This is a genomic window from Flavobacterium gawalongense (genome assembly GCF_007097265.1).
Taxonomy (GTDB): domain Bacteria; phylum Bacteroidota; class Bacteroidia; order Flavobacteriales; family Flavobacteriaceae; genus Flavobacterium; species Flavobacterium gawalongense.
Genome location: NZ_VJZP01000009.1, coordinates 1 through 57,671, shown reverse-complemented (window position 1 = coordinate 57,671; position 57,671 = coordinate 1). Strand labels below are relative to the sequence as shown.

At 32.4% G+C, this 57,671-nt stretch carries 50 protein-coding genes (1 of these 50 running past the window's edge); 29 read left to right on the top strand and 21 right to left on the bottom strand.

Annotated features, from left to right (window positions below; translation table 11 throughout):
- The 4 genes from FNW38_RS07025 to ychF form a co-directional block, all read right to left on the bottom strand.
- Positions 1-489, bottom strand: partial view of an NADPH-dependent FMN reductase gene (locus FNW38_RS07025; protein WP_143386437.1) — the 5' portion only. 33 nt of this gene lie to the left of the window's left edge; only the first 489 of its 522 coding nucleotides appear in the window; the start codon lies at positions 487-489; its stop codon lies off the left edge, out of view.
- Positions 490-593: 104 nt separating this feature from the next.
- Complete coding sequence (locus FNW38_RS07020; RefSeq protein WP_143386436.1) at positions 594-2,108, bottom strand: response regulator; 1,515 nt, start codon at positions 2,106-2,108, stop codon at positions 594-596.
- Positions 2,108-3,253, bottom strand: a complete 1,146-nt coding sequence (locus tag FNW38_RS07015) for an FIST signal transduction protein (RefSeq protein WP_143386435.1) — start codon at positions 3,251-3,253, stop codon at positions 2,108-2,110. Before FNW38_RS07015 ends, FNW38_RS07020 begins: the two co-directional genes overlap by 1 nt.
- 119 nt (positions 3,254-3,372) lie before the next feature.
- Entirely contained in the window at positions 3,373-4,467 is a 1,095-nt protein-coding gene (gene ychF / locus FNW38_RS07010) for a redox-regulated ATPase YchF (RefSeq protein ID WP_143386434.1), read from the bottom strand.
- A 392-nt stretch (positions 4,468-4,859) separates the two neighbouring features.
- On the opposite strand from ychF, the gene FNW38_RS07005 reads away from it, so the two are divergent.
- The 3 genes from FNW38_RS07005 to FNW38_RS06995 all read left to right on the top strand — a co-directional run bounded on the left by FNW38_RS07005 (position 4,860) and on the right by FNW38_RS06995 (position 9,018).
- Complete coding sequence (locus FNW38_RS07005; RefSeq protein ID WP_143386433.1) at positions 4,860-7,517, top strand: TonB-dependent receptor; 2,658 nt, start codon at positions 4,860-4,862, stop codon at positions 7,515-7,517.
- 97 nt (positions 7,518-7,614) lie between these two features.
- Entirely contained in the window at positions 7,615-8,370 is a 756-nt protein-coding gene (locus FNW38_RS07000) for a class I SAM-dependent DNA methyltransferase (RefSeq protein ID WP_143386432.1), read from the top strand.
- 111 nt (positions 8,371-8,481) lie between these two features.
- The gene (locus FNW38_RS06995) at positions 8,482-9,018 is read left to right on the top strand and encodes a hypothetical protein (RefSeq protein WP_143386431.1); all 537 of its coding nucleotides are present in this window, start codon (positions 8,482-8,484) and stop codon (positions 9,016-9,018) included.
- 77 nt (positions 9,019-9,095) lie between these two features.
- On the opposite strand, the gene FNW38_RS06990 is transcribed toward FNW38_RS06995, so the two are convergent.
- Positions 9,096-9,446, bottom strand: coding sequence for a 4Fe-4S dicluster domain-containing protein (locus FNW38_RS06990; RefSeq protein WP_143386430.1), 351 nt, complete (start codon positions 9,444-9,446; stop codon positions 9,096-9,098).
- A gap of 136 nt (positions 9,447-9,582) precedes the next feature.
- On the opposite strand from FNW38_RS06990, the gene FNW38_RS06985 reads away from it, so the two are divergent.
- The 5 genes from FNW38_RS06985 to FNW38_RS06965 all read left to right on the top strand — a co-directional run bounded on the left by FNW38_RS06985 (position 9,583) and on the right by FNW38_RS06965 (position 13,953).
- The gene (locus FNW38_RS06985; RefSeq protein WP_143386429.1) at positions 9,583-10,641 is read left to right on the top strand and encodes an acyl-CoA reductase; all 1,059 of its coding nucleotides are present in this window, start codon (positions 9,583-9,585) and stop codon (positions 10,639-10,641) included.
- Between the two features lie 93 nt (positions 10,642-10,734).
- Entirely contained in the window at positions 10,735-11,808 is a 1,074-nt protein-coding gene (gene serC / locus FNW38_RS06980) for a 3-phosphoserine/phosphohydroxythreonine transaminase (RefSeq protein ID WP_143386428.1), read from the top strand.
- A 221-nt stretch (positions 11,809-12,029) separates the two neighbouring features.
- Entirely contained in the window at positions 12,030-12,980 is a 951-nt protein-coding gene (locus FNW38_RS06975; protein WP_143386427.1) for a D-2-hydroxyacid dehydrogenase, read from the top strand.
- 203 nt (positions 12,981-13,183) lie between these two features.
- Positions 13,184-13,618: a DUF6146 family protein gene (locus FNW38_RS06970; RefSeq protein ID WP_143386426.1), complete on the top strand. Its 435-nt coding sequence runs from the start codon at positions 13,184-13,186 to the stop codon at positions 13,616-13,618.
- Positions 13,619-13,650: 32 nt separating this feature from the next.
- Complete coding sequence (locus FNW38_RS06965) at positions 13,651-13,953, top strand: DUF6787 family protein (RefSeq protein ID WP_143386425.1); 303 nt, start codon at positions 13,651-13,653, stop codon at positions 13,951-13,953.
- A gap of 196 nt (positions 13,954-14,149) precedes the next feature.
- Here the strand turns inward: FNW38_RS06965 and FNW38_RS06960 are convergent, their stop codons facing one another.
- Positions 14,150-14,449 carry a hypothetical protein gene (locus FNW38_RS06960; protein WP_143386424.1) on the bottom strand — a complete coding sequence of 100 codons (300 nt, stop codon included), beginning with the start codon at positions 14,447-14,449 and terminating at the stop codon, positions 14,150-14,152.
- A 46-nt stretch (positions 14,450-14,495) separates the two neighbouring features.
- On the bottom strand, positions 14,496-15,044 hold the full coding sequence (msrA, locus tag FNW38_RS06955) for a peptide-methionine (S)-S-oxide reductase MsrA (RefSeq protein WP_143386423.1): 549 nt from the start codon (positions 15,042-15,044) through the stop codon (positions 14,496-14,498).
- A 220-nt stretch (positions 15,045-15,264) separates the two neighbouring features.
- On the opposite strand from msrA, the gene FNW38_RS06950 reads away from it, so the two are divergent.
- The 8 genes from FNW38_RS06950 (at position 15,265) to FNW38_RS06915 (ending at position 25,576) form a co-directional block, all read left to right on the top strand.
- Entirely contained in the window at positions 15,265-15,930 is a 666-nt protein-coding gene (locus FNW38_RS06950) for an ABC transporter ATP-binding protein (protein WP_143386422.1), read from the top strand.
- A 411-nt stretch (positions 15,931-16,341) separates the two neighbouring features.
- Entirely contained in the window at positions 16,342-17,106 is a 765-nt protein-coding gene (locus FNW38_RS06945) for a TIGR02757 family protein (RefSeq protein WP_143386421.1), read from the top strand.
- Between the two features lie 449 nt (positions 17,107-17,555).
- On the top strand, positions 17,556-17,924 hold the full coding sequence (locus FNW38_RS06940) for a response regulator transcription factor (protein WP_143386420.1): 369 nt from the start codon (positions 17,556-17,558) through the stop codon (positions 17,922-17,924).
- A gap of 32 nt (positions 17,925-17,956) precedes the next feature.
- Positions 17,957-19,033 carry a HEAT repeat domain-containing protein gene (locus tag FNW38_RS06935; RefSeq protein ID WP_144064714.1) on the top strand — a complete coding sequence of 359 codons (1,077 nt, stop codon included), beginning with the start codon at positions 17,957-17,959 and terminating at the stop codon, positions 19,031-19,033.
- A 12-nt stretch (positions 19,034-19,045) separates the two neighbouring features.
- The gene (locus FNW38_RS06930) at positions 19,046-20,476 is read left to right on the top strand and encodes a glycosyltransferase family 2 protein (RefSeq protein WP_144064713.1); all 1,431 of its coding nucleotides are present in this window, start codon (positions 19,046-19,048) and stop codon (positions 20,474-20,476) included.
- A gap of 17 nt (positions 20,477-20,493) precedes the next feature.
- Positions 20,494-22,884: an LTA synthase family protein gene (locus FNW38_RS06925; protein WP_144064712.1), complete on the top strand. Its 2,391-nt coding sequence runs from the start codon at positions 20,494-20,496 to the stop codon at positions 22,882-22,884.
- On the top strand, positions 22,881-24,146 hold the full coding sequence (locus FNW38_RS06920; RefSeq protein ID WP_144064711.1) for a YaiO family outer membrane beta-barrel protein: 1,266 nt from the start codon (positions 22,881-22,883) through the stop codon (positions 24,144-24,146). The genes FNW38_RS06925 and FNW38_RS06920 overlap by 4 nt, the downstream gene beginning before the upstream one ends.
- 77 nt (positions 24,147-24,223) lie before the next feature.
- On the top strand, positions 24,224-25,576 hold the full coding sequence (locus FNW38_RS06915; RefSeq protein ID WP_144064710.1) for a DEAD/DEAH box helicase: 1,353 nt from the start codon (positions 24,224-24,226) through the stop codon (positions 25,574-25,576).
- Between the two features lie 72 nt (positions 25,577-25,648).
- On the opposite strand, the gene FNW38_RS06910 is transcribed toward FNW38_RS06915, so the two are convergent.
- Positions 25,649-26,761, bottom strand: coding sequence for a lactonase family protein (locus FNW38_RS06910; protein WP_144064709.1), 1,113 nt, complete (start codon positions 26,759-26,761; stop codon positions 25,649-25,651).
- A gap of 181 nt (positions 26,762-26,942) precedes the next feature.
- Between FNW38_RS06910 and FNW38_RS06905 the strand changes: the two genes are divergently transcribed.
- The 4 genes from FNW38_RS06905 (at position 26,943) to FNW38_RS06890 (ending at position 31,230) form a co-directional block, all read left to right on the top strand.
- Entirely contained in the window at positions 26,943-28,871 is a 1,929-nt protein-coding gene (locus FNW38_RS06905) for a vWA domain-containing protein (RefSeq protein ID WP_144066659.1), read from the top strand.
- Between the two features lie 122 nt (positions 28,872-28,993).
- Positions 28,994-30,247: a dihydroorotase gene (locus FNW38_RS06900; protein WP_143386411.1), complete on the top strand. Its 1,254-nt coding sequence runs from the start codon at positions 28,994-28,996 to the stop codon at positions 30,245-30,247.
- A gap of 4 nt (positions 30,248-30,251) precedes the next feature.
- Positions 30,252-30,578 carry a hypothetical protein gene (locus FNW38_RS06895; RefSeq protein WP_143386410.1) on the top strand — a complete coding sequence of 109 codons (327 nt, stop codon included), beginning with the start codon at positions 30,252-30,254 and terminating at the stop codon, positions 30,576-30,578.
- Positions 30,579-30,582: 4 nt separating this feature from the next.
- On the top strand, positions 30,583-31,230 hold the full coding sequence (locus FNW38_RS06890; protein WP_143386409.1) for an alpha/beta hydrolase: 648 nt from the start codon (positions 30,583-30,585) through the stop codon (positions 31,228-31,230).
- Between the two features lie 49 nt (positions 31,231-31,279).
- Here FNW38_RS06890 and FNW38_RS06885 read toward each other — a convergent pair whose 3' ends face one another.
- Both FNW38_RS06885 and FNW38_RS06880 read right to left on the bottom strand, forming a co-directional pair.
- Positions 31,280-31,780 (bottom strand): hypothetical protein, encoded by a 501-nt coding sequence (locus tag FNW38_RS06885; protein WP_144066658.1) that lies wholly within the window; start codon positions 31,778-31,780, stop codon positions 31,280-31,282.
- Between the two features lie 11 nt (positions 31,781-31,791).
- Positions 31,792-32,556, bottom strand: coding sequence for an MBL fold metallo-hydrolase (locus FNW38_RS06880; RefSeq protein WP_143386407.1), 765 nt, complete (start codon positions 32,554-32,556; stop codon positions 31,792-31,794).
- 95 nt (positions 32,557-32,651) lie between these two features.
- Here FNW38_RS06880 and FNW38_RS06875 point away from each other — a divergent pair, with 95 nt between their 5' ends.
- Positions 32,652-34,112: a TonB-dependent receptor gene (locus FNW38_RS06875; RefSeq protein ID WP_143386406.1), complete on the top strand. Its 1,461-nt coding sequence runs from the start codon at positions 32,652-32,654 to the stop codon at positions 34,110-34,112.
- Between the two features lie 163 nt (positions 34,113-34,275).
- Here the strand turns inward: FNW38_RS06875 and bcp are convergent, their stop codons facing one another.
- Positions 34,276-34,728: a thioredoxin-dependent thiol peroxidase gene (bcp, locus tag FNW38_RS06870; protein WP_144064706.1), complete on the bottom strand. Its 453-nt coding sequence runs from the start codon at positions 34,726-34,728 to the stop codon at positions 34,276-34,278.
- A 282-nt stretch (positions 34,729-35,010) separates the two neighbouring features.
- On the opposite strand from bcp, the gene FNW38_RS06865 reads away from it, so the two are divergent.
- A complete protein-coding gene (locus FNW38_RS06865; protein WP_143386404.1) occupies positions 35,011-35,679 on the top strand; it encodes an endonuclease III domain-containing protein in 669 nt (222 codons plus the stop codon).
- Between the two features lie 113 nt (positions 35,680-35,792).
- Here FNW38_RS06865 and FNW38_RS17455 read toward each other — a convergent pair whose 3' ends face one another.
- Complete coding sequence (locus FNW38_RS17455; RefSeq protein ID WP_185963105.1) at positions 35,793-35,936, bottom strand: hypothetical protein; 144 nt, start codon at positions 35,934-35,936, stop codon at positions 35,793-35,795.
- 51 nt (positions 35,937-35,987) lie between these two features.
- Positions 35,988-36,572 (bottom strand): RNA polymerase sigma factor, encoded by a 585-nt coding sequence (locus tag FNW38_RS06860; protein ID WP_143386403.1) that lies wholly within the window; start codon positions 36,570-36,572, stop codon positions 35,988-35,990.
- A 433-nt stretch (positions 36,573-37,005) separates the two neighbouring features.
- On the opposite strand from FNW38_RS06860, the gene uvrA reads away from it, so the two are divergent.
- Positions 37,006-39,792, top strand: coding sequence for an excinuclease ABC subunit UvrA (gene uvrA, locus FNW38_RS06855; RefSeq protein ID WP_143386402.1), 2,787 nt, complete (start codon positions 37,006-37,008; stop codon positions 39,790-39,792).
- Positions 39,793-39,797: 5 nt separating this feature from the next.
- On the opposite strand, the gene FNW38_RS06850 is transcribed toward uvrA, so the two are convergent.
- A complete protein-coding gene (locus FNW38_RS06850) occupies positions 39,798-40,103 on the bottom strand; it encodes a hypothetical protein (protein ID WP_317130163.1) in 306 nt (101 codons plus the stop codon).
- A 519-nt stretch (positions 40,104-40,622) separates the two neighbouring features.
- Between FNW38_RS06850 and FNW38_RS06845 the strand changes: the two genes are divergently transcribed.
- Together FNW38_RS06845 and FNW38_RS17975 are read left to right on the top strand one after the other, a co-directional pair.
- Positions 40,623-40,922, top strand: coding sequence for a transposase (locus FNW38_RS06845; RefSeq protein ID WP_143386401.1), 300 nt, complete (start codon positions 40,623-40,625; stop codon positions 40,920-40,922).
- Positions 40,883-41,131 carry a transposase gene (locus tag FNW38_RS17975; protein WP_144064726.1) on the top strand — a complete coding sequence of 83 codons (249 nt, stop codon included), beginning with the start codon at positions 40,883-40,885 and terminating at the stop codon, positions 41,129-41,131. The genes FNW38_RS06845 and FNW38_RS17975 overlap by 40 nt, the downstream gene beginning before the upstream one ends.
- Before the next feature lie 275 nt (positions 41,132-41,406).
- Here the strand turns inward: FNW38_RS17975 and FNW38_RS06835 are convergent, their stop codons facing one another.
- The 4 genes from FNW38_RS06835 to FNW38_RS06820 are packed head-to-tail and all read right to left on the bottom strand — an operon-like array spanning position 41,407 to position 46,993.
- Entirely contained in the window at positions 41,407-42,867 is a 1,461-nt protein-coding gene (locus FNW38_RS06835) for a lipopolysaccharide biosynthesis protein (RefSeq protein ID WP_143386400.1), read from the bottom strand.
- Between the two features lie 48 nt (positions 42,868-42,915).
- Positions 42,916-44,205: a glycosyltransferase family 4 protein gene (locus tag FNW38_RS06830; protein WP_144064705.1), complete on the bottom strand. Its 1,290-nt coding sequence runs from the start codon at positions 44,203-44,205 to the stop codon at positions 42,916-42,918.
- Positions 44,206-44,248: 43 nt separating this feature from the next.
- Positions 44,249-46,663, bottom strand: coding sequence for a YfhO family protein (locus FNW38_RS06825; protein WP_144064704.1), 2,415 nt, complete (start codon positions 46,661-46,663; stop codon positions 44,249-44,251).
- A gap of 48 nt (positions 46,664-46,711) precedes the next feature.
- Positions 46,712-46,993: a DUF4834 family protein gene (locus tag FNW38_RS06820; protein ID WP_143386397.1), complete on the bottom strand. Its 282-nt coding sequence runs from the start codon at positions 46,991-46,993 to the stop codon at positions 46,712-46,714.
- Between the two features lie 124 nt (positions 46,994-47,117).
- On the opposite strand from FNW38_RS06820, the gene FNW38_RS06815 reads away from it, so the two are divergent.
- Positions 47,118-48,053: a transporter gene (locus tag FNW38_RS06815; RefSeq protein WP_185963104.1), complete on the top strand. Its 936-nt coding sequence runs from the start codon at positions 47,118-47,120 to the stop codon at positions 48,051-48,053.
- A gap of 21 nt (positions 48,054-48,074) precedes the next feature.
- Positions 48,075-49,193 (top strand): GTP cyclohydrolase, encoded by a 1,119-nt coding sequence (locus tag FNW38_RS06810; protein ID WP_143386396.1) that lies wholly within the window; start codon positions 48,075-48,077, stop codon positions 49,191-49,193.
- Between the two features lie 80 nt (positions 49,194-49,273).
- On the opposite strand, the gene FNW38_RS06805 is transcribed toward FNW38_RS06810, so the two are convergent.
- The gene (locus FNW38_RS06805; RefSeq protein WP_143386395.1) at positions 49,274-49,747 is read right to left on the bottom strand and encodes a hypothetical protein; all 474 of its coding nucleotides are present in this window, start codon (positions 49,745-49,747) and stop codon (positions 49,274-49,276) included.
- Between the two features lie 110 nt (positions 49,748-49,857).
- Positions 49,858-51,120, bottom strand: coding sequence for an aminotransferase class I/II-fold pyridoxal phosphate-dependent enzyme (locus FNW38_RS06800; RefSeq protein ID WP_143386394.1), 1,263 nt, complete (start codon positions 51,118-51,120; stop codon positions 49,858-49,860).
- 286 nt (positions 51,121-51,406) lie between these two features.
- Here FNW38_RS06800 and FNW38_RS06795 point away from each other — a divergent pair, with 286 nt between their 5' ends.
- Positions 51,407-52,171, top strand: coding sequence for an NYN domain-containing protein (locus tag FNW38_RS06795; protein WP_143386393.1), 765 nt, complete (start codon positions 51,407-51,409; stop codon positions 52,169-52,171).
- Here FNW38_RS06795 and FNW38_RS06790 read toward each other — a convergent pair.
- Entirely contained in the window at positions 52,168-54,549 is a 2,382-nt protein-coding gene (locus tag FNW38_RS06790; protein WP_143386392.1) for a hybrid sensor histidine kinase/response regulator, read from the bottom strand. The two genes, FNW38_RS06795 and FNW38_RS06790, sit on opposite strands and share 4 nt — an antisense overlap.
- 184 nt (positions 54,550-54,733) lie before the next feature.
- Between FNW38_RS06790 and FNW38_RS06785 the strand changes: the two genes are divergently transcribed.
- A complete protein-coding gene (locus FNW38_RS06785) occupies positions 54,734-56,242 on the top strand; it encodes an FMN-binding glutamate synthase family protein (protein ID WP_143386391.1) in 1,509 nt (502 codons plus the stop codon).
- The last annotated feature ends 1,429 nt before the right edge of the window (positions 56,243-57,671 follow it).

Below are 57,671 nucleotides of genomic sequence, written 5' to 3'. Positions count from 1 at the left end.
GTCCAATTCTGGATTGGAAATTTTACCGTTTACAACATCAAAATTAGCGTCAAAACTGGGAAGTGAGAAAGTTGCTTTTATATTACCACCATAAAAAGGAAAAGCGTTTTTTGCTATTCCCAAAACGCTTGCTCCCCCTTTGGCTCCGGGTGATGTTGCCATAAGTAACATTGGCTTTTCCTGAAAAACCTTAGCAGTTATTCTGGTACACCAGTCAAACACATTCTTGAAAGCCGCAGAATAATTGCCATTGTTTTCTGCAAGCGAAACGACTAAAATATCAGCTGTGGCAATTTTAGCCAAAAATGCTTTTGCCAATTCATGCTGACCAATTTCTTTTTCTATATCAACACTAAAAATTGGCATTTGAAAATCGTTTAAATCTAAAACCTCAATATCTGCATTTTCAAAAAGATGAGCGGCATAAGTTGCTAATTTTTTATTGATGGAATTTTTACTGGGACTTCCGCCGAAAGCAATGATTTTCATGGTGATTTATTTTTATTAAAAGTAATAAAAATTAAAAGATCTATTACACAGAAAAAGGTAATTTAAAATTACAAATGATACTGTTCCACCAATATTTAAAGAAATTACCGACAATACTTTCTCAATTTCATGTTTAATTCTTTTGGGTTAAATGGCTTTATAATACATTCATTTATACCAATCTTTATCGCTTTTTCAAGATAACTATAAGAAGAGGAGGCTGTCAATGCAATAATTGGAATCAATGTATTTGTACTTCTTATGATTGCTGTTGCTTCATAACCATCCATTACCGGCATTGACAAATCCATTAAAATAATATCATACGCGTTTGATTTATATTTTTCAATGGCAATAAGTCCGTTCTCTGCAGTATCAACATTCACATTCCATTGCTTCAATATTTTTTCGGCAATTTTGATATTTATCAAATTATCTTCAACCAAAAGAACTTTTAATCCGTCTAGATTTTCTTCTTTGTAATCATGATATACAATGTTGTTTTTTAATTCTAAATTTGTTGAAAAAATCGGTAATTCCAAAACAAAACTAAAGTTAGAACCAATTCCTATTTCACTTTGCAATTCGATATCTGAATTCAATAAATGGAGTAGTTTTTTTGTTATTGCTAACCCCAAGCCCGTTCCTCCAAATTGCCTAGTGATTTTTGCTTCTGCCTGTTCAAACTTTTGAAAAATCAATTTAAACTTTTCGATGTCAATTCCAATTCCGTTATCGATAATTTGAACTTTAAAAATAGAAATGCCATCCCTTTGTTGAATTTGATCTATTTTAATTTGAATCAATCCATTTTTAGTAAATTTTATAGCATTTGAAACTAAATTTGTAATGATTTGACCAATCCTTAAAGGATCGCTGATTACGTTCGTAATAAATTTATCATCAATAATTACCTCAATCCTATTTAAGTTTTCTGATGCTTTTGTCTCTAAAGATTTTTCGATATGTAAAACTAATTCCTTAAAATCAAATGGGATTTTTTCAAGGTCAATTTTCCCTGCTTCTATTTTATTAAAATCTAGAATATCATTTATGAGCATGTATAAATTTTGTGCTGAATACTTTAAAACTTCCAGATTTTCCTGAAAACTATTTAACGTATTTTCTTTTTCCATAATATAAATCAAACCAATAATTGCATTTAAAGGAGTTCGAATTTCATGACTCATGATAGAGAGAAAATCCGACTTAGCTTCATTGGCTTTTTCAGCATTCGATTTTGCTAAATACAATTGATCTTGAAATTCTTTCTTAGATTCTATTTCATTACGTAAGATTTGCAGTAAATCAATTGAGCCGTCCTCATTCTCAAATTTTATTTCATTGTCGTTTAATTGCTTTATGGCTTGAATTAACTTGTTCTGTATGTTTTCTTTTTTTTCTAGTTCTGATTTTAATTTTTGATTTATTTCATAATATTCTAAATCATTCAAACGTGAAGATTGTTCAAATAATTCAGCATCTTTTTCAAAATTCAAATAAGAGAGATTTACAACTTCAATAAAATTTTGGATGGCTTCATTATTCGCAATGAAGCCATCCGAAAAATACTTTTTTATTTGCCTGTTAAGCTGCCTGTGTATATTTTCTTTCTCCATTACAATTCTTCATAAATAGTTGCAATTGTCATCGTTTGGTTATGTAACTCACAGGCTACTTTTTTAAGTGTTGGAGAAATTTCACCATAAGAGTAAAAACCACAAACTAGTGTATCTTCGCCAAAAACCTCTTTTACAACTTCAAGTTCTTCTTCAATTCTATTGCCAAGAACAATTTTTCGTCCCACACAACTTACCAACAATACTAATTCCGGTTTAGCAGATTGTTTCGAAAATATTTGCAAAGCGGCGCTGTAAGAAGCATCTATTATTTTGTCTAAATTTCCTTTCATCAATCTAACGAAAGAGCCTTGAGGAATATTTCCGGCAAAAGTCATTGATTTTTTTTCTTCATCTATAGACAAAATAGTTCTTACAATTGGTTCGGCATTTTTATTTTCTTTCATAGAAAGCGGGAAATATAATGACGAGCCGGGTAATTCTTCGGCATATTTCCCAAGATATTCTTTGTATAAATCTAATGCAAACCTATCCCCTATTTTGTACAATACATTCTTTTCTGAAAGCATAACTTCTCTTTCCGGACCAAAATCACTCCAACCACCTTTAGAGCTAAAACCAAAATGAATAGCATTTCCATAAAAGCCAACAGCTACAATTTTACCTTGAGAGGCATCGCTGTTTAAACCCACAATAGTTTTTTCAAATTTATATTCATCCCCAGCCAGTCCTCCAAAAATAGGGATTGCTCCTTTAGTTTGTTTTACTAATTCGTTTATAAGTTCCGTTCCATTAATAAAACTACCTTCCGAAAGAATAAGTATCGATTTTAGATCTTTATCAAAAAAGTCTCTTTCAATTATATTCCCTAACTCATGAATATCAGAATTTTTAAAAATATCAATTTCAGAAACTTTTATAGCTGTTTTTTCAAAATTTATTGCGGTAGCTACAATATTATTTTCAACTAAATTGGTATTAGAAATTTGCCCTGAAGTAGAACAAATAACAATATGTGCTTCTGGGTATAAATCTTTTATTTTTTTATAGGGCAGTATATCATCTAAAAAAACTCTTTCACCAAAAGCCAGTACCAGATTTGCTTTTCTTGAGTTAAAACCATTGGAAGAAAAAAGAATCTTATCTTTCTTTTTATCATTAATAATGATTTGTTGAAGTTTCATGGCTAAAAAATTTTCGATTGGGGCACATAAAGTAACAAAAATGATTTAACAAAAACAAAAAAAACCTACAAATCACTTTGTAGGTTCCTTTTTATATTCTGATAATTAACTAAATACAACTATACATTAAAACGAAAATGCATTACATCACCATCTTTCACGATGTATTCTTTTCCTTCCACTTTGAATTTTCCTGCTTCTTTACATTTTGCTTCTGACCCATAATGAACGAAATCTTCATAAGCAATAACTTCGGCACGGATGAATCCTTTTTCGAAATCAGTGTGGATAACTCCCGCAGCTTGTGGCGCAGTTGTACCAATATTTATAGTCCAAGCACGAACTTCTTTAACTCCTGCTGTAAAATAGGTTTGTTGTTTCAATAATTTGTAAGCAGCACGAATCAATACAGATGCACCTGGCTCTTGCAAACCCATGTCTTCTAAGAAAACCTGACGTTCTTCATAGCTCTCCAATTCCGTAATATCAGCTTCAGCACCTACAGAAAGCACAATAACTTCAGCATCCTCATCTTTAACCAATTCGCGAACTTGGTCTACATATTTATTTCCGCTAACTGCTGAATTTTCATCTACATTACAAACATACAATACTGGTTTTGCCGTAATCAATTGGAAACCTTCCATCAAAACTTCCTCATCATTGTTTTGTGGAGTTATAGTTCTGGCCGATTTGGCTTGAAGTAAAGTCTCTCTAATTCTGTTTAACAACCCTTCTTCAACAATTGCTTCTTTATTTCCGGTTTTTGCGGCACGTTTCACTTTTTCTAAACGTTTTTCAACATTTTCAAGATCTTTCAACTGCAACTCAATATCAATAGTTTCTTTGTCACGAATTGGATTTACATTTCCGTCAACGTGAACAATGTTATCGTTATCAAAACAACGCAAAACGTGAATTATCGCATTACACTCTCTAATATTTCCAAGAAATTGATTTCCTAAACCTTCTCCTTTACTGGCTCCTTTTACCAATCCTGCAATATCAACGATATCAACAGTCGCCATTTGCACGCGCTCTGGTTTTACTAATTCTTCCAGTTTTTCCATTCTGGAATCCGGAACATTTACAACACCTATATTTGGTTCGATGGTACAAAAAGGAAAGTTAGCACTTTGCGCTTTTGCATTTGATAAACAATTGAATAATGTTGATTTTCCAACATTTGGTAATCCTACAATTCCTGCTTTCATATGTAGATAATATTTGTTTTTTAATGGAATATGGCATCGCCATTCTTCATATTTTTTTATTACGGAATCATGACGATTTCATGATATTTTTGTTTACAGATAACGGTCTCCCGTTAAAAGTTTAGTATTTACTTTAAAAGTTTGCAAATATAAGATTTAATAAATGTTAGACAGCATAATCATTACATTAATACTCTAGCTCTATTTTTTTGTAACAATTTATCGATGTAATAATTTTTTTTATAACAATTTATTGATGCAATAATTTTCGCATGTTTTTTTAATGATATGATAATTATTTTGTGATTTTTTAATGATATACTAATGTTATATTAAAAAAATATTATATTGCATCCGATTTCAAACCAAACAAAAACCAAAATCAACTATTTATGAAAAAGTTTACATTATTATTTTTTTTGCTAAACGTCACGTTTCTTTTTGCGCAAAAAGAAATCTCTGGTGTTGTAAAAGATAACACTGGCGCTGGGTTACCAGGAGTTAACATTATCGAAAAAGGGACAAACAACGGTGTCTCAACTGATATCGATGGGGCTTATAAAATAAAAGTTAAAGACGGAGCCACTTTAGTTTTTAGCTATGTAGGATTCAATAAAGTAGAAAAAGCAGCTACTAGTTCTACAATAGATGTAGTATTAGCGGAAGAAGGCGGACAAGCCTTGGATGAGATTGTAGTTACGGGAACCAGAACTGCGCCAAGAAGTAATACCACAACTGCCTTACCTATTGATGTATTGTCTGCAAAAGATTTAGCTTCTACTGGTCAGGCTAGTTTTGATAAAGCATTACAGTACAAAATTCCTTCATTTAATACGGTTCAAACACCGGTAAACGATGCGACTTCTTTACTAGATCCTTATGAAATCAGAAATATGGGACCAAGTAGAACCTTAATTCTTATCAACGGGAAACGTAAAAACTTAAGTTCTTTACTTTATGTACAAACCTCTCCGGGACGCGGTGAAACAGGTGCTGATATTTCTGCCATTCCTACTGACGCCATCGAAAGAGTAGAGATTCTTCGTGATGGTGCATCTGCTCAATATGGTTCTGATGCGATTGCCGGGGTAATGAACATCATCTTGAAGAAAAACACAGGTAATGGATCTGTGACTGTAAGAAGCGGGATTACTTCTGAAGGTGATGGCGAAATGCTAGGGGTAAGTTTGAACAATGGTTCTACCGTGGGAGAAAAAGGATTTGTAAACTATACTGTAGATTTCTCTAAAGTCAACTTATCTAACAGACCTGGAACAGTAGATGCCGCTGGAGATGCTGGAGATTTTGGAGCTTCTCTTTCTGATGTCCAAGCTTTTCTTGCAAAAAAACCAGACGCTGGAAACATCAATGGTTCGCCGGAAACCGCTGCTGCAAAATTCTTGGTAAACGGTGGATTTGATTTATCCGATGAAACACAATTGTATTATAATGCTGCTTATGTTTACAAAAAAGTAAACTCATTTGCTAATTATAGAACGCCGTATTGGAGAACATTAGCGAGTTATCCTTACTTAAACGATTTCTTTGGTAACGGTGATTCTGCAAATCCTTCCTATAATGGTTATGTACCAACATTTGTAGGTGATTTAGGTGATTATAACGCAACCTTGGGTTACAAATCAAAAAAGAATGGATGGAATACTGATGCCAGTATAACTGCAGGCGGTAACAAACAAACCTATACCGTAGAAAACTCACACAATAGATCTGACTTAGTTGATCCTATTAGTGGAGAACATATTTATCAAGAAAATAGCCCGATAACTTTCAAACCTGGAGGAACTTCTTTCAATCATATCGTAGGAAATATCGATATTTCTAAAGCCGTATCTGACAAAGTAAGTATTGGTATTGGTTCTGAGTTTAGAACAGAAAATTTCGAGGTGGTTGAAGGGGATAAAGCGTCATGGGAAGGAACTGGTGCTGATTCATTTGCCGGAAACAGACCTGAAAATTCAGGCAAATGGAACCGCTACAATCTTGGTGCCTATTTTGACTTAGCTTATGATATTACAGAAAATTTCTTAATAAACGGAACCGTTCGTTATGAAAACTACAGTGATTTTGGTGATGCAACCGTTGGAAAATTGAGTTTAAGATATAAATTCCTTGATGACAAAATTACTTTAAGAGGATCTGCTTCAACTGGATTTAGAGCACCAACTTTACATCAAATTTATACCCAAAAATCACAATATTCATTTGTACCGGGTCAAGGAATCCAAGTTAGTGGTATTATAAACAATGTTTCTCCACAAGCACGCCAATTGGGAATTCCTCAATTAGACGCTGAAAAATCAACTAACATTACTGTGGGAATAGGTGCAAAACCTATAAAAAACTTTAATTTTACTTTAGATTATTATAACATTAAAGTAGAAGACCGAATTATTTTAAGTGATGAAGTAGCTACACAATTCGGAACAGTAAGTTGGTTTGCTAATGCATTTGATTCCAGAACATCAGGTTTAGATGTCGTTATGAATTATACTAATATAATGTTAGGTGATGGAAAATTAGGATTCAATTTATCAGGAAACGTAACATTCCAAAATGAAAGAATCTCTGACGTTACGAATGCCAGTTTTGGACCAGATCAAGAATCTTTAATGTTTACCTCTAGACCGGAAACAAAATGGATTTTGGGAGGCAATTACGAAATAGGCAAATTTGGTTTCTCCCTTAACAACACTTACTTTGGAAAAGCTACATTTCATCAAAAGGGAATGAGTCCTGATTTAAGAACTGAGTTTACACCAAAAGTGGTTACCGATTTAGGAATTAATTTTTCTGCAACAGACAAGTTAACATTAGCGTTAAACGTGAATAATTTATTAAACGTTTTACCAGAATGGGAATTTAAAGCAGAAAATGCGGCAGGAACTGCACTTTTGAACAACCCTGCACAAGTAAAATCACAATTTAACTTAATTACATTCAACGGTCGTTATTCTCAAATGACGTATGATGGATATCACTTTAGCCAATTAGGAACTATGTTTAATTTATCTTTAAACTATAAATTCTAATTCGGTTATCAAATAATTTCAAAAGGGCTATCGAAAGATAGTCCTTTTTTTATTTCGTTTATTTTCCTTAAATTTAGTACTTATATAAACAAATATCATGACAAATCTTTATGACGGAAAAATGGCAGCAATTTTTGATGCTATGTACCAAACCTTCATTGATTATGATGAGGAATATCAGTTTTATAATAGTCTAATACAAGAATACCATTGTAAAACTATTCTGGAAATTGGGAGTGGCACAGGCAATCTTGCCAAACGATTTCAGGAAAATCATCAAGATTATATCGGTCTGGATTACAGTCAGAGCATGATTGCGATAGCAAAAGAAAGGAATAAAAACTGCACTTTCATTCATGGCGATATGAGGGAATTTGAACTGGAAAAACCGGTAGATTCGATCATCATCACGGGACGTTCCACCAGTTATTTAATATCAAATGATGATGTAAACAGCACTTTTGATTCTATTTATAAAAATCTTAATAAGGATGGAATGCTCATTTTTGATTTTATAGATGCCAATCGTTTTATTCCCTTTATCAAAGAAAACGAAGTAATAATACACGAAGCCGAATATGAAGGAATAAAATATTACAGAAACAGCAACTGGAAGACAACTTTATCAGATAATTTTATGCTGGAATGGACAGCGCAATATTATACCTTGAAAGACGGTGAAAAAGAAATAATTGCAGACGATTTTTCAACAGTTCGCGTATTTACCTTAAATGAAATCCAATTGTTTTTATATTTAAATGGTTTTGAAATCATTAAAACAATTGATAGAAAAACGTATGCTTACGATACGTATGTTATAGTCGCGAAAAAAAACAAAGCCATTTCGAAATAAATCACACATAGTTTTTTATGTAAATAATGTAATTTTTTACAATAATTATGCAACAAATTTACAATCAGACAACTGTAACTTTGTTATATACAAATTATTAAATTAAATATCATGAAAACTATAATTTTAGGAATGTCTGTTTTTTTATTATCATTAACTATTCAAGCGCAAAATGAAAACGTAAAATCAGAAGTCAAAACTACCGTTACAACGGTTAAAGATTCAGAAGGAGAAAAAAAATCAATCAAAACTCAGGAAGTTAAGGAAGTTCAAACTATTGAATTAAAAGATGCTGATTCTAATGTCCTGAATAAAGAAATGAAACAAACTCCTATTCAAGTTACTGCAACTACTCAAGTTACCACAAACGGAATTACTAAAGTAATTGATATCGACAGATCTGCCTATTACAATTTAAACGGCAAAAAATATCAGGTTTCAACTGACAATAGTGGTTATACCATGTATTTTCCTGACGGTAAAAAAGCAGCCATTTTAAGAAAAACATCAAATAATAATTATATTTATAATGCAAAAAATAAAACTTCATACGGTTATTTTGATGCAAATGGAAATCTAATTTTAGAATCTTATGACTACAAAACAGATAAAGTAACTGTTACAACTTACATTATTGTTAAAGAATAAGAAGTAATTGTCTAGATCGAAAAAAAAAAAATCCTGAGTAATGCTCAGGATTTTTTTTCGTCAGTTTTTATAAGAATCTATTCATTATGCAGAAATGCTTGTCTGTTTAACAAAGTTTCTTCGCTTTCTACATGATTCTCATCCGGAATACAACAGTCAACAGGACATACTGCCGCACATTGTGGCTCATCATGAAAACCTTTACATTCTGTACATTTTCCCGGAACAATATAGTAAATTTCGTCAGAAATTGGAGTTTGAGCTTCATCTGAATCTACTTCGGTACCATCAGGTAAAATCACTTTCCCTTTAAGTTTTGTTCCATCTTTATATCTCCAATCATCGGCTCCTTCGTATATTGCAGTATTTGGGCACTCTGGTTCACAAGCGCCACAATTGATACATTCATCTGTTATTATAATTGCCATCTTTATCTTTTTATGAGTTAAAAGTTATGAGTTATGAGATAAAACCATTTAACAATTTTTCTCTTTTGACTTATAACTTATTATAGCTTATTTTTGTGCAAAATTACAATCAAAACTATTCATATACAAGTTACTTATGTTACAAAACGAAAAAAAACGAAGTTTTATCGAATTAGGAAAGTTTTTAAGTCAATTTTCCGAAGATAATTCGTCTAAGAAATCAACTGTTTTGCATAACGATCTATTTTTTGATGATTTTATCGAATTAATAAAATTATCTCAATCCCATAATGGATGGTATACGCCTGAACAAGTTTATTTTTCTATTCAATCTTGGGCAGAAGCACTAACCGAAGAAAATTTAAATCAATGGCTTTCTGCTTACGATTTTCAAATAAACGAACCTAAAAACATAGCCTTAATTCTTGCCGGAAATATTCCACTGGTGGGTTTTCATGATTTCTTGTCGGTTTTAATCACAGGACATAATGTAGTAGTAAAAACATCCTCAAATGACCAACATTTATTACCGTTTTTAGCTAAATATATCATAGCCGTTGACCCTGGATTGGCTAATAAAATAACTTTCGTTGAGGGGAAACTAGAAAATTTCAATGCAGTTATAGCAACAGGAAGTAACAATACAGCCCGTTATTTTGAATATTATTTCAAAGACAAACCTTCCATAATCAGAAAAAGCAGGAATTCGGTTGCAGTTTTGAACGGAAAAGAAACTAAAGAACAACTAACCGCTTTGGGTGAAGATATATTCCGATATTTTGGTTTAGGATGTCGCAATGTTTCTAAACTTTTTGTCCCAAAAGGGTATACTTTCGATGCCTTTTTTGAAGCCATATTTGAGTACCAGGATGTTATTCATTACGAAAAATACGCAAACAATTATGATTACAACAAAGCCGTTTTCCTGATGAGTAATTTTAAATTATTGGACAATGGATTTTTGACATTAAAAGAAGATAAAAGTCATGCCTCACCTATTTCTAGTGTGTTTTATGAATTTTACGATGACATCAATGATTTACAAATACGATTACAATCTGAAAACGAGCAAATTCAGTGTATTGTAAGTAATAATCTGATAGAAAACAGTATTGATTTTGGACAAACGCAAAAACCTAAATTGTGGAATTATGCAGATAATACCGATACTATTTCATTTTTGTTAACAATATAGTCAAAAATTGTTTAATTTTTTCGAATTATTTAACGCTTTTTAAACTCCTATTACCGAAATTTGCACTTTAATTTTTTGGACTTAAACTACACCATGAAAAAACACAACTACAGCGCAGGACCTTGTATTTTACCACAAGAAGTTTTTGAAAAATCAGCACAAGCTATTTTAAATTTCAACAATTCTGGGTTATCCATTTTAGAAATTTCGCACAGAAGCAAAGACTTCGTTGCCGTTATGGATGAAGCAAGAGCTCTTGTTATTGAACTTTTAGACCTTGAAGGAAAAGGGTATCAAGCATTATTTCTTGCTGGCGGAGCTAGTTTAGAATTTATTATGGCTCCTTACAACTTAATGAAAGAAGGTGGAAAATCTGCTTATCTTGATTCAGGAACTTGGGCAACTGCTGCAATAAAAGAAGCAAAACTTTTTGGAGAAACTGTTGTTGTAGCTTCTTCGAAAGAACAAAATTACAATCATATTCCAAAAGGATACACTGTACCTTCAGATGCTGATTATTTCCACTGCACCAGTAACAACACTATTTTTGGTACACAAATGAAGGAATTTCCATCACTTGATATGCCAATTGTATGTGATATGAGTTCTGATATATTTTCAAGAGAATTGGATTTTTCTAAATTTGATTTGATTTATGCCGGAGCACAAAAAAATATGGGCCCAGCAGGAACTACTTTGGTTGTTGTGAAAGAGGAAATTTTAGGTAAAAATGGCAGAATAATCCCAAGCATGTTGGATTATACTAAACATATCAAAGCAGAAAGCATGTATAATACTCCACCTGTTTTCCCAGTTTACGCGTCTTTATTGACTTTACAATGGTTGAAAAACCTTGGAGGTGTTGCTGCAATCGAAAAAATAAATAATGCTAAAGCAGCATTGCTTTATGGAGAAATTGACAGAAACCCATTATTCAAAGGAGCTGCTGCTGTTGAAGATCGTTCAAATATGAATGCTACTTTCTTATTAAATGATCCAGCTCATGCTGAAACTTTTGACGCTATGTGGAAAGCAGCTGGAATATCTGGATTACCCGGACATCGTTCTGTAGGTGGTTACAGAGCTTCTATGTACAATGCGCTTCCATTAGAAAGTGTTCAAGTATTGGTTGATGTAATGAAAGAATTAGAAAAAAGCACACAGTAATCAGTCGCAGTTTTCAGTTTAAAAACATATAAATTAGATTTACTGGGAATCCTAGCCCCGATAGCAGTGAAAATCCTTTCTAGTCCTGAATTTGTTTCAGGATCCTGAAACAAATTCAGGACTAGAAAGATTGTAACGGATAGCGGGAAATAGCTCCAGAAAAATAAAATAATAAATAATATGAGGATGAGATTGCTTCGTTCCTCGCAATGACATAAAAAATGAAAGTATTAGCCAATGATGGAATTTCTAAAAGTGGAATTCTAGCTTTAGAAAAAGGTGGATTTGAAGTTATAACTACAAAAGTAGCGCAAGAACAAGTAGCCAATTTTGTGAATGAAAACAATGTAAGCGTAGTATTAGTGCGTAGTGCGACTAAAGTACGTAAGGATATTATTGACGCTTGCCCAGGATTAAAAATTATTGGTCGTGGCGGTGTAGGAATGGATAATATTGATGTAGATTATGCCAAAAGCAAAGGGATTCACGTAATAAACACTCCTGCTTCTTCATCAGAATCAGTGGCAGAATTGGTTTTCGCTCATTTATTTTCCGGTGTTCGTTTTTTACATGATTCTAATAGAAATATGCCTCTTGAAGGAGATACAAACTTTGAAGGTTTGAAAAAAGCATATGCAAATGGAATCGAATTAAGAGGAAAAACGCTTGGAGTAGTAGGAATTGGACGTATTGGTCAAGCTACTGCTAAAATGGCATTAGGTTTAGGCATGAAAGTAATTGCTGCAGATATGTTTATTGATAAAGTTGATGTGAAAGTGGAGTTTTTTGACGGTCAATCGATCACAACAAATATCGTTTCTCAATCACTTGAATCTTTATTCAAAGAAGCTGATTTCATTACATTACACGTTCCTGCTCAAGATGGTTACATCATTGGAGAGAAAGAATTGGCTATTATGAAAGATGGTGTAGGTATTGTAAACTGTGCTCGCGGTGGTGTTATAGATGAAGTTGCTTTAGTAAAAGCATTAGACAGCGGAAAAGTATTGTTCGCCGGATTGGATGTTTTTGAAAACGAACCAACTCCTGAAATGACTATTTTGATGAACCATAAAATCTCAATGACTCCTCATATTGGAGCCGCTACAGCTGAGGCGCAAGATAGAATTGGTACTGAATTAGCACAACAAATTATTGGTTTATTAGGCTAGTATTTTTGCATTAAATAGTGAAAAGGGATTTATTAACGTTGTTTAATAAATCCCTTTTTTTATTCCGTTTCGTTTTTAATCTAAATCATATTCCATTTACAAACAGCCCATTCCTTATTAGAACTCATTGAAAATTAATTTTTTAGAACAAATATCATAAATAAATTTTTATTTTTTGTAACTTTATAATTCATTTTTTAATCATGAAAAATAGTTTTTACATATTACTCTTAATTATTTGTTTTATTATTGGTTGTACTACTTCTAAACCTATAATCTCAGGTAAAGACGAATCAACTATTACTCAAAACGACACTGTCAGAATTGCCAATGATGAGCTTAAATATGAAGTCATAATAATCGACCCAGGCTTTAGTACTTGGCTTCATTCAAGAGCTTTTCCTAGGGGATACCATTCTCAGTTCTATTTGGAAAACAAAAATCAATTTTACGTTAGTGAATGGAACAGTCGTGTTTTACAGCCTCAAAGGTATAATCCCAATCTTTATGAAATGACCATTAATTATGATTCTAACATTGACTATGGCTATGAAGTAAATTATTTAATTTACAATTACATGATTTATTTTCAAAATTCCTATAAACAAAAACTCTTTGGACATGTTCCCTCAAGATAATGTCACTATATTTGTAATCATTATAAATAAAGATGAGCGATTTAAAAAAACGTTGGGGAATTGAAACCAATTTACAACTCACAATTATATTTATTGTTTTTGCAATTACAGGTTCGGCTTCGGCTTGGTTATCAAAACCTTTTTGTTTTTGGTTGGGAATTACAAAATCAGATTTAGGCTATTGGTTCACTCCTGTCCGATTATTATTGATTTTCCCATTATACCAAGTACTTTTAGTCTTAATAGGATTTATTTTCGGACAATTTAAATTCTTTTGGGCATTCGAAAAGAAGATGCTAAAACGAATGGGATTAGGATTTCTTTTTAAAGAATAAAAAAACGCCTCAATTATAAGCTTCCGTCTGGACACAAATATTCAGATGAAATTTTAGCCACGAATTTCACTAATTTTTACGAATTAATTAGAGTAAATTAGTGAAATTCGTGGCTATCTTTTTTATAATATCATAAAATCTCTGTAAATATTTTTAATCTGTGTCCTATTTTAAACTTGTGTCCAGACGGTAGCAATTATGAGTCGTTTTTGTTTTTTATCCAATAATTATAAATCCATGTCAATGTAAATGTGGGAATAACATCTGAAAATGGTAAGATTTCTTCCAGAAAAGTAAATACTCCTCCTACCCTCCCTACAGTTCCTTTATACATTGTTGTCATTAAATAACCTGCAATTGGCGCCCAGACAACATCCGAAAATTCTCCGACGAATGGGACCGTAAACGATAACATTCCTATCGCATCAAACAATATCCCCAGAAAAAGATTTCTGTTTTTAGTATCTGTTTTGCCAACTTGCACTTTTTCTATCATTATTTTTAGAATTGTTTTTTACAAAAACATACAAATCTAATGCCAATTAATTTTTAAGCTTGTCTTTATAAACTTTTTTCAATTTTTCGACTTTTGGCGTAATTACATAACTGCAATATCCCTGTAATTTGTTTTGATTGTAATAATTTTGGTGGTAATCTTCGGCTTCATAAAATATAGAAGCGGGTGAAATTTTGGTAACGATTGGTTTACCAAACGTGTTTTCTCTCGTCATCAAATCAATATACGCTTCGGCTAAATCTTTCTGATTTTCATTATTGTAAAATATTTCGCTTCGGTATTGTGTCCCAATATCATTCCCTTGACGGTTTAAAGTAGTAGGATCATGCGTTGCAAAAAATATTTCCAGCAGTTCTCCATAACTTATTTCACTGGGATCAAAAGTAATTTGTATGGCTTCTGCATGACCCGTATCTCCATTACAAATGTCCTTATATGTTGGATTAATTGTCTCTCCACCTATATATCCCGAAACCACGCGTTGCACTCCTTTTAATTCTAAAAAAACTGCTTCGGTACACCAAAAACAACCTCCGGCGAACGTGGCAACTTCCATTCCTTCTTGTATTTCCATATTTATAGTTCTTTAGTTTGTGACAAAACAACTCTTTCTACTCTTGAATAACATGAAAAGATACTATTCTAATGAATAAAAAACTAAAATCAAATTTAATCTATTAAATGGAAGCGATTATTCCATATTAACTAAAGTTTATAATTTGTGAAGGTAAAATATATTGTGAACCAATTAATAATCATTAAAATCTTTGTTTCTTTGTGAAAATAGTTTCAAAATGATACACGCCAAAAATCTACATAAATATTACGACCAACTACATGTACTAAAAGGAGTTGATTTACATATTCAAAAAGGGGAAATTGTCTCTATCGTTGGAGCTTCGGGAGCCGGAAAAACAACGCTTTTGCAAATCCTTGGAACTTTAGACAAACCTACAGTCGAAAACGAAATTGAATTGCGTATCAATAATGAAGATATTCTGACCATGAATGATAAAACCTTGTCTAAATTCAGAAACTTGAATTTAGGTTTTATATTTCAATTTCATCAATTATTACCTGAATTCACGGCGTTGGAAAATGTTTGCATTCCCGCTTTCATTGCCAATAAATCTAAAGTGGAAACAGAAATAGAAGCCGAAAAACTCTTGACCTATCTTGGTCTTTCCCATCGTTTGAACCACAAACCCAATGAACTTTCCGGCGGGGAACAGCAACGTGTGGCTGTGGCAAGAGCTTTAATCAACAAACCCGCAATCATTTTTGCCGATGAGCCTTCGGGAAATCTTGATACTGCATCTGCTGAAAACCTGCACCAATTATTTTTTAAATTGCGTGATGAATTGGGACAAACTTTCGTGATTGTAACCCACAATGAAGAACTAGCAAATATGGCCGATAGAAAATTAGTGATGATTGATGGACAAATTAGTGGTCAGTAATCAGTGTTCAGTTTGCAGTAATTTAGTGGTCAAAAAAGTAGAACGATGATATTTCTTAGAACCCTTATGATACTATTTTTTTTGTTAATTAATTATCTTGTCCGGGATATAAATAATCAAACAAAAAATACTTCAAGTGCTCTTGGAGGAGGTATTTACATCCTTTGTTATTTTGCTTTATCAATAATTACAATGATAATAATTGCTTATTTAACCAACTTTAAAAATTTCAAAAAAATTGATTATTTTTTATTCGTTTTATGTAGTCCTATAAGTTCAATAATTACTATTTTACTATCAAAAATAATATAAATAGGCTGATTAAACAGCTGTGAGAGTTTGTTGCTCAGTATTAAGATAAAAACAAAATCCGCACAAATCTGTTCAATCCGCGTCATCCGTGTCCCAATTATGAATTTCTCCGAATTAAAATCCTTCCTCGACGAAAAAGTTATACAGTACAATACACTCGACTTCATAGAAAGTGATCCTGTCCAAATTCCACATTTGTTTTCACAAAAGGAGGATATTGAAATTGCTGGTTTCCTAAGTGCTACAATTGCTTGGGGAAATCGCAAAATGATTATCAAAAACTCTCATAAAATGATGGGTTTGATGGGAAATGCTCCTTACGATTTTGTTATGTCGCATTCCGAAAATGATTTGGAACGATTAGAATCATTTGTTCATCGAACTTTTAATGGACAGGATTTTGCGAGTTTTATAAGAAGCTTAAAAAACATCTATCAAAACCATAGCGGTTTAGAAAATGTTTTCAGCAAACATCAAGAATTGGAATCGATGCAAAAAAGCATCCACGAATTCAAAAAGACATTCTTTGAAATTCCACATCAGTATAGAACCCAAAAACACATTTCGGATCCTTTGAATAATTCGGCAGCGAAACGAATCAACATGTTTTTACGATGGATGGTGCGCCAAGACAATAAAGGTGTCGATTTAGGAATCTGGAAAAGTATTTCCCCTGCTTCTTTATCCTGTCCTTTGGATGTGCATTCCGGTAATGTAGCACGGAAATTAGGATTACTTACAAGAAAACAAAACGATGGAAAAGCATTAGCTGAATTAGATATAAAACTTCGTGAATTTGATGCAAATGATCCAGTAAAATATGACTTCGCATTATTTGGATTGGGCGTTTTCGAAGGATTTTAATTTTTACTCCAAAGTTTACCTAATCAAAAATCGATTATCCCCTTTTTTTAGAAACAATAAAGAAATTGATTGAAACAATATTTTAATTTTTATAATAAATCCATTTTATATAATTAAGGTATATAGAGCAACTTTTTTTAACATATTATCGTAATACTTATCTTACTTTTAATTGTTTTTATGCATTTTATCTGTTTTTTTTGCACTTTGTCGAGTATTTTAAAAAAAAATTGCATTACATTTGGTTAATAAAATTACTAATAAATTAGAGTTAAAAAAACACAAAATTTAGAATTAAAAAGGGTAACAACCAGATAAAAAATTCAAATTTTAAATAAGTCGAATCTAATTTAGAAGAAAGTAAAAAATGGAAATCATTGAAGCTATTAACAAATGATTTTATGCTATTTTAAATCTGAATTATTAACCTAATTCAAACCAATAAACAAATGAATAACACTAAAAAAATTGTTCTAGCCGAAGATAATTCGGTCCTCTCATTGCTACTGAAATTTAGATTAGAAAAAGAAGGGTATAAACTTCTTATAGCTGTGGACGGAAAGCAAGCAATCGAATTAATAGAAGAGCACAATCCGGAATTAATTTTAACCGATATCATGATGCCTTTTGTCAGCGGATTAGAAGTAATCAGTCATGTAAGAAACAAATTGAATACACAAACTCCAATTGTCGTTTTTTCGTCAGCAGGACAGGAAGAAATCGTACTTAAAGCATTTGACTTGGGAGCTACTGATTTTATGAGTAAGCCTTTTAGTCCACATGAATTAGTAATCAGGGTAAAACGATTGCTGATTTAATATTTCAAACGAATAACTTAAAGCATCTAGTTATGAACGAGAACCTTTACCTTTTAGAATCTTTAAAACACTCTTCACCAATAATCCAATTGGCATGGGGCTTAAGCAGTATTTTTTTCATAATTATTCTAATGCTGATAATGTATCTGAAATATTTAAGAAATCATTTAAGGGAGAATGAAAAGATTAAGGCTAAATATCAAGAGGATTATGAATCTTATCTTGTAACCTATTTGTATTCCGGAAATGAAGATGATACCTTTAGTTCAGAACAACAATTAATTATCAATGAATTAAAAAAATGCGTAGCTGATCCTTTTAAAAGAAAAATTATTATTTCAACATTATTAAAATTAAGAAATGAGATATCTGGTGAAATAGCTGAATCTATAGACAAACTCTTTATTAAATTGGGGCTTTTACGTTACTCATTAGCCAAACTGAGAAATGAAAAATGGGATATTATCGCTATCGGAATTAGAGAACTTACACAATTTAAAATAAAGGGAGTTCATAAAATAATAATGAATAACATCAACCATCCGAAGAGAGAAGTTCGTAAAGAAATGCAATTATACCTGGTCCATTTATATGCTTTCAAGGGACTTGATTTTTTGAATGTTTTAGAAACCTCCTTATCTGAATGGGATCAGATTCAATTGTTGGAAGTCCTTCAACTTAACAATGACACAGAAATTGCAGACATCAGACCATGGTTGAAATCTTCAAATGATTCTGTAGTCATTTTTACTTTAAAACTTGCTAAAGTTTACAATCAATTTGAAGCAAAAGAAGAGCTTATTGAACTGTTAAATCATAAGAGTGAAGACGTAAGGGTTAATGTAATTTCTGCATTAAGCCATTTGAATATCGTTGAAGCCAAAAACATTTTGAAAAATAATTTTAATGAACGCAGTCATGAAGAACAAATCGCTTTTCTAAAAATGATGGAAAATGTGTATGAGAATAGTGATAAACCTTTTTTACTGGAACATATACATCACAAAAAATTTGAAATTAAATTATTTGTAATGGGGATCTTGAAGAATATTAATTTTGAAGAATATGCTTTATACGAGGTCGAATTAAAAAAAATGTTAACAGCCTAAAACCAATTGACTATGAATACAACTACTTTACAAATTATAATGTCAATCGTTCATTATTTCTTTTTTATTTTTTCTGCAGTTGCAATTACATCTTATATTATATTAGCAGTAATTTCAGCTATCGAAACAATTGAATATGTAAAGAAAAATAGCTTTGTTAATTATAAAGAAATATTATCTTCAACTTTCTCTCCTTCAATTTCAATTATAGCGCCTGCCTATAATGAAAGTTTAAACATTGTTGAAAACGTACGTTCCTTATTATCGAGTCATTATGTAAATTATGATGTTATCATTGTAAATGATGGAAGTAAAGATGATAGTTTAAGCAAACTTATTGAAGCCTACGACCTAATTCAAATAAGCCATCATATCAATGAACATATTAAAACAAAACCACTAAGAAAAGGCATTTATAAATCTACAAATCCTGCATTTGATAAATTAACTGTAATTGACAAAGAAAACGGAGGAAAAGCTGATGCTTTAAATATGGGACTGAATATAAGTAAAAACAAATATGTTGCTTGTATAGATGTGGATTGTTTGTTATTGGAAGATGCACTTCAAAAAATGATTAAACCATTTCTGGAAACAACCGATGCCAAAGTAATTGCAGCTGGTGGAGTAATAAGAATCGCCAATTCATGCATTGTTAAGGACGGTAAATTACTCGATATAAACTTTCCTAAAACATGGCTGGAACAAGGTCAAATTTTAGAATATTTGAGAGCCTTTTTATTAGGAAGAATGGCATGGAGCAGACTAAACGGTTTGTTAGTGATTTCAGGTGCGTTTGGTTTATTTGATAAAAAAATAGCCATTAAAGTGGGCGGTTACGATACAAATACCGTAGGGGAAGATATGGAAATTATTGTGCGGATGAGAAGATATATGGAAGATGAGAAACAAAAATATAAAGTAGCTTATATTCCTGACCCACTATGCTGGACAGAAGCTCCAGACAATTATAAAACATTTATTTCCCAAAGAAACAGATGGACTCGTGGAACTATCGAAACACTTAAAAAACACCGCAAAATAGGGTTTAATCCAAAATATAAATCCTTGGGACTTCTCAGCTATCCGTATTGGTTCTTTTTCGAAAGAATGGCTCCAGTTATAGAAGTTGCCGGTATAATTTATTTTGGAATTCTTACAGTTCTTAATGAAGTAAGATGGGATTATACATTTGCATTTGTTATTTTAGCCTATTTATTTTCGGTTCTATTTTCTATAGTTGCAATTGTTTCAGAGGAACTTACTTATCATCAATATAAAAAGAAGTCTATAGGCTTTAAATTAATAATGATAGCTTTCCTAGAACCTTTTGTTAATCATCCATATATCCTATATTCAGCCATTAAAGGAAATATAGACTACTATTTTTACAAAAAAATAGAATGGGGAACTATGACACGAAAAGGAATGACCAAAGCCTAATACTATAAAACATCCAAATGAAAGAAAAATTCTCTTACTATAACAGTTTAGAATATATTTATGCTACCATTTCATTGATAATTATTTTTTGTCTATTAAGCTTAATCGAATTATTCAAAAATTTTGATATACAGTTATTTACCTATAAATTATTAAATGATTTTTTTACGGGATTACTAATCGGATTATTGTTTTTTCCGCTGTATTTATTATTAAAATACATTAAAAATCCTTTAGGAATAATTGTTATTAAAGTACTATTCTCAATTATCGCAATCATCCAACTTGCATTGATAGGATACAGCCTTACCACTCATATCAATCTTGGAGCAGATCTTTTAGGTTATTCTTTGAGTGACATGTACACGACTGTAACTGCATCTTTATCTATATCATTTTTGATGTTTTTACCGTTTATAGTACTACCAATTGTTTATCTGGGATTGATTTGGCTATTCAATTCATTTGGACATAAAATCAATACCAAAATTTCACTTTTAATTATATTCCTTTTTGGGAGTTTAACTTTTGTAATTGCCAATACAAAGAAAATTGCTTCTCAAAACAAATTAAATTTCTTGTTGAGTGACATTATAAGAGCTGAAAATGATAAAGCTTTGGCTTCTGAAGGTAATCTGACTTTCAAGAAAGAATTTCCTCTGGAAAAAGCATCCGAAAGCACGAAAGATGTATTGGCTCCATTTTTCAATATTCAAAAAGAAAAACCAAATGTCGTTTTTATTATTATGGAAGGACTTGGGAGCGATTTCACTTATAATGGTGAATACAAAGGGTTTACTCCTTACTTAGACTCATTGGCAACAAAATCGCTTTATTGGGAAAATTTCGTGAGTAATGCCGGACGAACATTTGGCGCACTACCTTCTTTAATGGGTTCGTTGCCGTTTGGAGAAAATGGATTTATGGAATTGAATCCAATTCCTAAACATAATTCATTAATCAGCATTCTAAAATCAAACGGTTATACTACCGCTTATTATTCTGGAGATGAATCAACATTTGATAGAAAAAGTAATTTCCTAGAATATAACGGTATCGATAAAATCATTGATATCGACAAATTCGGTCCCGGGTATGTTAAGACAAAGGAAAATTCAGGCGGATTTTCCTGGGGTTATCCTGATGCTGAAATATACCGAAAAACATTATCTGAATTAAAAGATAAAAAGGAACCTCGATTGGATATCATAATGACACTTACCAATCACGAACCTTTTGATTTCCCTTCTAAAAAAGGGTACTTACAAAGGGTCGAACGAATTTTAAATACCAAATCTTATTTTGAAAAAAACAAGATGAGTGAATATAAAGATATATTTGCCTGTCTTCTTTATACCGATAATTCGATCCAAAGTTTCATGAAAGCTTATTCTAAAAGACCCGATTATGAGAATACTATTTTTATAATCACGGGAGATCACAGGTTAATTCCAGTTCCCCAAAAAGACAATTTATCCCGTTTTCATGTTCCTTTTTATATTTACAGCCCTATGTTGAAGAAAACTGCTAAATTTAAATCCATTTCTTCACATAGTGATGTAACGCCAAGTTTAGTTTCCTTTTTAACGAATAATTATACATTCAATAAATTAGAAAAAACGACTTGGATAGGTCAAGGTTTGGATACCGTTAGAGAATTTAGAAATATCCACAACATTCCATTGATGAGATACAAAGGCAGCATTAATGACTATATTTATAAGGACTATTTTTATTCAGATGGCAGCCTTTTTAAAATTGATGAAAATTTCAATCTTAGTGAAGCAGACAACGACATGATGGAAACGATAACAGGTTCTTTTAATGATTATAAAAAATTAAATGCTTACTTAACCACCAAAAATAAAATTACCAGTACCGCTGCCAGCTTTAAAAAACCAACTTATGTCTTTACACCTGAGCAACTTTCACTAATAAAAAAATTAACAAAAGGATTAAATTCTGGTCAAATTTTCTTTCTCGCAAGAGATTTAGCATTAAAAAAAGAGCATGAAAAAGTGAGATTATTATGTAATTATATCTTGAATGAACTTCCTAATAATGGTGACGTAAGAACTTTGAAAGGCAGAACATTAGCTTGGGATAGTGATTATAAAAATGCGGAAATAGAATTACTGGAAGTCATAAACAGGACTCCCTTTTATGCTGATTCTTATTTAGCAATAATGGATGTCTATTTGTGGTCAAAACAGAATAAAAAAGCAATTGAAATTGGTAAAAAAGGATTAGCAAATCAAATCAACGATGCCGAATTAGGTTATAAATTGGCACAAGCCTATGAAAGGATGAAAAATAAAAATCAGGCTAATAAAACTATCGACAGCCTTATAAAAATATATCCTGAGAATAATAATTACCAAATTTTAAAAAAATCCCTAAAAAAATGATTTCAAAAATAGTCATAAAACTCATTTGTATCTGGACATTTTTACTTGCCTTTGAAATGTCAGGTCAAGAAAAGAAATACAATGGAGATCCGGATGCTTCCTTTGAGATAGCCCGTAATTTAGCTTTTAATAAACAACGCAAACAGGCGCAGGACACTTTGCTTTCTATTCTAACTAAATATCCAGATTATCACGAAATCCGTTCTTTTTTGGCAACAACCTATTCTTGGGATGAAGAATATAAAAAAGCACGAAAAGAGTTTGCTTATGTCTTAGAAAGAGATGTTAAAAATAAGAGTAACTGGATAGCAGCAATAAAAAATGAGTCCTCGGCAAATATGCCATTTGCGGCTTTAGAAATGACAAATGAAGCTTTGAAAAAATTTCCTGACGATGCGGAAATATTGTATTTAAAAGCAAGTGCTCAAGAAAACACAAACAATCCAATAGAAGCATTAAATACAGTTCAATTTATATTGGATAAAAATCCGGATGATAAAAAAGCCAAAGATTATAAAGTCAGTTTAAATAAAATACTAAGCCAAAATTCTATTGGAATTAATTCAACTGTTGATTTGTATTCGGACGTATTTGATCCAATGCAATATCATACTTTTAAATATGGCCGACAAACAAAATACGGAAGTATAATAGCGAAAGTAAATTTCAATAGAAGATTCAAGGAAAATGGGTTACAGTATGAAGTCGATTTATACCCAAAAATTTCAAAAGGATTTTATGCCTATGTTAATGTTGGTTTGTCAAATTCTTTTCTGTTTCCAGATGTTAGATTTGGTGCAGAACTATACAAATCTTTACCTAAAAGCTTTGAAGTTTCCTTAGGGTTCCGAACTTTAATGTACAGTACCACCACAACTATATATACCGGCTCTGTAGGTTGGTATTATGGAAATAGCTATTGGTCATTTCGCCCTTATATAACGCCTGGTGGTACCGGAACCAGCAGCTCTGGAACTATTGCATATCGCAAATACCGTAGCGATGCCGATAATTATTTAGGACTTTCATTAGGAATTGGATTTTCACCGGAAACAAATCAGTTTAATTTTAATCAAAATGAAGCCTCAATCATAAATTTAAAGTCGCAAAAAATTAATTTGGGATATTATTTTTCTTCGTCAAATAAACAAAATGCTTGGGGAACTCAATTTGCAGTTACTCACCAAGAAATAATATTTGACCCAGGCAAATACTTTTGGATTTATTCACTTAATTTATCGTGGGAAATAAGATTCAAATAAAGGGTAGATTATTGAAGTTTAGTATCAAAACTTAACATTCCTTTCAAAAAGACTATCTTTGCACAAAATTTAAGCAAATGAGTACTTTCGAACAATTCAATCTCCCTAAATCTGTACAAAAAGCAATAGATGATTTAGGATTTACTTCTCCAACTCCCATTCAGGAAAAAACTTTTTCTGTGATAATGTCTGGAAGAGATATGATGGGAATTGCGCAAACCGGTACTGGTAAAACATTTGCATACCTATTGCCTTTATTAAAATTATATAAATTTACTCCGGGACATACCCCTAAAATAGTAATTCTGGTTCCTACACGTGAGCTTGTAGTGCAAGTAGTGGAAGAAGTAGAAAAATTGACAAAATACATGTCGGTTCGTACCGTTGGTATATTTGGAGGTGTCAACATTAATACTCAAAAAACAACCGTTTATAAAGGTTGTGACATACTCGTGGGAACTCCAGGAAGAATCATGGATTTAACACTGGACAATGTGATTCGTTTTGAAGAAATGCAAAAATTGGTAATCGATGAGTTTGACGAAATGCTTAATTTAGGTTTCCGTACCCAATTGACTGCTATTTTGGCTATGATGCCTAAAAAACGTCAAAACATACTTTTTTCGGCAACTATGACCGATGACGTAGATGCTATTTTGAATGACTATTTTGATTACCCAGAAGAAGTTACGCTTTCAGCATCAGGAACACCATTGGAAAACATCAAACAAATTACCTATAAAGTTCCCAATTTTAACACCAAAATAAACCTTCTAAAACACTTATTGCAAAACAATGAAGACATGAGTCGTGTTCTGGTTTTTGTAAACAACAAGAAGATTTCAGATATGGTTCACGAACGTATAGAAGAAGATTTTGAAGGTCAGTTTGGAGTGATTCACTCTAATAAATCACAAAATTATCGTTTAAGTACGATGGCTTCATTCCAAGAAGGAAATTTACGTGGTTTGATCACCACAGATATTATGGCAAGAGGTTTGGATATTTCAAATATCACCCACGTTGTCAACTTTGAAATGCCTGAAATGCCCGAATTGTATATGCATAGAATTGGTAGAACCGGTCGTGCCGATGCAACAGGAACCGCAATAAGTCTTATCACGCCTCGTGAAGAAGAATCTAAAGTGGAAGTGGAAGTGTTGATGAATATGGAATTAGAAATTGAGCCTTTCCCAGAAACAGTTGAAGTTTCATCGAAATTAATCGAACCTGAAAAAGAGAGACAACCGATTAAGTTTATGATGAAAAAACAAAAATTGGAAGGTGACGGTGCTTTTCAAGAGAAAAGTAAAAAGAATAAGAAAGTCAATTTGGGCGGGCCTGGTGTAACCAAGAAAAAAACGCATGGCTCTGTCAATAGAAATATGCTAAAAACCAGAGACAAAAAGAGAAAAGACAAGAATAAATAATAGATTTAAAAAGGCTAAAAAATGACAATCATTTTTTAGCCTTTTTTATTTTTCAATGCTATGAATTTTAATTTAATTCTTTGTGAAAACTAAACAAACCGGAGAACACAAAGCGATTCTTTTTCCTGTATCCGTTAGCACTCCCGTGGTTGCATTTCTTTTAAAAATGACCACATCATTCGTATATTGATGCGCTACCAAAAGAAATTTCCCAGTGGGATCAATAGCAAAATTTCTAGGCCCTTTTCCTAAAGTACTCCTTTGTCCTTTCGATTGCAATTTTCCATTTTTTAGAATTTTAAAGATCGAAATAGTATTCGCTTCACCCCTATTTGTAGCATATAAAAATTTTCCGTCCGGTGAAATATGAATATCTGCAGAACTGAAAGTTCCTTTGAAATCTTTTGCTAAAATGGTGGTTTCGTCTATTTTTTTTAATATTCCGTTTGAATAACTAAAAACCGTTAATGCTCCGTCTAATTCTTGCAATAAATAAACAAATTTTCCGTCATTACTAAACGTTAAATGTCTTGGCCCACTTCCTGATTTTACTGCAACACTATCTTTAATTTTCAAAATTTCAGTTGCAGCATTTGGATTGTATTGATACGAATACACTTTATCATTCCCTAAATCATTAGATAAAATAAACTTTCTATCCGGAGAAAAATGAACCATGTGGACGTGAGGACCTTCTTGTCTTTGCGCATTAACTCCTTTTCCGTAGTGCTGTACCACTTGCTTAGCTTCAGCAATGCTTCCATCGCTATTTTTACCAAAAACTGCAATGTTCCCACCAGAATAATTGGCAACAATTACATTTTTATCATCATTAATAATACAACAAGGATCAGCTCCTTTGGAACTTTGTTTATTGATTAAGCTTAATTTTCCACTTGAAGGATTATAACCAAAAGAGCTTACCGTACTTTCGGGACCATTTTCATTTACTGAATAAACATAATTATTATTTTTGGAAACGGTCAAATAACTTGGATTTACAATATTTTCAGTAGCACTTTTAAGATTAAAACCTCCAGTATTTGTATCAAAATCATAGGTGTAAATTCCTTTACTTTCGCAGCTATTGGTGTAGGTTCCAATTAGCAAATTAAATTTATTTTTTTGTGCTTGCACGCTTGTAAAAATGAAAATTAAAAAAAGAACAACATATGAATTTTTCATGTTTTTAAATTTTATTGAAAAGCTAAAATACATAAATATTTTATAATCAATGCCAATTGTTTGTTCCTTTGAAAAATTATAGCAACTTCAAACAAAACTGTCAACTAATTTGTATTTTTGACTACTAAATTCAATGAACTCCATTGAAAATAAAATCCAGTGAAGTAAACTTGAAATCAAAATGCATTTTAAACATCCCGAAATTTTATACTTTCTATTCGTATTGATTGTACCTATTTTGGTTCATTTATTTCAATTACGTCGTTTCAAAAAAGAACATTTCACTAACGTTCGTTTCTTAAAAGCACTTTCGATACAAACCAGAAAAAGCTCCAAAATTAAGAAATGGCTGCTTCTCACCTGTCGTTTATTATTACTCACTTGTATTATTCTAGCATTTGCGCAGCCTTTTTTCGATTCAAAAGACAGTAAAAATGCCACTAATGAATTGTATATAATCTTGGATAATTCCTTTAGTATGCAAGCCAAAGGCAAAAAAGGGGAATTGTTAAAACGAGCTATTCAGGAATTACTGGAAGAAACACCTGAAAATGTAAATTTCTCTTTGCTCACCAATTCCGAAAATTATTGGAATACAGATATAAAGTCGGTTCGAAGTTCGTTACAAAACCTTAAATATAGTGCTGCGCCTTTTCAGTTGGATAATACAATGGCAAAAATAAAAGCGCATAAATCGGATTTTAAAAAAGACATTGTTATCATTACGGATGCCGTAGGACTTGATGAAAAACAATTAAAAAACAGTGACGCAACTGACTCTCCCCAATTCATAATTCCGAAAGCAGAACAAAAAAACAACGTTTCCATCGACAGCGTTTTCATCAATAAAACACTCGATAATTTTTATGAAATTAGTGTGCAATTATCCGGTTATGGCGAAGATTTTAATCCAATTCCTATTTCTTTATATAATGACAACAAGCTTATTGCGAAGACGATAGTAGCTTTAGAACCAAAGAAAAAAAGCCTCAATTTTACGATTCCAAAACAAGTCTTTCATGGTTACGTATCCATTGTTGACAATGGCTTAAGTTATGACAACACTTTATATTTTAGCATTTCAAAAACGAAGAAAACGAATGTTATCAGCATTGGTGAACCAGAAAAAAGCAACTTTCTTTCCCGAATTTATACCAATGAAGAATTCAATTTCAATAATTACACTTTAGGCTCACTGGATTACAATAAATTGGAAGAGCAAAATGCGATTATTTTAAATGAATTGGATGAAATTCCACAAGCGCTCCAAACCACTTTAAAATCTTTTGTGGAAAAAGGAGGGAATTTAATTGTGATTCCTTCGGCAGTGGCTTCGGTTCCAAATATGAATTCATTTTTGATGAATTTTGGAAACCTAAAATTCAACGCTTTAGATAATAAAGAAAAACTGATTATTAAAATCAATTTTAATCATCCTATATTCAATACTGTTTTCGAAAATAAAGTTACCAATTTTCAATATCCAAAAACAAAAAATTCGTTTGGTTTATCCAGCTCAAGTCCAGCCGCTCTATCCTATGAAGACCAAAGTATTTTCTTGACTTCATTAGCAAATTCGGTTGCTGCTGTTTATGTTTTCTCGGCACCAATTAATACGGTAAATTCAAATTTCCAACAATCTCCATTGATTGTGCCTACTTTTTATAAAATGGCGATGAACAATCAAAACAATGGCATCAATGCTTTGATAATAGGAAATAATAATCCGCATTTAACAGACGCTTCTTTAAACAAAGACGACATTTTAACTGTTAAAGGTTCAGAGGAACAATTTATTCCTATCCAACAAATTCTGAATAATAAAGTGAAAATAATTTTCAATGATTATCCGGAACAAGCTGGAAATTACAGCATTTACAATAAAAAAGAGTGGTTAGAAAACATCAGTTTCAATTACAATAGAACCGAAAGTAATTTGGCTACAGCCAATGAAAACATTCTCTCTGACTATAAAACAACGGAATCCATAACATCATTTTTTGACACTTTACAAACTGACAGGACCGATAATCAAATTTGGAAATGGTTTGTTATCTTTACACTGTTATTTCTAATATCAGAAATAGCAATTATAAGATTCGTAAAATAAAGACGACGTTCAAATAATTAAACAATCATTATGAAATGAGCAAAACGAAAATTCGATACAACAACGATGACGTTTTATGCAAATTACATATGCCCATTTAGAAAACAATAAAAAAGCTACATATGAATATAATCATCAGAGAAGCAAAAATTATCGATTCGAAAAGTCCTTTTCATAACAAGACAGTAGATATTTTAATTGTTGATGGTTTTATAAAAAAAATAGGAAGATCTCTTCCTAATTTAGAAAAGGCAGACGAAGTTAAACTCGATAATTTGCACGTATCGCAAGGCTGGTTTGACAGCAGCGTTTCGCTTGGTGAACCTGGTTTTGAAGATAGAGAAACGATATCAAACGGACTTGCTGTAGCTGCCAAAAGCGGTTTTACCGCAATAGCATTACAACCTAACTCCTTCCCTATTATTGACAATCAATCCCAAGTGAATTTTGTGGTAAACAAAGCGCATGGATTCGCCACACAACTTTTTCCTATAGGGGCGCTGACAAAACAAAGCGAAGGAAAAGACATGGCCGAATTGTATGATATGAAAAAAGCGGGTGCAATTGCTTTTGGAGATTACAATAAAAGTCTGGACAATGCCAATTTGCTAAAAATCGCCTTACAATACGTTCAGGATTTTGATGGATTGGTCATTGCATTTGCTCAAGACGAAAATATAAAAGGAAACGGAGCAGCTAATGAAGGTGTTATTTCTACGCGATTAGGCTTAAAAGGAATTCCAAATCTTGCCGAAGAATTACAAATTGCAAGAAATTTATTTCTATTAGAATATACTGGAGGAAAACTACACATTCCAACTCTTTCGACAAAAAAATCAGTTCAATTAATCAAAGAAGCGAAAGCCAATGGATTAAATGTTACTTGTAGTGTTGCCGTTCATCATTTGGTTTTAACCGATGAGAAACTGGAAGGATTCGATACCAGATATAAAGTTTCACCACCGCTCAGAACAGAAACGGATAGAAAAGCTTTGTTGAAAGGAATAAAAGACGGAACGATTGATATGATCACATCCGACCATAACCCAATTGACATTGAGCATAAAAAAATGGAGTTTGATACTGCAAAAAATGGAACAATCGGTTTAGAAAGTGCTTTTGGCGCTTTAATGACGGTATTACCATTAGAAACAGTGATAGAGAAATTGACAGCGGGAAAATCGACATTTGGTATTGATGTACAAACCATTAATGAAGGTTCAAAAGCTAATATTACCCTATTCAACCCGGAACCAAAAAGCATTTTTACAAAATCATCAATTCTATCGAAATCAAAAAACTCTGCTTTTCTGGGAACAGAAATTAAGGGTAAAGTTCACGGGATTTTGAATCAAGGAAAATTAATTCTAGTATAATAATATGAATAATAATATTGAAGAAGGAAAGACAGCCGCAATAACAAGCTATATTTTAGGAATTGGCGTATTTATAGCGATGTCCATGAATGCCGAAAATAAAAATGCGTTTGCTTCCTTTCATATTCGCCAAGGATTGGGACTCACTTTAACTTTTATATCATTAGGATTAATAATCAGTAATTTTGACAGTTTAATGATTTCAGCTCCTATGTGGATTTTCGTGTCCGTATTATGGTCATACGGTATTTTCAGTGCTATAAAAGGCGAAACAAAACCAGTTCCTTTATTAGGTACTTATTTTCAAAAATGGCTTAAAAACATCTCATAATTAAATGAATTTATCTTTAGAATATAAAATACGAGACCCCAAAATAAAATTAGACAAAAACCCCCTTTTACTTTTACTGCACGGGTATGGCAGCAATGAGGAAGACTTATTTTCTTTTGCAACCGAACTTCCGGAAGAATATTACATTATTTCAGCACGGGCACCTTATAACATGCAATACGGCAGTTATGCTTGGTATGCGATAAACTTTGATGCAGATGAGAACAAATTTTCAGATCACGGGCAAGCCAAAGTATCAAGGGATTTAATAGCTCAATTTATTGATGAATTAATTCAAACTTATCCTATTGATTCTAAAAATATTACTTTGGTTGGCTTCAGTCAAGGTTCTATACTAAGCTATGCAATAGCATTATCGCATCCTGATAAAATTCAAAGAGTAGTTGCGTTGAGTGGCTATGTCAGCGAACCAATTTTAGAAGAAAATTATCTGAGAAATGATTTTACAAAACTTAAAATATTCCATTCACATGGAACTGCAGATCAGGTAATTCCTGTAGAGTGGGCTCGAAAAACAAAACCATTTTTGGAGAAATTAGGTATAAAATCCACCTATAAAGAATATCCTGTAGGTCATGGCGTAGCACCACAAAATTTTTATGATTTCAAGAATTGGCTTCTTGAAAATTAATATTCAGTTTTCAGTCGCAGTGAACTAAGAACTGCGACTGAAATATACTTTATTTTTGATACAATAATGATTGATTTACTTCAAACGTAATGCTATCATCATCGTTGACAAAGTATTTCAATAATACTTCTCCCCAAATTTCACCATCACTAAAATCAGCAATAATCCATCGATGGTTTAGAATTTTAACTTTATTAATGATGAATTTATTAGCCCCAATTTTATCCTGACCTACATAAGGATTTCCATTAGGATTTGAATTATAATCCAATAATTTCTCGGTTACAAAAGGAATTAATTTTTCATATTGAATTATCTTTCCTGAGTTTGAAGATTCAAAATAGTTTTGGGCATTTTCATTTTTTTCCAAAGAAAAATAGTTGGCGTCCACTAATTTATTTTTAACCGAATTCAAACTGTCTTTCAACTTTGTAGTTACCTTTTTATATCTATCCTGTTCAAAAGTTACTTCCTTACTCAAAAACATATAAGTGTAAACATTAAATAGTAAAGCTAGAATAAAAGCGTAAAGCAATAATGATTTTTTCATTTTAAGACTGATTAAATTGTAATTTCCAGATTATCATATGCAAGGAAAACGTTTTCCGGAAGTCTTTTTTGTACTTCCTCATGAAAACCAAGAATATGACTGATGTGAGTAATATAGGCTTTTTTAGGCTGAACCAAAGTTATAAAATCTAATGCTTCCTGCAAATTGAAATGCGCAAAATGAGATTCTTCACGCAAAGCATTTATCACCAATACCTTTAGATTTTTTAATTTTTCTATTTCAGCATCTTCAATTGTTTTCACATCCGTCAAATAGGCAAAATCATCTATTCTATAACCAAAAACCTGGAGACCCGCATGCATCACATCTATAGGAATGGCAGTTTTATCACCAATAGAAAATGGCTGATTATTGATTACTTCAATCGTTTTTACACAAGGTGCTCCTGGGTATCTGTTTATGGTTTCAAAAACATAATCGAAACGTTTTTTTAGATTATCAATTACCCTTTGATGCGCATAAATTGGAATCTCACCTTGTTTAAAATTAAACGGACGAATATCATCCAAACCAGCGGTATGATCGGAATGTTCATGGGTAAATAAGATTCCGTCTACTTTTTGGCAATTTGAAAAAAGCATTTGTTGTCTAAAATCAGGTCCGCAATCGATTACGAAAGAATGATTTTCCCAAGAAACCCAAACTGAAACCCGTAGCCTTTTATCCTTAAAATCAGTACTTTTACATACTGGATGATTACTCCCTATAACGGGAATTCCTTGTGATGTACCGGTGCCTAAAAAATATACCTTCAATTCAATTAGATTTTTTTACAAAAATAGGGTTAATTATCTTTCATTAGAAACCTATTTAATTAACTTTGTAACATATTAGCCATATTTAAAACAAAATGGGTACTGAAATAAAATTAAAAGGTGACAAAGTCATCGAGCAAATTCCTTCCATAAAAGACAAGGCACTTCGTATCAATTTGAATGAAAATATTTACGGAACTTTCGCAGAAATTGGTGCTGGACAAGAAACCGTAAGACATTTTTTTAGATCGGGTGGTTCTTCAGGTACTATTGCAAAAGCAATGTCGGCCTATGACAAAGATTTTAGTGATGCCGTATATGGTATAGAAAAAGACGGCCGTTATGTAACGGAAAGCCGACTTAAAAAAATGCTCACCTTTGAAGGACAATTAATCGAAGAACGTTTAAGTCGAGAAAAACATCCCAATAAAATGTTTTTCAGCTATGCCAATACAGTTGCTACAATAGACTTTGCCAAACAGTTTAAAGGACATGGTTGGGTTGGTATTCGCTATCAAATTGAACCGGATGAGGATTATAATGAAATTATTATTCACATTCGTTTTAAAGAAACTGATGTCCGCTTACAACAAGAAACACTTGGTATTCTTGGCGTAAATTTAATTTATGGTGCATACTACAAATACAATGACCCTAAACGTTTGTTGCGTTATTTATACGACCATTTAGATAAAGATCAGCTAGAAATAGACACTATTAATTTCTCAGGACCACGTTTTGCAGATGTAGATAATCGTTTGATGAGTTTACAGCTGGTTAAAAATGGAATGACCGATGCGGTTATGTTTAATCCAGATGGAAAAAACATACTTCCTGCAGCCATATTATACAAAAAAAACATTCTTGCTTTTAGAGGTAGTTTCCGTCCGGTTACTAAAGTAAACATGGACATGTATGAGAAATCATTGAAAATGTTTCTGAATGAGAATAAAGTGGAAGTTGATAATACACTTGTTGTTTTTGAAATTACACTTTCGAATTTACGATCTGATGGTGAAATAGACGAAAGAGATTTTATGGATCGCGCCGAATTACTTTGTTCGTTGGGACAAACGGTGATGATCTCTAATTTCCAAGAATATTATAAAGTGGTCGAGTATTTTGCCAATTACACCAAAGCCCGAATGGGATTAGCAATGGGTGTAAATAATTTGGTTGATATTTTTGATGAAAAATACTATCGTCATTTAAGTGGTGGAATTCTGGAAGCTTTCGGAAAATTATTTTACCGTGATATGAAAGTCTTTTTATATCCAATGATTGGCGAAAACGGTGAAATTATTACTTCAGATAATTTGAAAGTGCATCCTAGAATGAAAGAATTGTACAAATTCTTCAAATTCAATGGTAAAGTTGTCGATATTGTAGATTATGACCCTAATATTCTGGAGGTATTCTCTCGTGAAGTACTTAACATGATAAGCCAAGGAAAACCAGGATGGGAAACTATGCTTCCTTCCGGTATTGCTGAAATAATCAAGGAACATCACCTTTTTGGGTATGACCCAAGTAAAGTGTTGAAAGAAAGTAATTAGTGAATAGTATTCAGATTTCAGATAGCAGTTATCAGAAATATTGAATTCGATATTTTAATCAAACAAAAAAGCCAAGAAAGAGATGATTTATCCTTTTTTGGCTTTTACTTTATCTTCAAATTCTGATAATTGTGTCTAAAATCTGTTATCTGAGACTGAACACTTACTTCAATATCTGTGCAGCATGCGCTTTGGTTTTTACATCAGAAATTACCTCATCAATAATTCCGTTTTCATCGATTACAAATGTGGTTCTGTGAATCCCATCATATTCTTTTCCCATAAATTTCTTTGGACCCCAAACTCCAAAAGCTTGAATTACAGATTTATCTTCATCTGCCAATAATGGAAAAGGGAAATCATATTTTTCTTTGAACTTTGCCTGGGCTTTTTGCGCATCGGCACTTACACCCAGAAGCTCATAATTATTGGCTTTGAAACGCTCAAAATTATCTCTTAGATCACAGGCTTCGGCAGTGCATCCCGGTGTATCGGCTTTTGGATAAAAGAAAACGACCAATTTTTTCCCTTTATAATCGGCTAATTGATGTGCTTTTCCGTCTTGATCCAGACCAGAAAAATTGGGTGCTTTATCTCCTTTTTTTAATGTTGTCATTATTTAGATTTTTTGTTTGTTAAATTCTTAATTTTTTATTTTTGTGTAATTCTAGCAATTTACTTCTTGTTTCTATTCTAAATGCCCCAGGGTGAAGTGAAAACCCCGGAATTTTTATAACTATTTTTTTCTTGTAATAGCAAATCGACCAAAGGAAGCTCTTGCAATTACTTAGAAAAAAAGCTATAAAAATGAGTCCCGAAGTTTCGGGATTGTAACGCAAAACTGGATTAGGCACCTAATAGAAATTATACTATTTTTACTCTTTATAAAAATACAAAAATGAATAAACAGGAACGTGTAACATTTGTTATAAATACGTTAAAAGAATTGTACCCAACGATTCCTATTCCGCTAGACCATAAAGATCCTTATACTTTACTGATTGCGGTTTTACTTTCGGCACAATGCACGGATGTTCGCGTGAATCAAATTACACCTTTACTTTTTGCCAAAGCGGATAATCCGTATGATATGATTAAAATGTCAGTGGAAGAGATTAAGGAAATCATACGACCTTGTGGCTTGTCGCCAATGAAATCGAAAGGTATTCATGGTTTATCCCATATTTTAATTGATAAACACGGCGGAAAAGTCCCGCAGAGTTTTGAATATTTAGAAGAATTACCGGCTGTGGGACATAAAACCGCAAGCGTGGTGATGTCTCAGGCTTTTGGAGTTCCTGCATTTCCCGTTGATACGCATATTCATCGATTAATGTATCGGTGGAATTTGACTAATGGGAAAAATGTGGTTCAAACGGAGAAGGATGCAAAACGCATTTTCCCAGAGGAATTATGGAATGATCTGCATTTACAAATCATTTGGTATGGACGGGAATATTCACCAGCTCGAGGTTGGGATTTAGAAAAAGACATTATCACCAAAACAATTGGAAGGAAGACAGTTTTAGATGACTACTACAAAAAACAGAACTCCTCCTCTAAATAGGAGATTCCACTAATTTTAAAATAAAATTAGTGGAATCTGGTTATTCAAGTCCTAAAAAACAGAACCTTGATTTTTTTCAATACAATACCATCCAATACTTAAATTGACTGTTTTTAATTAGCTATAATTTCGAAACTTTTATCTTCTATTTTTATTATGCTCAACGCTTTTGAATAATTCAATAAAAAAGAAACGATTTCTTTCTCGGGCTTCATCTTCTTAGTGACTAATGATTTTTTGGAGTAAATTTTTGCCATATTGTAATAAATTTGTTTTTATATTACAACGCAGCAAGTTTCGATTTATTATTAATTAGTCAAAACAATTTGATGTTTATCTATAACTTTTCTTAAATTCATTAATGCATAACGCATTCTTCCTAAAGCAGTATTGATACTGACTCCAGTTGTTTCAGAAATTTCTTTAAAACTCATATCTTGATACATTCTCATGACCAAAACTTCTTTTTGATCTATAGGAAGTTCTTCGATAAGTTTTTTCAAATCCATTTCGACCTGTTCCGATATTATTTTGTTTTCAATTGTAAGAGAATCATCAGACATTATTGAAAAAATAGAAAATTCTTCCGTTTCTCTAAACATCGGCATTTTTTTATTTTTCCGATAATGATCAACAATAAGATTATGAGAAATTCTCATTACCCATGGTAAGAACTTTCCTTCTTCATTATAGGAATTTGATTTTAAGGTTCTTATTACCTTAATAAAGGTATCTTGAAAAATATCATTCGATGTATCTCTATCAGAGATTTTAGAATATATAAAACCATAAATTTTTGATTCGTGTCTTTTGATTAATGAAGCTAAGGCATCTTCATTACCTGCAACATAATCCTGAACCAATAATGCGTCTGGAAGTTGTGTATTAGCCATAGTTATACTTTTTAGTTTTTAATTAAAATGGAGAATTTTCTCTAAAAAGTAGTTTTATACTATAGGCTGATGATTAATTAGGGTTATTTTAATGCTCAAATTTAGCGAATAATTATTTTAACAAACAAATTAAATTAAGAAAAATTAACATCTATAGAATAAAAATGTTAAAATTCAGGCTAAGATTTTACGTTCGGGTGATATAAATATACGCAATAACAAGATGAAAAAATATTTTTTTAAAACTATTATGTTTAAAAAATTAAAAAATACATCTATAAAACTATTTAACAAGAAATTTAATAAGCATAAAGAATTTCAAGAATTGCTTTTCTGATTTCATTCAATTAAAAATCCCAATTTGTGATTTGTGATTTCTCAACTTAATTTCTCCGATGAAAATTGATTACTTTTGTGAAAATTAATTGTTTTTATGCAAGTTGACCTTTCTAAATTAGATTCTAAGAAAAATATTATTATCAAAGGCGCACAAGTACATAACTTAAAAAATGTAGATGTTGCGATTCCTCGAAATAAATTAGTTGTTATTACAGGACTTTCCGGATCCGGAAAATCAAGTCTGGCATTTGACACTTTGTACGCCGAAGGACAGCGCCGATATGTAGAAAGTTTGTCATCGTATGCGCGACAATTTCTTGGTCGATTAGACAAACCAAAAGTTGAATATATCAAAGGTATTGCACCTGCAATTGCTATTGAACAAAAAGTAAATACTACAAATGCCCGTTCTACAGTAGGAACTTCAACGGAAATTTATGATTATATAAAACTATTATTTGCCCGAATTGGACGAACCTATTCTCCTATTTCAGGTCGAGAAGTAAAAAAAAATACGGTTACCGATGTAGTTACCGATGTGAAATGTTTCGATATTGATAGCAAATGGCTACTCCTTGCTCCTGTTCATCTGGAAGATGGCAGAAAACTGGAAGACAAACTAAAAGTACTTTTGCAACAAGGATTTGCACGAATTTTAGTTAATAATCAAATGGTTCGTTTGGACGAAATAGACCAACATTCTTTAGACAATAAAGATATAAAGCTCATTATAGACAGAATTGTAGTTAAAGACGAAGAAGAATTTTATAATCGACTTGCTGATGCAGTTCAAACCGCTTTTTTTGAAGGCAAGGGAATTTGTTATTTACAGGAATTAAATTCGGATAAAAAGTTTTCTTATTCTAATAATTTCGAATTGGACGGTATTACCTTCCTAGAACCAAATGTACATTTATTCAGTTTCAACAATCCTTACGGAGCGTGTCCTGTATGTGAAGGTTACGGAAATATTATAGGAATTGATGCCGAATTAGTGGTACCAAATACGACCTTATCTGTATACGAAAACGCCATTTTTCCTTGGAGAGGCGAAAGTATGAGCTGGTTTCGGGACGAATTGGTAAACAACGCTTACAAATTCGATTTTCCCATCCATAAACCTTTTTATCAATTATCTGAAGATCAAAAAGAATTGATTTGGAATGGAAATAACTACTTCCAAGGCTTAAATGATTTCTTTAAGGAATTAGAAGAAAAAAATTATAAGATTCAAAACCGTGTGATGCTTTCTCGTTATAGAGGCAAAACCAAATGTTATTCCTGCAAAGGCAAACGCTTGCGAATAGAAGCCTCCTATGTAAAGATCAATTCCAAAACTGTTTCTGATCTAGTTGACTTACCTATTAAGCATTTGGTTACTTTTTTCGAAAGTATTGACTTAGATATCCATGAAAAACAAATCGCAAAACGATTATTAGTGGAAATCAATAATAGATTATCCTTTTTAACCGAAGTAGGATTAGATTATCTGACATTAAACAGAAACTCTGCAACACTTTCGGGTGGGGAATCACAACGTATCAACTTAGCAACCTCATTAGGAAGCAGTTTAGTCGGATCCATGTATATTCTTGACGAACCCAGTATTGGTTTACACCCAAAAGATACGGAACGTCTGATAAAAGTATTACTGTCGCTTCGTAATTTAGGAAATACTGTTATTGTTGTAGAACATGACGAGGATATCATGAAAGCGGCCGATATGATTATTGATATTGGTCCAGAAGCGGGAACCCTTGGTGGTAATTTAGTCGCTCAGGGCACATTTGATGAAATCCTAAAATCGACTTCGCTTACTGCGAAATATTTGAATGGCGACTTAGAAATTACCGTTCCCAAGAGACGAAGACCTTTCAAGAATTTTATTGAAATAAAAGGAGCCCGAGAAAACAATCTACAAAATATAGATGTTACGTTTCCGCTGGATGTATTGACAGTTATCACAGGAGTTTCAGGAAGCGGAAAAAGTACGCTAGTCAAAAAAATTCTATTTCCTGCCATGCAAAAAAAGCTGGAGAATGCAGGAGAAAAAGCAGGACAATTTACTGAAATGACAGGTTCATTTTCGCAAATCAAGCATATTGAATATGTAGATCAAAACCCAATTGGAAGAAGTTCTCGTTCTAATCCGGTGACTTATATTAAGGCTTATGACGATATCCGAGAATTGTATGCCAAGGAAAAATTATCAAAAATAAGAGGCTATCAGGCCAAACATTTTTCTTTTAATGTTGATGGCGGAAGATGCGAAACCTGCAAAGGGGAAGGTTCCATAAATGTAGAAATGGTTTTCATGGCTGATGTGCAATTGCCTTGTGAAACCTGCAATGGAAAACGATTTAAGAAAGAAGTCTTGGAAGTCGCCTTTGAAGGTAAAAACATTCACGATATTCTTACTATGACTATTGACGATGCAATTGCCTTTTTTATAGCTAACAAGCAAAGTAAAATTACTCAAAAACTTCAACCGCTGCAAGATGTGGGATTGGGATATGTGCAATTAGGACAATCGTCTTCTACACTTTCCGGTGGAGAAGCCCAGCGTATAAAACTGGCTTCATTCTTGGTAAAAGGGGCCACAAAAGACAAAGCACTTTTTGTTTTTGACGAACCAACAACCGGATTGCATTTTCATGACATTAAGAAACTATTGGCTTCATTTGATGCTTTGATAGACAAAGGGCATTCGATACTTGTAATTGAACACAACCTTGATCTTATAAAATGTGCCGACTGGATTATTGATTTAGGCCCTGAAGGAGGAGAAAATGGAGGACAATTATTAGCTGTTGGAACTCCCGAAGAAATCGTAAAAATAAAAAAATCAATCACTGGAAAATACCTAAAGGATAAATTATAAGGAATCTATTCAGAATAGCATTTTTCTTCAAATGTATTTCCATCTTCATCGATTGCTATCACTATATTTTTTTCTTTGGAAGAAACATAAGTTAAATAAATCCAACCAACAGACCATATACCTAATGTCAAACAACAAAGTAAAAAATTAAACCCGTGATCTACTTCTTTTCTACCTTTTGATAAAACCGCAAAAGGCAAAGTATCATTTCTTTCTATAATAGTAAATCCATGATGGATTTTATTCGCTAAGATGTTAGAAAACTTTTGTAAACTTTCTTCGTTTATGTATTGATGGCTTTTCATAATCATTGGGGTAAATTACTTTAGCTATTTATTATTGTCTTTAAATATTTTGTAAAAATAATATCTGCAAAAATAAGGGCTATACCTCGTTTCCACAATACCCACTTTTAGTGATTTTTATACTTTTTTCAACTTACTTACATAGATACTAATCTTTGTTCTAGCTATAGCAGAGATTCAAAGTTTATTGACATATCAAAAAGGGTAATCTAAATATCTTTGACTTTAAGCTTATCTCTTTCATCTGTTCCAGGGCAAACGCACCAGTATATATTTTTTTAAACCATGTTTAAACTCATGCGTTTGCCCTGTCATCTGTTCACTTGATGTTGTCGTTGTTTATTATGTAAATAAGTCTAAATTATTATTTTACATTTGATAACTAATTTACAAAATAATCTATGAAGCAACAAACAAAATCGATTAAAATCATTTTTAATAAAGTTAAATAATCTAATACTTACAAAAAAAAATTACATTTTAAAAATCTGCAATGAAAAACCAGAAGAATGCAAAACAATAAACTTGTATTGTCAAGATGAGAGCCGATTTGGAATGTTTACTCGTAATGGGAAAGGACTAACGGCACAAGGTGTTAAACCGGTGTGTACTTTTCAGCAAGTTTTTAAAGCTATTTGGCTCTTCGGAGCTTATTCTCCATTCATTGGAGATCATTTTGAACTAGAATTGTCGCACTGCAATTCTGCTAATTTTCAAGCTTTTTTAAACGAATTCTCAAAAGAAAATACAGAAGAGTTTAAACTCATCATTCTCGATAACGGAGTATTCCACAAAGAAAAACACTCATTATTCCAAACAATATAGCACTGCTTTTCATTCCGCCATATTCGCCAGAACTCAATCCTTCAGAAAAAATATGGTGGAGAATAAAAAGAGCATTTACTGGAAAAGTATACAAATCACTCAATGGAGTTAGTGATTTTATTGAAAAAGAAGTACGAAAACTAACCAATGAAATTGTAAAGAAAACCTGCGAATTCGAATATATCGTCTCAGCTCCTTTTTTGGACTAAAATATATAAGTTATGGTATTACTATTCTCTTTCATCTGTTCATTTGATGTTGTCATTGTTTATTATGTAAATAAGTCGATACTTTTTATTTTAATAAAATGATTGGATGTCGGGATAAGTACAAAAACAAAACAATCTGTTTTTATTCCATTTAGAAATATAAAACAATCCAATCTTTAAAGAGGGCTGGGATGAGAAAAAAAGACTGTTTTATATTTCTAAATGGTATTATTTACATTTTTTTCCTGATCAAAAAGAAGATTCCAATTGAAAAATTATTTCAACTTTTTCAATACTTTATCCATAACTTGGTTTATTTCAGTAGAAACAACTAATTTATAATTGATATAAACATATAAAATGGTCACCAAAACAGATTTTAATCCAATACCAATTATAGGATGAAAAGGAAACTGCCAGAAATAAAACAGTAAGAACAAAACAAACGTAATTGCTATAGAATACAATGTTTGACTTGTGAAAGGATATAAATCCAAGCGCTTAACCACAAAAAGCAATTTGGCAAGACTATATAAGGTTATCGATAATAAAGTAGCAAAAGCAGACCCCATAATACCATATATAGGGATAAAAATCATATTCAAGACTATAGTCAAAACAACTAAAAATACACCAAGAAACAATACTGCTCTGTAATATTTTGTATTAAAAATGATAGCATTATTATTCCCTAAAATCAGGTCGAAATATTTGGAAATCCCAATCATAAAAACCACCAAAATACCTCCACTATACTCTTTAGGCACTAATTCATACAACTGATTGATATTAACAAAAATACATAACATCACAAAGCCGCCAACTATTTGGAGATTAATGGATGTTTTTTTATAGAGATCATTTAATTCATCATGTTTATTCTCGTGCATTAACCTTGCGGTAATTGGATAAACAATTTGGTGCATCGCACGACTGGGAACGGATATAACTAAGGCAATATATGTCGCTACTGAATAATAAGCGATATTTTCAATAATCATATATTGATTGAGCATCATTTTATCACCATCCAAAAGTAAATTAGCAACACTTCCGGATAAAATAATATAAAAGGTATACTCCATTATATTTTTTACATTGTGTGGAATGGCAAATTGAAAAACTGGCTTTTTAATATTAAATGCATATAGCATCGTAATCATTAAAGCCAAAAAATAAATTCCTGCAGTAACATAAACAAATTCTATAACCGAAATCCATTTATAATACACTCCTATCAAAGCAAACAACGAAAATAATCGAAGTCCCACTTCCTTGATAAAATTACCAAAAACAGAATGCATATGAACTCTTGCCCAAGCGTAAAAAATTTCAAAATAAGCCATACACAATCCTATGAATGGAATAAGCCAAATAAACTCTTTAACAACCGGATTTTTCTTGGATAAAAAAATTGAAATGTCATCAAAGAAAAACAAACCAATCAGCAATAATGGAATACACAAAAACAAAGGGAATAATACCGTAAAAGATAAAAATCGGGATCTTTCCTCATCGGATTCGTATTGTGAATAAAACTTCACCAAAGTATTTTGCATTCCTATGGCAAATAAAGGCATGATAACATTAGCTGCCGAAAGAATATAATTTGTCAAAGCATAATAGGTAGCTCCTAAAAAAATAGGATACAAATAGAGTGTGTTTATGGCTCCAATACCAAAGCCAATATAGGTTATTATGGTGTTTTTTAAAGACTGATTTAATACTATTCCCATTCTAGGAGTTTAAAGTTTAAGATTTAAAGTTGCAAGAACTTCGGCTTTTTATTGAATCAATTGTACTAATTCTTTGGTAAGGTTTTTTCTGGAATAGCGTTGTAACCCTACTCCATTTGCTTGTAATTTCCCTTCCAAAAACTGATTATAAAAGTCCAAAATTACACCTTTTAATCTCATCTTTTCTGAATAATTAAAAAACACGCCTGTATTGGTTTCAGTTATGATTTCAGCAAAATCAGAACCACTTGGCCCAATCGCTATAATTGGTCTGTTAGAAACCATATATTCGAATAATTTTCCCGGAATAATACTCTTTGTATCTTCGGAATTGATTTCGATAAGTAATAAAACCTGTGATTTTCTTTGATGTGCAATCGCTTCCGCATGGGAAACATAACCTAAATTATTCAAATACGGATTTAAGCCAAATTGAGTTATGGCTTCCAATACTTCCTGACTTACTGCCCCTATCAGTTTTATTTCTAAATGTGATTTGAAATCCGGAATCTCATTAATTAATTCAACCAAACTTTCCCATAAAATCAAAGGATTTCTTTCGGAAAGAAAAGAACCAATGTGGGCTAAACTAAATTTTGAATCCAAGGTTTGTTTCACGACATTTTCCGTATCATACCCATTCGTTATAACTGTAATAGGTTTGTTTGTAATGGCTTGAAATTCTGTTTTTGTGGTTTTGCTCGTTACTATAATCGTGTCTGCCGTATTTAAAACCTGATGTTCTAATGCTTTGTGTTTTTTGGCGGCATAATCTGATAATCGCAACGATTTGTGATAGCCAATGGTCGTCCAAGGATCCCGAAAATCAGCAAACCATTTTAAATCTAATTTTTGTTTTAGCTCTAATCCAATGAGATGCAAACTGTGTGGCGGACCCGAAGTAACAATGGTATCAATATTATTTTCTCTAATGTATTTTTCTAAATAAGAAACGGATGGTTTTACCCAAAAAACACGGGCATCCGGAATAAAAAGATTGCCACGAATCCAAAGAAACGTTTTATCTAAAAAAGATTGTTTTTTTTGATTTGGGATAATTCCAGAACTGATTTTTTTGGTTTTATTCTTCGAAAAAAACGAAGCTAATTGATACGGTTCAAAAATTTTATGCTTTAAAATAATTGCTTTATCGGAAACCTCTTTTACTAAATTTTCATCAACAATTGGATACGTTGGGTTCTCAGGAATATATACGATGGGCTGAATTCCAAAATCAGGTAAATATTTCACAAATTTCAACCAACGTTGAACGCCAGGTCCCCCAGCCGGTGGCCAATAATAGGTAATTATTAAGATTTTCTTTGGTTCTGGTTTCAATTTATTTGTTTTATGATAGAGACGCACTGCAGTGCGTCTCTAGCTAATTACCACGATTTTTTTTTCTTTCAAAATAAATTCCACCAACCAAAAGCAATAACATACCTATAGAACTAAACAATACAATGGTACCTCCAGTTTTTACAACTTGAGGTTCAAATTTAAATTCTATGGTGTGTTTTCCAGCTGGAATTTGCAGTCCTCTTAAAACGTAATCAACTCGGAAGTGGTCTGTTTTTTTGCCGTCTACATAGGCATTCCAGCCTTTTCCATAATACATTTCAGAGAAAACTGCCAAACCTTCATTTGAATTGATTGATGTGTATTTCAAGTCATTGGGTTTATGTGAATCTAAAGTTATTGTCGCAAGACTGTCTTTGGCGAAAGCCTTATTTTTTATTTCAAATTCTTTTTGATTGACTACTACCACATTTTTAGAATCTAAACTATCCAATGCTTTCATTTCTTCATCAGCAGAATTCACTAATTTTACTTCACTCACAAACCAAGCATTTCCGTTAGCATTCGGATTCGAAGTTGGGAATTCTTTTCCTTCTTTATCCGTTTGAATTACATATTTCACATTAAGCATATTCAGAATTTCCATATTACTTTTGGCAATTTGGTAATCAAATAATTGCTGCATTCTCCTTGGTTTAACCGCACTATAACCTCCTATAGATTTATGGAAATAAGAAGTTCTGGCGCTTGATAAATTACCACTTACTTCAAAAACTCGGTAATGAGTCGTGTCTTTAAGAATCTCAACATCCGAAGGTTTTTCCTGAAACGGAGCTTCAACTTCTCTTCCGCTCATAAAATCTTTACCTGAAACATATTTTTTATCTACAAAAAATAAGTCAAAAATCATTAAAAGACCCACAAAAATTATAGCCGTATTTGAGGCCAATCTATTTTTTATAAACAACCATAAAACCCCAGCTGAAAGCAAAATAAAGAAACCGGAACGTAACAAATCGGCACTATACAAACTCCTTCTGTCTTCCTTGAGCGCATCAACAAAACCAGGCCCATAACTTTCCAGAAAATAACTATCACTTCCGCCGGAAAAACTAAACATGCTTTTAGAGAAAAACAATATCAAAATAGCTCCTAAGGCTACAGTTCCAGATTGCCACAAGGCTTTCCATTGCAGCTCTTTTTCTAATTTGAAAAAAGATTGTAATCCCATAATCGCTAAAACAGGAAAACATAATTCTAAAATTACTTGTATCGAAGAAACCGCTCTAAACTTATTGTACATAGGAACGTAATCGATAAAAAAGTCTGTCAAAATAGGGAAATTTTTACCCCAAGAAAGTACTAATGCTACGATTGCCCCAGAAAGAAATACATATTTAATTTTTCGCTTATCAATAAACAAAGCTAAGATTCCCAAAAAGAAAACGACTGCTCCAATATATGCTGGCGCAGCTACAATAGGCTGATCACCCCAATACGTTGGCATTCCCGAAACAAAATCGTTCGCCTGTGCTTCAGGTACTCCTTGACCAATCATAAAATTATACATCTTACTATCTGTCCCAAGAGCTTCATTATTAGAACCTCCAAAAAGTCTTGGAGCAATAAGATTGAAACTTTCAGCTATCCCGTAACTGTATTCCGTAATATAATCCCGAGTCATTGCACTATTACTAGTCGTTTTTGAACCGTCAGGATTAAAAGTTAATTCACTTTTACCGCGAGTACTAAAATCCGCATACTCTGCTGTGGCCAATAAATTTGTTGCATTAGCACCCAATGCAAAAATTCCTGCTACCGCAAGAACTCCAAACGAATATAATAGTGATTTATATTCCTTCTCTTTTACAGCCGGAAAAATAAAATAACCGGAAAGTATCAATAAGAAAAGCAACAAATAATAAGTCATCTGGAAGTGGTTCGCATTAATTTCTAATGCAGTGGCAAACATCGTGAGTAAACCACCTAAAATGTATTTTTTTCGAAACACTAAAATAAAACCGGCAATAACTAGCGGCATATAGGCAATGGCATGCGCTTTGGCATTATGCCCAACACCAAGTATAATTATCAAATACGTCGAAAAACCAAAAGCCAATGCACCAAAAAAGGCTTTCAAAGGATCAATTTTTAAAACCAGCATTAATCCATAAAAGCCAAGAAAATACAGAAATAAATAATCGGCGGGACGAGGTAAAAATCGTAACACATCATCAATCATTCCAATATAATCATGAGGATATTTTGCTCCTAATTGATAGGTAGGCATTCCTCCAAAAGCTGAATTTGTCCAATAAGGTTCCACATGATCTGAGGCTCTAAAGTCGTTTTGCTCTTTGGCCATTCCCGTGTATTGGGCAATATCCGATTGAAAAATTTGTTTTCCCTGCAATACAGGATAAAAATAGATTAGAGATAGGAGTACAAAACCAAGTATGGCCAGCGCGTGCGGATAGAACTTATTTATTATTTTCAATTTTTGAAGGTTTGGTTTACAGTATGAGAGCTATGTTTTACGACAAATTTAATCTATTTCTTCGTAATCAACATATTCTCCTACTTTTTTGGTTTCACGCGGATTTTTGGCATTCGCAGTATTATAAATCACTTCGTCTTTACTTTGTGTTGTATTCCAAGAATTATCCTGCGCATTTTGTTGCTGTTGCTGAAAATTTTGCCCCGCTTTCTCCACTACTTTTTTAACTAATAAAGGCAGGAATAACTTCGCCAAAAATTTAAAAATGTAATAGAAAGCAACCATATAAAAAAGTGCTTTTATAAAACCGGAAAAAGAAGCAGTTTGCATAATTAAAATATTTTTTGCAAAATTAACAAATCCAACATTCAAAATTAAAATATCATTCTTAAATAAATAATAAAATATAGTACATTTGAAAAGCGTTATTACTTTTTAACCCAAAAAAAATAATATGTTCAAAATCAAAATCTTACTTGTCTCTGCCATTTTTATGATTCCATGCATTCATTATGGCCAGCATACGGATCAAATCAACTCCAATAGACCCGGTGAAACAATGTCAGCTTTTGCAGTTGGAAAATCTGTTATTCAAATAGAAACCGGCATTTATGGCATAAAAGAAAATCATAGTTTATTGAATTATGACGCTAATGGTTTTGGTCTGGATGTCACATTAAGATGGGGGTTATTTATGGAAAAATTAGAATTAATAGCCGATTTGCAATACCAAAACGAGAAATTCACAACATTGTTCAGTAACACCAATAGATCAGCACTAAAACAAACCATTTTAGGAGCTAAATATTTGATTTACGATCCTTTCAAAAATTACGAAAAAAAAGTAAATGTATACAGTTGGAAAGCCAATCGAACTTTCAATTGGCATCAATTAATCCCTGCCGTTTCGGTATTTGCAGGAGCTAATTTTACTATGGCCGATAATCCATATTCTTTTTCTCCTGAATCCAACATATCACCAAAAATTATGTTGATTACCCAAAACCATTTAGGTGACGGAAGTTGGGTTTTTGTAACTAATATCATAGCAGATTATGTCACTACTGATTTTCCAAGTTATGGCTATGTGTTGACCTTAACAAGAGGATTCAACGATAAATGGTCTGGATTTATAGAAAACCAAGGTTTCAAAAGCGATTTTTACAGCGATGCTATTGTGAGAGGAGGCGCCGCTTATTTACTGAATAAAGACATGCAAATTGACGCATCCATAAGTACCAATTTCAAAGACACTCCTTCTGTTCTTTATGGAGGCGTTGGATTTTCTTGGCGCTATGACGCTAATTATAATGAAGTCAGAATTAATTTAGACAATAACGATTCCGATAAAAAAGCTAAGAAAAGAGCAAAAAAAACAAAAAAGGGATAGAAATCACAAGCCAAAACTACCATGATTACAATAAAAGAAGCCAAAACCAAAAGCGAGCTAACGGATTATATCAAGTTCCCTTTTTCTTTATACAAAGACAACAATTATTGGGTTCCACCGATCATCGCAGATGAACTGGAAACCTTTGATAAAACTAAAAATCCCTCTTTCGAAAATGCCGAAGCGTATTTTTATATGGCATACAAAAACAATGAAATTGTAGGCAGAATCGCTGCCATAATCAATTGGAGCGAAGTAAATGACCAACAAAAAAAGAAAGTTCGTTTTGGTTGGTTTGATGTCATTGATGATATTGAAGTGACAAAAGCATTACTTGAAAAAGTCTATGAATTAGGTCGAAAAAACAATTTAGAACACGTTGAAGGTCCAATGGGATTCTCAAATTTAGATAAAGTAGGTGTTCTTACCGAAGGTTTTGACGAAATAGGAACTATGATTACGTGGTACAATCATCCGTATTACGCCAGTCATTTTGAGCAATTGGGCTACGTTAAAGAGAAAGAATACATTGAAAGTAAATTTCCATTTGCAAATGTAAAACCGGAATTTTTCGAAAAGGCTAATGATTTGGTAAAAAGAAGATACCAATTAAGTCCGCTTAATTTTAAAACCACCAAAGAAGTGATGCCTCATGTGGATAAAATGTTTGATTTATTCAATAAATCGTATGCTTCTTTATCCTCTTTCGTAGCCATTTCAGACACACAAAAAGAATATTTCAAGAAAAAATACATCAGTTTTATCAATCCTGAATTCATCAAATTTGTAGAAGATAAAGACCATAATATTATTGCTTTTAGTATTGTGATGCCTTCTTTTTCGGAAGCATTGCAAAAATCAAAAGGAAAACTATTCCCCTTTGGATTCCTGCATTTGCTGAAAGCAAAAAAGCATAGTAAAGATGTGATTTTTTATCTTATCGGTGTTCTCCCGGAATACCAAAACAAAGCAGTTACAGCAATCATATTTAAAGAATACTACGAAACTTTTAAAGAAAAGGGAGTTATTAATTGTTTTAGAACGCCTGAATTAGCTGAAAATATGGCCGTTCACAACTTGTGGAAACATTTTGATCCTGTAATTCATAAACGCAGATGCACTTTTTTAAAGAATTTGTAACAACCATCTAAAACTAAAAAATCCATCGGCCGTAGCTAATGGATTTTTTAGTTATAGATGGTTGCTTTTTATAACAAAAATCACATTTTACAATCCACTTTTGACAAAACTATATTCCCTTCAAATTTTAATTGTATTACATCTTTAAAAATTACTTTCCCTTTATTATCATCTGTAACATCCCCATAACCTTCAACATATGTATTCCCTTTTTTCAAGAAAGCAACTTGGCGAACGGTGGCAATACCCTCAGACATGAATGCATAATCCGCAAAAAGCGTATCTCCTTTTATTTTTCCAACTAATGTTCCAAAACTTTTGTCTTTCTCATAGAAATTATAACTCAATTTCCCCGAAGTCAATTGATCCCCCTTTATAGTCAAAGTCATTGAAATCGTATCCTTTTTTATAATTGCGCTGTAACATTCTTCGGATACAGGTTCTTCAACAGCTATTTTTTCTGATGCAGCCGGAGCTTCTTCCATTTCTTTTTCTTTTTTACAAGAAACTAGAATACTCATAAAGACAACCCCTAATAAAATTACTTTTTTCATAAACTTCCCATTTTAGTTTTATAAATGTACGGATTCATAGCTAAATTCATTCCAAAAAAAATCCATCAGTCAAGACTGATGGATTTTTTATATAAAACTTCAACACTGAACTAAGCGTCCAAATCAACTTTAGTTCGTGATGCAATTTCTTTATACGTTCCGTTTTCTAATTTTTCACGGATCGCTTCAAAAGCAGTTAGTGTTTCATCAATATCAGCTAAAGTATGTGAAGCAGTAGGTGTCATTCTTAACAAAATAATTCCTTTTGGAATCACAGGATAAATCACAATCGACAAGAAAATTCCGTAATTTTCTCTCAAATCATTTACCATAACCATCGCTTCTGGCACACTTCCTTCAAGATAAACTGGTGTAACACACGTATTAGTATCACCAATATTGAAATTTCTAGAACGTAATCCGCTTTGTAAAGCATTAACGATTACCCAAAGTTTATCTTTTAATTCTGATGAATTTCGCAACAATTCCAATCGCTTCAACGAACCAATTGTTTGAATCATTGGTAATGCTTTAGCAAACATTTGCGAACGCAAATTATATTTTAGGTAGTCAATGATTGCTGCATCAGCCGCCACAAAAGCACCAATATTAGCCATAGATTTTGCAAAAGTTGAGAAGTAAACATCAATATCATCCTGAACACCTTGCTCCTCACCTGCTCCAGCACCTGTTGCACCAAGTGTTCCAAAACCATGTGCATCATCTACAAGCAAACGGAAATTATATTTTTGCTTCATAGCAACAATCTCTTTCAATTTTCCTTGTTGCCCACGCATTCCAAAAACACCTTCGGTAATAAAAAGAATACCTCCACCATTTTCTGCAGCCAATTTTGTAGCACGTTGAAGATTTTTCTCCATGCTCTCCAAGTCATTGTGCTTGTAGGTAAAACGTTTTCCCATATGCAAACGAACTCCGTCAATGATACAAGCATGAGCATCAACATCATACACAATTACGTCATTTTTAGTAACCAAAGCATCAATAATTGACACCATTCCTTGGTACCCAAAATTCAATAAATAAGCCGATTCTTTCATTACAAAAGCAGCCAACTCATTCTCTAATTGTTCATGATATTTAGTATGCCCACTCAACATACGGGCACCCATTGGATAAGCCGCGCCATATTGTGCAGCCGCATCAGCATCTGCTTTACGAACTTCCGGGTGATTTGCAAGACCTAAATAGTCATTCAAGCTCCAGTTCAAAACATCCTTTCCAGCAAACTGCATTCTTGGACCCAATTCACCTTCCAATTTAGGAAAAACAAAATAACCTTCCGCTTGCGAAGCCCATTTTCCTAATGGTCCTTTATTGTTTTGAATCCTTTCGAATAAATCTTTTACCATAATATATCAAGTAATAATTTTAATTTTAAGAAGTTGCAAAAATAATTATTTAAATTTTATAAAGGTATTGAAAGCAAATTTATTTTCGTACCCACTTTGTGTCATGTAAAAAGCAAAGTTTGTCATCCTGAGCGAAGTCGAAGGGAGGAGCTATTTCCTGCTCTACACTGTATCTTTTGTGCCGAAGAAAAATCGGCACAAAAGGATGCCGTTTCGATCAGGGCTAAAAAGCGTATTCAGGAATAAACTTTGTATATTTGAATAAATATTTCAACATTAGAAATTTATGTCACAAGATACAAAAGAATTAAAATTGGCCGTTCTCATTGATGCTGACAATGTTCCTTACAGTAATGTGAAAGGAATGATGGAAGAAATAGCCAAATTTGGAACACCAACAACCAAACGTATTTATGCCGATTGGACCAAACCAAATGCCGGAGGTTGGAAAAGTGTTTTATTGGAACATGCCATTACTCCTATTCAACAATACAGTTACACGGTGGGTAAAAATTCTTCGGATTCAGCGATGATTATTGACGCCATGGATCTATTGTATTCGGATAAAGTAGATGGTTTTTGTATTGTTTCCAGTGATTCTGATTTTACACGTTTAGCAATCCGACTGAGAGAATCCGGAATGAAAGTCATTGGAATTGGAGAACAAAAAACGCCCAATTCATTTATTGTTGCCTGCGATAGATTTATTTATATTGAAGTTTTGGATGGCGCCATTAAAAAGAAATTACCAAAAAGAACTGCCTCAGATGCAAAAAAAGCAACACCTAAAAGCTTAAACAAAGTCGATGTACAAACCATCGAATTGATAGAATCAACCATCGAAGACATTGCTGATGACAGTGGCTGGGCTTTTCTTGGAGATGTAGGAAACCTCATTGTGAAGAAAAAACCTGAATTCGACCCAAGAAATTATGGCTTTGCAAAATTAACTCCTATGCTTAAATCTCTTACTGATATTCTTGAAATCGATGAAAGAGATTCGGATAAAAAAGGAATTAAACACGTTTATGTTCGATTGCGTTACAGTTAAATTAACCTTTTAACTGCCTCATATAAGGTTTCTTTCTTAATTGGTTTAGACAAATAATCATTCATTCCTATTTCCTTAACACGCTGCTTTGTGGTTTCCATCACGTCAGCGGTTACCGCAATGATTGGAATATTGCTGTTATCTGCTCCTGCTTCACCATTTCTAATTGCGATCGTGGCTTCATAGCCATCCATAACTGGCATTTGAAGATCCATTAATACAATATCAAATTGATTTATTTTAAATGCTTCCAATGCTTCCTGACCATTGCCGGCATAAACAACAGTCGTATTTAGCCATTTTTTGGTGATCATTTTTATGACCATTTGATTGATCGGATTGTCTTCAACTACTAAAAGGGATTTCCCTTGTAAATCTTCAATAACAGTTTTAACCGGAACTTCCGTCTTTTTCTTTTCTGGCGAGATATCAAAATCTATTGTAATAACGCAGCTGGTTCCTTCATTGATTATACTATCCATTACAATAGTTCCGTTTTGCATATCGACCAAAGTCTTAACGATGTAAAGTCCTAATCCAAGTCCGCCAAATTTTCGCTTATTATCGATATTATTTTGAGAGAAAGAATCAAAAATACTGTCCATTTTATCTTTGGAAATTCCTATACCAGAATCCGAAACAGTCAAAATCAGACTGGCTTTATTGTTAGGTTTCAACTCGCTATCGATAGTAAATTTCACAAAACCGATGGCTGTAAATTTAATGGCATTATTCAATACGTTGTTCACCACCTGTACCAATCGGGTCACATCTCCAATTAAAAAATCAGGAATAGTATCTGATTTTGAAAACTGAAATTCTAATCCTTTATCTTTAGCGATATTGATTGCATTATTCTTCAAATGCTCCAAAACCTGTACCGGATCAAATTGCTCATTTTCCAGCCTTAATTCTCCTTTTTCAATTTTAGAAAAATCTAAAATATCATTGACAGAACTCAATAAACTATGCGAAGAATACTTTATAATCTGGCAATTTTTTCTGATTTTTTCATCCTGAACCTCAACAGAAATAGAATCAATCATATTCATAATTGCATTCAAAGGTGTTCTTAATTCATGACTAATATTCGATAAAAAATAAGATTTTAAATCATTCATTTCTTCCGAACGAACTAAAGCAAGACGATTCAGTTCATTTTTTTCATTTTTAAGATTTCGAATTAAATTTGACATCGAAAGAGAAAGAAAAATAATCTCTAAACCAGTACCCAATTTAGAACTATTTTCAGTTAAAAAATTATTAGGAACCTGACCGAAGTTATTCAGAATAAAGACTCCAAATCCTAAAATTAAAAAGAAAATTCCAATAATAAACAAAGAGTCTATTGGCTTCTTTTTATAATAAAGGTATCCAATGGAACAAATAATCAAAATCAAAAATATCAATGCCAACACATTGACCATCATATAGCAAAACAACAAAGCAGAAGGAAAAAGTATTGCGCAAAATAATAAAACAAACAGTAATGCATAACTAGTGTTAAACAGCGCATAAAATATTTTGCTGTGTTGTTTTATTTTCAAAAACACTTCACTGTATTTCCCAGATAAAAAAGCTGCAATTATCGCAAAAAACAACACCGCATGATTTGAAAACCAGCCGCCATGAGGTGTAACGATCTGAAAGAAAAAACCATCTAAAGAAAATTGCAATAAACCAACAAAAACAACATATAAGCTATAATACAAAAATGTTTTATCGCGTAAACCAAAAAAGAAAAAGAAGTAAATTATCGCTACAATAACCAAAATTCCATAGAAAATTCCATAAATCAATTGCTCCTTTGAAAGCATTCTTATAAAACTTTCAGATGAATACAGTTTTATTGGCATTTTTAGTACTTCACCATCACTTTTTAGATGCAAAAACAATTTCAAGCTGGATTTTGGTGCTATTTCAATTTTAAAAATGGTTTTTCGATTATCAAAACTACGTTCATAATACGGCATATTATCACCACTAACAGTTTTGGTGATTTTTCTTGAAGCTACATCAACAATATATAATTCTACCAAATCTGTAATTGGTCTAGCAGTCTCTAAGTAATATTTTAAGGATAAATCTGTAGGGTTTTTAAGTTCCGTTTTGGTCCAAAAATTATTTTGAGTAAAGCCTAAATCATCATTTTCAGTTTTAAGCTTTTTAGGGCTCAATGAATTATAATTTTCAATTACAAATTGAAAATTATAATTTCTTTGGCCAACATCCGTAATTGTAGTATAGTTGTGTAAAGAAATTTTTTCAGGAATCGCATCACTCCTAAATACATATTGTGAATAAGTATTTGTGAAAAACAACATGAGAAACAATAATTTCAAAGTAATAGAAAGTCGAATGTATTTTTTCTTAACCATGTTTAATAAATTACAATTAGACAAAAACACTTACGTAAAAAAGAGTACTTTAGTTTTTCTAACTACTCTTTCTAAATTGTGTTTTTCTATTTTGTGAAATAAAACAATTCATTTCAAATAATAGCGTTAAAAGCCCAAAATCTTCAATCTTCTTGCTAATTTAGTAGTTGAAATAACTTTCATTATGAGACAAAAATTTTTCGTTTTAGGAATCACTGCATTTATCATCACTTCCGTTCTTTATTTCTATTTTAACATCGGACTATTTTTGTTAGTTATTTTATCCATTCTATTATTAGTTGGATTAGCCAATAGCATGCAACACAAACATGCCATTTTAAGAAACTTTCCTGTATTCGGCTATTTTAGATATTTATTTGAAATGATAGCACCTGAAATTCAGCAATATTTTATCGAACGTTCCACCGATGGGAAACCTTTTTCCAGAAATCAGCGAACGCTGGCCTATCAAAGAGCAAAAAATATTGATTCAACATCTCCATTTGGAACACAATTAAACCTCAATCGATCAAGTTACGAAGGGATCAAACATTCTATTTTTCCTGCAACAGTCAATGAAGAACTTCCTCGAGTTTTAGTTGGCGGACCTGATTGTACGCAACCCTATTCCGCTTCATTATTAAACATTTCTGCGATGAGCTTTGGTTCCCTGAGCGAAAATGCCATCATGGCTCTAAACAAAGGAGCTCTCAAAGGGAAATTCTATCACAACACAGGAGAAGGTGGTTTGACCGAATTTCACCAACAAGGTGGCGATATTACTTGGCAAATAGGAACAGGTTATTTTGGTTGTCGTGATGATAGAGGTAGTTTTGACGGAGGGAGATTTGCAGAAAAAGCAAATTTACCAGAAGTAAAAATGATCGAAATTAAATTATCGCAAGGAGCAAAACCTGGACATGGCGGTGTTTTACCTGCTGCAAAAAACACGGAACAAATAGCTAAAATCAGGGGCGTTCAACCACATACTACTATTCTTTCTCCACCAAGCCATTCGGCATTTTCAGATGCGAAAGGTTTGGTAGAATTTATTGCAAAATTACGGTTGCTGTCCAATGGGAAACCAATTGGTTTCAAATTATGTATTGGAGAAACCAGCGAATTTGAACTGATTTGCCAAGAAATAATGGTTCAAAATTGTTTTCCTGATTTCATTACTGTTGATGGTGCCGAAGGCGGAACGGGAGCCGCTCCTCTTGAATTTGCCGATGGTGTGGGAATGCCGTTAGAACCCGCACTTATTTTTGTCAATAAAACACTGGTACGTTTTGGCATCCGAGACAAGATACGTATTATTTGTAGTGGTAAAATCATATCCGGTTACTCCATTCTTAAAGCTGTTGCGCTTGGTGCTGATATGTGCAATTGTGCACGTGGATTCATGTTTTCATTGGGTTGTATTCAAGCTTTGCGCTGCAATACTAATGAATGCCCTACGGGAGTTGCCACCCAAAACAAAATGCTAATGAAAGGATTGGTCGTAACTGATAAATCAGAACGGGTCTTTTATTTTCATAAAAACACCCTGCATGCTGCCAACGAACTTCTGGCTGCCGCTGGTAAAAAAAGTTTTACTGATGTTGATATCAACATTTTTATGCGTGGTGATGAATTTACTCATTTATCTGATTTGTATTTTCCAGACAATTTAAAAAGTGTTACGAAACACTAAAAAGTTTACAACAAAAAAGGAGGACCTTTACGGTCCTCCAATTGTTGATTCTGATTTACCATTATCTAACTTATACTTTAACTTGTATAGCTGACTATTGAATTATCATATCTTATTGTAAGGTTGATATATCAAGTAATTAATCAAAATCACACTCAAAGATACAATTTAATTCCACCATAACAACTATAAATCAGATTTTTAACTAATCGTTAACGAGTCATTTTATAAAACTAAAACCACAGTTATTAAGACAGTATTACCCGCTAAAATTAGTTTAGTAAATTTTAATAAAAGAGGTTTCTAATACAATTATATTAGAAAAAAAGCAAAATAAAAAAACTAATATTTTGGCATCTAGTCCTAAAAAAGGAGGCCTTTTTAAAGGGCCTCCAATTCAGACCTTGGTTTGTCATTATCAGCTTATACCTTTCGATACAACTAACTATCAAATACGCTACTCTTTGCAGATGGCCATACTCAAGAACAAAGCAAAATCATACTCAAAGATAAGGTGAATTTCATTCCAAACAACTCTAATTATATACTTTAACTCGCAATTAACATGTTGATTTTTAATATTTTAAAAAAAGTAGAAATTACAACAAATTTACCAACTAATGCAGGTTAGTCCAATGAAATTCAATAAAGGATTCATGGTAATTATTTTGAAAATATCAAATTTTAAAAAGACTATACTTGAGAAATAACCATAAAAAAGGAGGTCTTTTTACAGACCTCCGATTTAGACTTTGGTTTATTATTATCAGCTTATATCTTTCGATACAACTAACTATCAAATACGCTACTCTTTGCAGATGGCCATACTCAAGAACAAACCAAAATCATACTCAAAGATACGGAGAATTCTATTTCAAACAATTCTAATATAGCACTTTAACTCGTAATTAACATATTTATTTTTAATGCTTTAAAAAGCAATACCTATACTAAAACGCATCAACTGATCTATGTTAGCCAAGTAAAATCTAATAAAAAGATTTATGGTAATTATTTTCAAAAAATCAAATTTTTAAAAAGTCCATACTGGAGAAATAACCACAAAAAAGGAGGCCTTTTTAAAGGGCCTCCGATTCAGACTTTGGTTTGTTATTATCAGTTATACCTTTCGATACAACTAACTATCAAATACGCTACTCTTTGCAGATGGCCATACTCAAGAACAAACCAAAACCATACTCAAAGATAAGGCGAATTCTATTTCAAACAAATCTAAAAGAGCAGTTTAACTCACAATTAACATACTGATTTTTAATGCTTTAAAAAAAACAAGTAATTATAACAAACCTATCAACTGATCCATGTTAGCCAAATGAAATTCAATAAAAAAATTTATGACTATCCGTAATGCGGACTAAAATCATTTCGAATACAATTTTCGTCGTTTGTACATTTATAAAGCATAAAT

What these genes read in the sequence shown, in the direction of transcription:
- FNW38_RS07020 (WP_143386436.1), bottom strand. Translation starts at nt 2,108, where the DNA reads ATGGAGAAAGAAAATATACACAGGCAGCTTAACAGGCAAATAAAAAAG.
- FNW38_RS07015 (WP_143386435.1), bottom strand. Translation starts at nt 3,253, where the DNA reads ATGAAACTTCAACAAATCATTATTAATGATAAAAAGAAAGATAAGATT.
- ychF (WP_143386434.1), bottom strand. Translation starts at nt 4,467, where the DNA reads ATGAAAGCAGGAATTGTAGGATTACCAAATGTTGGAAAATCAACATTA.
- FNW38_RS07005 (WP_143386433.1), top strand. Translation starts at nt 4,860, where the DNA reads ATGAAAAAGTTTACATTATTATTTTTTTTGCTAAACGTCACGTTTCTT.
- FNW38_RS07000 (WP_143386432.1), top strand. Translation starts at nt 7,615, where the DNA reads ATGACAAATCTTTATGACGGAAAAATGGCAGCAATTTTTGATGCTATG.
- FNW38_RS06995 (WP_143386431.1), top strand. Translation starts at nt 8,482, where the DNA reads ATGAAAACTATAATTTTAGGAATGTCTGTTTTTTTATTATCATTAACT.
- FNW38_RS06990 (WP_143386430.1), bottom strand. Translation starts at nt 9,446, where the DNA reads ATGGCAATTATAATAACAGATGAATGTATCAATTGTGGCGCTTGTGAA.
- FNW38_RS06985 (WP_143386429.1), top strand. Translation starts at nt 9,583, where the DNA reads ATGTTACAAAACGAAAAAAAACGAAGTTTTATCGAATTAGGAAAGTTT.
- serC (WP_143386428.1), top strand. Translation starts at nt 10,735, where the DNA reads ATGAAAAAACACAACTACAGCGCAGGACCTTGTATTTTACCACAAGAA.
- FNW38_RS06975 (WP_143386427.1), top strand. Translation starts at nt 12,030, where the DNA reads ATGAAAGTATTAGCCAATGATGGAATTTCTAAAAGTGGAATTCTAGCT.
- FNW38_RS06970 (WP_143386426.1), top strand. Translation starts at nt 13,184, where the DNA reads ATGAAAAATAGTTTTTACATATTACTCTTAATTATTTGTTTTATTATT.
- FNW38_RS06965 (WP_143386425.1), top strand. Translation starts at nt 13,651, where the DNA reads ATGAGCGATTTAAAAAAACGTTGGGGAATTGAAACCAATTTACAACTC.
- FNW38_RS06960 (WP_143386424.1), bottom strand. Translation starts at nt 14,449, where the DNA reads ATGATAGAAAAAGTGCAAGTTGGCAAAACAGATACTAAAAACAGAAAT.
- msrA (WP_143386423.1), bottom strand. Translation starts at nt 15,044, where the DNA reads ATGGAAATACAAGAAGGAATGGAAGTTGCCACGTTCGCCGGAGGTTGT.
- FNW38_RS06950 (WP_143386422.1), top strand. Translation starts at nt 15,265, where the DNA reads ATGATACACGCCAAAAATCTACATAAATATTACGACCAACTACATGTA.
- FNW38_RS06945 (WP_143386421.1), top strand. Translation starts at nt 16,342, where the DNA reads ATGAATTTCTCCGAATTAAAATCCTTCCTCGACGAAAAAGTTATACAG.
- FNW38_RS06940 (WP_143386420.1), top strand. Translation starts at nt 17,556, where the DNA reads ATGAATAACACTAAAAAAATTGTTCTAGCCGAAGATAATTCGGTCCTC.
- FNW38_RS06935 (WP_144064714.1), top strand. Translation starts at nt 17,957, where the DNA reads ATGAACGAGAACCTTTACCTTTTAGAATCTTTAAAACACTCTTCACCA.
- FNW38_RS06930 (WP_144064713.1), top strand. Translation starts at nt 19,046, where the DNA reads ATGAATACAACTACTTTACAAATTATAATGTCAATCGTTCATTATTTC.
- FNW38_RS06925 (WP_144064712.1), top strand. Translation starts at nt 20,494, where the DNA reads ATGAAAGAAAAATTCTCTTACTATAACAGTTTAGAATATATTTATGCT.
- FNW38_RS06920 (WP_144064711.1), top strand. Translation starts at nt 22,881, where the DNA reads ATGATTTCAAAAATAGTCATAAAACTCATTTGTATCTGGACATTTTTA.
- FNW38_RS06915 (WP_144064710.1), top strand. Translation starts at nt 24,224, where the DNA reads ATGAGTACTTTCGAACAATTCAATCTCCCTAAATCTGTACAAAAAGCA.
- FNW38_RS06910 (WP_144064709.1), bottom strand. Translation starts at nt 26,761, where the DNA reads ATGAAAAATTCATATGTTGTTCTTTTTTTAATTTTCATTTTTACAAGC.
- FNW38_RS06905 (WP_144066659.1), top strand. Translation starts at nt 26,943, where the DNA reads ATGCATTTTAAACATCCCGAAATTTTATACTTTCTATTCGTATTGATT.
- FNW38_RS06900 (WP_143386411.1), top strand. Translation starts at nt 28,994, where the DNA reads ATGAATATAATCATCAGAGAAGCAAAAATTATCGATTCGAAAAGTCCT.
- FNW38_RS06895 (WP_143386410.1), top strand. Translation starts at nt 30,252, where the DNA reads ATGAATAATAATATTGAAGAAGGAAAGACAGCCGCAATAACAAGCTAT.
- FNW38_RS06890 (WP_143386409.1), top strand. Translation starts at nt 30,583, where the DNA reads ATGAATTTATCTTTAGAATATAAAATACGAGACCCCAAAATAAAATTA.
- FNW38_RS06885 (WP_144066658.1), bottom strand. Translation starts at nt 31,780, where the DNA reads ATGAAAAAATCATTATTGCTTTACGCTTTTATTCTAGCTTTACTATTT.
- FNW38_RS06875 (WP_143386406.1), top strand. Translation starts at nt 32,652, where the DNA reads ATGGGTACTGAAATAAAATTAAAAGGTGACAAAGTCATCGAGCAAATT.
- bcp (WP_144064706.1), bottom strand. Translation starts at nt 34,728, where the DNA reads ATGACAACATTAAAAAAAGGAGATAAAGCACCCAATTTTTCTGGTCTG.
- FNW38_RS06865 (WP_143386404.1), top strand. Translation starts at nt 35,011, where the DNA reads ATGAATAAACAGGAACGTGTAACATTTGTTATAAATACGTTAAAAGAA.
- FNW38_RS17455 (WP_185963105.1), bottom strand. Translation starts at nt 35,936, where the DNA reads ATGGCAAAAATTTACTCCAAAAAATCATTAGTCACTAAGAAGATGAAG.
- FNW38_RS06860 (WP_143386403.1), bottom strand. Translation starts at nt 36,572, where the DNA reads ATGGCTAATACACAACTTCCAGACGCATTATTGGTTCAGGATTATGTT.
- uvrA (WP_143386402.1), top strand. Translation starts at nt 37,006, where the DNA reads ATGCAAGTTGACCTTTCTAAATTAGATTCTAAGAAAAATATTATTATC.
- FNW38_RS06850 (WP_317130163.1), bottom strand. Translation starts at nt 40,103, where the DNA reads ATGATTATGAAAAGCCATCAATACATAAACGAAGAAAGTTTACAAAAG.
- FNW38_RS06835 (WP_143386400.1), bottom strand. Translation starts at nt 42,867, where the DNA reads ATGGGAATAGTATTAAATCAGTCTTTAAAAAACACCATAATAACCTAT.
- FNW38_RS06820 (WP_143386397.1), bottom strand. Translation starts at nt 46,993, where the DNA reads ATGCAAACTGCTTCTTTTTCCGGTTTTATAAAAGCACTTTTTTATATG.
- FNW38_RS06815 (WP_185963104.1), top strand. Translation starts at nt 47,118, where the DNA reads ATGTTCAAAATCAAAATCTTACTTGTCTCTGCCATTTTTATGATTCCA.
- FNW38_RS06810 (WP_143386396.1), top strand. Translation starts at nt 48,075, where the DNA reads ATGATTACAATAAAAGAAGCCAAAACCAAAAGCGAGCTAACGGATTAT.
- FNW38_RS06805 (WP_143386395.1), bottom strand. Translation starts at nt 49,747, where the DNA reads ATGAAAAAAGTAATTTTATTAGGGGTTGTCTTTATGAGTATTCTAGTT.
- FNW38_RS06800 (WP_143386394.1), bottom strand. Translation starts at nt 51,120, where the DNA reads ATGGTAAAAGATTTATTCGAAAGGATTCAAAACAATAAAGGACCATTA.
- FNW38_RS06795 (WP_143386393.1), top strand. Translation starts at nt 51,407, where the DNA reads ATGTCACAAGATACAAAAGAATTAAAATTGGCCGTTCTCATTGATGCT.
- FNW38_RS06790 (WP_143386392.1), bottom strand. Translation starts at nt 54,549, where the DNA reads ATGGTTAAGAAAAAATACATTCGACTTTCTATTACTTTGAAATTATTG.
- FNW38_RS06785 (WP_143386391.1), top strand. Translation starts at nt 54,734, where the DNA reads ATGAGACAAAAATTTTTCGTTTTAGGAATCACTGCATTTATCATCACT.